Genomic DNA, 56,876 nt, shown 5'->3' on the forward strand with positions numbered 1-56,876 from the left:
GTACATCGGCCTGGTCTTCATAGCCGATGTAGCCGCCAATATCATAGGGATCAATATACACCACCAGATTGTCCCCTCGCAATCTGAATCCTGCATGCCCCAGCCAATCAATGTGCACTTTTCCTATATCTATAGCTTTCAATCTATAATCTCCTGTGGATATTTAACTCCGGCAAGTTGATTAACATTTCATTTTATCAAAGCTAATACAAAAAAATATCCTTTATATCCCATAATTCAACTTTTTCCAGTCACATTTAACTAAACAGGCGAGAAGTCCCCTTCCGTAAGGTAGGGGATGAAAGCCGTGCTATATAATATAAAAAGTTGCATAAGTTATTTGTAATTATAAATTTATACAGATAACTATAAATAACAATCTGGATAAGGCCAGTCATTCTGTACATTTACTGCAATATTATTTTGTACAATGTGTAAAATATAGAAGAGACACTTTGGTGAATACTCTTGCCATAGATTGTTTGAAAAACCGTATATAATGTAAGTGCAAAGATGCATTCTAGATAAGATCATATTTTTTGGCTACAACAGGACAGGTTACACTGGATGTTTTGAAAAGTTATGTTGATAATCAGGGTAAATAATGCAATTAACAAAGAAATACAAAATTCATCCAACTGAATTACAAAAGAATATGCTTTGGGAGTTATCCAATGCATGTACATCTCTTTATAATATTGCATTATCTGAAAGAAAAGAGACATGGAAAAATGATAAAAAATCCATTTCATATACAAAACAACAAAATGTTTTACCACAATTGAAAAAACAAAATCCTGATATAGATATTCTTTACTCTAAAACATGCCAGATGGTTTTGCGGAAATTAGATGCCAATTACAAATCATTCTTTGGTCTTCAGAAAAATGGAGATAAAAAAGCAAGAACTCCACGATTTAGAAGTCGTAAATACTTTTTTACAATAACTTACAATCAGAGCGGATTCAAAGTAGTTGGAAATACCATTCAGTTTTCACATAAAATGAATGATGAAGATTTGATAATTGATATTGAACATGATATATCAAATTTGAAAATCAAACAAATCGAAATATTCAATGAAGATAAAAAGGGTAATGGAGATTTCTTTGTCACTATTACGTATGAACCTGAAATCAGTGTGCCTTATGTTCAAAATAATCATTTTCAAGCAATTGATTTAGGGATTACCAAAACGGTTACTGCGATAAACGATAAAGGAAAATTTTTTGAAGTAAACAATCCACGATATGATTTATATTGGGATTCTAAAATCAGTGCAGTTCAATCAAGGCGTGACCATTGCAAAAAATACAGTAAAAAATGGTTCAGATTAAACAAAACCATTCGTACTATGGTCAAAAAGAAAAACAATCAGATAAAAGATTGGCAGCATAAAACAAGTAAATCAATGGTAGAAAATACAAAAGCCAATACAATTATTGTAGGAAAACTCAACGTTAAAAACATGAGGAAATCAAAAAGTAAAACGTTGAACCGCTCTACACAAAATAATGGTTATTTATCACGTTTCATCGAATTTCTCACCTATAAAGCAGAACTTATAGGTAAAAAAGTAGTTAAAATTGATGAAAGATATACGTCAAAAACATGTTATGTTTGTGGAAAACAACATAATATGCCATTATATAGACGTGATATGACATGTGATTGTGGTAACGTTATTGATAGAGATAGAAATAGTGCTATCAATATCATGATACGTTTCCTATCCAATTATGCCACTTGGACAGGCTATAAGCATTTTTCTTATAATCTACGACAAACAGGGTTATTAACATTTGATGTATCCAAAGTACATCCAATGAATGATATAACAACTCGTAGGAATCTCCATGCGTAAGCGTGGAGTAGTTCAAAAATGAAACATCAGGAAATATTAATACAATCCGCGTTGAATTTAAATTAAATCCGACCTAACAAAATTTATATAGAATAACTGATGTATATACAATTAGACGTCAGTTTTGAAAGGATTTTATATCACTCAGAAAATTGACATCAAAGAAGAAGGGACCAAAAATGAAAATAAGAGTAGTCAGTTCTAAAGAAGAAATCGAGGCCCTGGATGAAAATGAGGAGATTATTCACCTCGCATTCAGGCCATCCAATACGGATATTTTTTCCCTTGTGATGAAATGTCCCAAAGTAAAGGCCCTGCACATCCCCAGCTCCTATAAAAGAACAATATCCAGCTCTGCAAGAATGTATCTTGAAATGCAGGGTATTGACCTACTTGAAGGCGATGTATGGGGACACAGGAAAGATATAAACGAGTATTCCGAAGTATCCAGAAGTGTGTATGACCGTATTGAAGAGTACAGGAAAGAAGGGCTTGCCGAAGAAGAAATTACCGACAAGATGGTGAAAGAAACCCGTTTAAGCCCGGATTTCATAACTTTCCTGATGAAACAGAATCCCTGATCCTATAAAAAGAAGTAAGGATCCCTTCAAGGGATCTTCAGTTTTCTCTTTTTAACCTGTCTTATACTAATTATCCCAGTGAAGGGAGTTTAAGCCCTACCACTGAAACTACAAGTACAAAAATCATCAGTGACACCACATAGCCGTATCCCTCGTTTGTCATTCCCAGGGAATGCACAAGAATAAGCATAACGGCGAAAAGGGTTACTGAACCCACAGCCAGCAGAATTTCAATGCTCTTTTTACCCATGAAAACTTACATGTTCAACTTCATACATGAAATTAACGCAAATAAAGACAAGCTATAAAAATAATACCGATGGAATGTATCAGAAAAGGTGGTAAAGAACTGTTATGACAGAATTCGAAAGGAAACTTGTGCAGTCTTTCAACGAGTATTTTGAAAACTGCAATATAAAAGCGATAGCCCACCGCATTAAACAACATCGTTTCACACCCCAGTTCCTGGATGTGATGGTAGATTCTTTGAACCCGGATTTTTATTTAGGGATAGAGTGCAAGAGTATTTCAACTGAAAAAGGAGCCAATGCACTTTATTTCAGTCAACATTTCACAATAGACAAAAATGGGGCGCATCAGGTAATACGTATATCGGAATACCTGAGAAGGTCCGGGAGGGCCGGTTTTCTGGTTGTTGAATTACGACAGGGATCCGGGAAGTCCCGGCAAGCCTATATAATCCCCTGGAAAGACATCGAGGTAAAATACGGATCCGGAGAACTGAAATACACAATTGATGAAATTAAACTTTATTCAAAGCTCGAAAGAAAGGGTGACTCATATCATATCGAACCTGAAAAATGGGCCAAGCAAAATAACTGGATGCAGACGGGGGAATGACATATAGAAAAAGTACTCAGATCAATGAAAGAACATGCAAGAGAATGTAATACAGAAATACAGAAACACGAATCTGTATATGTGGTATCCCACATTGACGCAGACGGCCTGACTTCTGCCGGAATAATATGTAAAGCCCTGCAACGTGCAGGTATCAATTATGAAATGAGGTTTGTAAAACAGCTGGATGATAATATCATAGAAGACATCGCAAACATAAATCCGCAACTTGCAATCTTCACAGATCTGGGAAGCGGCATGCTGGACAGCATAAATGCAAATGGGATCAATGCCATAGTTTCAGATCATCACCAGCCTCGTGGAGAAGGGAAATATCACCTCAATCCCCATCTTTTCGGTGCTAACGGATCATATCAATTAAGCGGCTCCGGAACAACCTACATCCTTGCAAATGAGATTGGCCAGAATACAGATCTGGTTGACATAGCCATGGTTGGTGCTATCGGAGACATGCAACACCTCAAAAAGGGGCAGTTGACCGGAGTTAACCGCCTGCTACTTGAAGAAGGAGTAAAAAACGGCCATCTAAGTTACGCAAAAGACATCACCCTCTTTGGTAAACAAACCCGCCCGGTCTATAAACTGCTACAATTTTCTTCCGATCCTTTCCTGCCGGGCCTGTCAGGTGATGAGGATGCATGCATAGGCTTTCTCCATGACATGAATGTCCGTTTCGGGGGCGATGAACGATGGAGACGCTGGATTGATCTTGAATCTGCAGAAAAACAGAGAATAATATCCGGGGTCATGCAACACTGTATCAAATCCGGGCTTCAACCCTTCAAGGTTGAGAGATTGATCGGGGAAGTTTATGTCCTGCTCAATGAACGTGAAGGAACGGAAATGCGGGATGCTTCCGAATTTTCCACCCTGCTCAATGCCACAGCACGTTATGACCGAGCAGAAACCGGACTGGCCGTATGCATGGGAGAACGAGGAAAGGCTTACGAGGACGCAAAGAAACTTCTTGGAGAACACAGGCAAAATCTTGTCAACGGCCTAAAACTTGTGAAAGAGAATGGTATTACACAACTGGACCATATACAGTATTTTAATGCAGGAAATAAGATCAAAGAAACGATTGTAGGCATTATCGCTGGCATGAGCATTACTTCTGCCGGGAGGCGGGACAAGCCCATAATTGCCTTTGCGGATTCAGATGATGGCGTAAAAGTATCCGCCCGGGGAACACAGGACCTTATCAGGAAAGGACTCAATCTATCACAGGCAATGTCAGATGCAGCCGGCTTCGTAAACGGCGCAGGAGGAGGGCATGACATTGCAGCAGGAGCGACAATACCTGCAACGGGCAGAAACGAGTTCCTCAATAAGCTGGATGAAATAATAGGAAGCCAATTCCAGAAAAACTAAAGTTAGAAAAAGTCCTCGATTTTGTCCATGGAATTAATATCCATCAGTGTAGACATTGCATTGGTGCGGATATTGATCCCCTGTTCTTTCATAATAGCCATCGGGTTGGTGCCGCCAATAACAACCACCCCAAGATGGTCACGTTCCACAGGGACATCAAGTACACGGCTGTTGGGATCTCCTACCTCCAGGATACCATTTATCCCGATGTCCATCATTCCCGAAAGAACACTGTTGATCTCATCCCTTTTTGCAAGATGGACTTCCCTTAAGTTTGCAAGAATCTTACCCGAACCGGTCTGAAGCATCCGGGTTACAGAGGTAATGTCCTGCGACATGAGTACTTCAAGAGGGTCTATTGTGGTGCTGGTATAGGTCAGGACATCAGTAAACCTTACGGGCAGACCATTGCGGATCTGCACAACTCCCCCGAATTTGGGATTTGTCATAATTCCCGATTTTAACAAAACCCCGTCTATGGTCATACTACACATTGTAGCGATGCCTACCTTCCCCTCCGGTATGGTAAGATCACCTATAACGTCTCCGCTTTCCAGGACCTTTAAGAAAGGACTCACTGAAAGGCCACTGTTGGAAGTAAGCTTTAAAAACTCCAGTACATCGACAATATCATCCGCATCAGCAATGGAGAGGTTGACAATTATATCTCCCTCCATACTTTTTAAGTCCAGTGTGGTCCTGAACATAAGGTCTTCGATCTTTGAAGACGTGAACTGCACAACACCACGTTTATCCTGCATTGATACACCTTTAAATCGTTTTTATGAAAAATGTGCACAATCGCTTATATGTTTACTCATTGATAACCTGACTGAAAATATCAGTATACTTTTCAGGCGCTGTCAGGAATTCCAGCCGGGAAATATCTTCAACCAATCCGTACATGTCCTCTCCCCTGAAAAGGCCGAATTCGGCCACATCCATAGGTTTAACGTGACGTATTTCAGGCACCTGCGAGTATGCAGAATTCTGTATAAAGCCATCTTCAAGTAAATAATAGGCACCACCTTTTCTATTCCTTACGGGCTCATACACCGAGGAAAAATCACGACATACCCAGTTGGCCATTATGAGGGTTGAATCCGATGTATTGATCGTAATATGACCATATCCGGGAGGCACAACCACCACGTCCATTGCACTGGCTTCCACAACCACAACATCCTCAACCTTATCATCATTAACTTTCTGGAGAAGATAGGTAGCACTGCCTTCATGTACCTGATAAACCTCTGCATAGGATAGATTGCTGCCCGGCACCTGCGGATGATAATGACCGGCTGTTTTTACATATTCCACTCCCAACATTGCCGGAGGTATTATTGTGATATCATACCTGAGGTTATGTGATTTTATATTATCAAGATCGCCAGGGTTTTGGGACAGGTCCCTGTACATATAATAGAGCTCTTCATTTTCCCTTCCTTCAAGCCATTTTTTGTCATAAACAACTTCAGCCATATCATAAAGCATACGTACATCTGGTACCCTTTCAACCCCACCGAAAATAATTTCATTTGACATTATCATACTCCTTTAAGACTTATTCCCCTTTTAAGCTGCCGGCAATATTAATAAACAAAAGAATTTAAAACTTTCCTCCAGTGCCTTTTTAAATAGAGGCTGACATTATGTTGAACGGGATGCTGTAATGGATAGAGAAATCAGGTTAATACATACTGCTGATACACATATTGGTTATCGGCAATATCACAGCGATGTACGCCGCCGGGATTTTCTGGAAGCCTTTGAAAAGGTAATTGATGATGCAATTGACATGAAAGTCGATGCGGTAATTCATGCAGGAGACCTGTTCGATTCCCGCAATCCCACTCTGGAAGACATTCTCGAAACAATTCAGATAATGTCTAAATTAAAAGTGGCCGAAATTCCCCTGCTGGGAATTGTGGGTAATCATGAAAGCAAACAGCAAACCCAGTGGTTAGATCTGCTGGAAAACATGCATCTGGTCAGACGTCTGGGCAACAGCCCTTTTATGGCAGGCAATATTGCGATTTATGGTATAGACAGTATCCCCCGACCGAAGATACAGTCTTTTGACTACTCCATTTTTGAAACCACCCGAGAAGCTACACACAATATCCTTGTAATGCATCAGCTAATGAAACCGTTTCCTTTTGGGGAATGGGATGTGGCTGAAGTAATCCATTCATTCCCCTGTGCACTGGATGCAATATTGCTCGGAGATTATCACAAGTATGAAAAAACAAAGGTGGAAAATACATGGGTCACCTACTGTGGAAGCACAGAAAGGAACAGTGCTGCAGAGGAAGAACCCAGAGGATATAATGTAATCACTGTTTCCCAAAAAGGCATTGATATAGGCAGGCGACAGATAAATACGAGAGAATTTTTGCACATAGTCGTGGACATCAAGGATGAGAATGATGCATACCGCGACATTTTCAATACGATCCGCGAATATGATGTGAAGGAGAAGGTCGTTTTTATTGAATTAAAAGGCAATTCACAGGTAGATATTGCCTATAGTGAGATAGAAGAATTTCTTGATAAGCAGGGAGTACTTGTCAGCCGCATATCCGATATGCGAAGCAATTCCCCTGATGAAACTGAAAACCAACCGGAAATAATATTCTCAGATCCCGACATTGCTGCCCGGGAAGAAATCAAGAAAATGGACCTTACAGATGCAGGCCTGTTGATTGACGAAATTATAAGGGACCTGTCCATACCTAAAACCACCATCGACCACAAAACAGAAGCTTCTATAGCAACGATGATAGAAGAAACGGATTTCAGCCAGGAAATTCCCTTAAATATTCATCGTAAAAAACAGGTTGAAACTACCCGGAAAGAGGAGCCATCCCAAAAGGAAGAGCCCGTTTTCGTTGAAAAGGGAGAAGAAAAAAAATCCCAACCTGCAAGGAAGCAGAAAAAGGAACCTGACGCATCGAAAAAGAATGTTGAGCAAAAATCACAGAAAGCCAAAGTACCAAGACAGTACAATCTGGGGGATTATCTTTGAGATTTAAGCGGCTTAAAGTGAAGAACATACGCAGTTACAGTGATCTCGAGATTGATTTCAACGATGGGGTAACTGTGGTTTCGGGGGTCAACGGAAGTGGAAAATCCAGCCTTCTTGAAGCCTGTTTTGTGGGACTGTTCGGACACCGTGGTATACCAAAAGATTTCGTACTTGCAGACCTGGTGCGCAAGGGATGTGAAGACGCTGCAATTCACCTCGAATTTGAGCACAGGGGACAGGAGTATGCTGCCATTCAGGAATTTCGCAACAATCCCGAAACAGGCAAAGCCTCAACCACCAGATCGTATCTGGAGATTGACGGGGAAGTAGTTGTAAACCAGGCCACACAGACGTATGAGTCCATTCGCAATCTGCTGCGCATGGATGAAGAAGCCTATAAGAACTGTGTATATATCAGGCAGGGAGATATTGACGTTCTCATCAATGCCCGCAAAAAGGACAGGCAGAGGATGATAGATGACCTTTTGCAAATAGGCAGGCTGGAAGAGTACAGGGAGAGGGCAAAAAGTGCCAGGACCGGTGTGGGGAGACATATCACTGAAACTCATGCCCGGATAAAAGACCAGCAGGAAGAGATTGAAACAATTGACGCAACCAAACCCGTTGCCAGGAAAAATCAATTGAATACGGATTTGAGGCAATTGCAACAAGAAGTTGCGAATCTGGAGACGATGCGAGATAGAACCAGCACTCGTATCGAAAAGGATCGCCAGCACATCGAGCAATATACCAGAACCCAAAAGCAGATCGATGAACTGGACAGGGGAATAAGCGGGCTGGAAAAAAGAAAAAAAGAAACTCTCAATTCACTGGAAAGCAAAAGGAAAGAGGCAGACAGGCTTCACAAATCCATTCTGGAAATTGAAAACAAAATACAGGAATTATATGATTATTTCGGACTTGACGAAACCACAGATGTGGACAATTTCACTGCCCGTACAGAAAAAGAAGAGCGGGATGCCTATGAAAAAATCAGTCAAATAAAAAACAAACAGGGCCTGAAACTACAGGAAAGGGAAAATTCACAGAAAGGCCTGAATGAAACAAAACAAAATCTCAGTGCACTGGAAGAAGCAATCAAAAAAATATCCACTCAGGAAAAGGGTCGGTTAAAGGAAATAGAGGAAATCAACCAGGAGTATTCGGTGCTGGAAGGCGAGATCGGGAAACTCCTTGAAAAGGCGCAATCAATGGGTTTTGACCAGGGGAAACTGGATAATCTGGAGGAATTAGAAGACCTGCTTTTGAACAAGCAGCGTCATCTCCATGGAAAAGAAAAAGAAGCCAGAACCCGGCTAGACCAGATCTCAAAAACACTCACAGAACATAGGAACCTGCTGGAAAAAGGAGCATGTCCCACCTGTGGACAGGACCTGCAGGGCTCGAGCATTGCCAATGATACAAAGGAGGAAGAATTACAGAGAAAAGAGCTTGAGGAGCAATTGGGAAAACTCATCCAGGACACTCAAAGGGCTGAAGAGAAAATTGCCACCTTAAAAGAGGCAGGCAAAATAAAAAAACAGGTCGATGAAAAAAGACAGAAGCAATTGCTTATAAATCAAAAACAGGAAAACCTGGCCTCCTACAATGAGGAATTGAAGAAACAAAACCAGGAGGATGAAAAGAAAAAACAGGAGATTTCAGAAAGGATAGGGGAACTGGAAAAACACATCCAAAAAACTGGCGATGAAATCAAAGAAATACAGCAAACTACCAACGTTGCTGCCAAGCAGCATACTGAAATGAAGGAGAAACTTGAAAGTGCAAAATTCCTGATAAAAATAAGGCAGGATCATACACAAATGCAAAGTGATCAGCAGCACCTGAAAACAGGTATTGTGGATATTCAGGAGAATGTGCGTTTCATCGATGAACAGATAGCAGAGAAAAAAAGGAATAAAAAGCAACTTGAAAACGAACTTGGCAAGGAAAATATTGAGGAACTTAAAAGCAAATCGCACGATTTCCAGCAAGCGTATCAAAAAATAATCGGGGATATTGAAGAAAAGAACAGCCAAAAAACGGGTCTCTTAAAGGAAATAGGGCAGATAGAAACCAACCTCCAAAGGAAAAAAGCGTTGCAGGAAAAACTAAAAGTATTCAATAACCGGGAAAAGTACCTCAAAGCTGTAAGAAGTGATGTAGAAAACCTGGAAGATATGTATATGAGATTGCGTGCAGACCTGCGTACACGCAATATTGATGCACTGGACAGATTGCTCAATGAAATCTTTTCCTTTATGTACACCAACAATGCCTACTCACACATCCAGCTGGATACGGATTATGAGCTTACCATCTATGAAAAGGATGGGACGCCCCTGGAACCCAAATTGTTGAGCGGAGGAGAGCGGGCGATCTTTAACCTCGTATTGAGATGTGCTATTTACAGATTGCTTTCAGAAGGACTGGCCGGAGGGGAATACCGTAATGAAATGCCCCCTCTGATTATGGATGAACCCACTGTGTTCCTGGACAGGGGACATGTGCACCAGCTTTTAAAGTTAATAGATCTCATGAGGGACATGGGAGTCGGCCAGATACTGATAGTATCCCACGATGAAACCCTTATCGATTCGGCTGATAATGTATTTGAAGTCCAGAAAGACCCCACGACAAATATATCTTCCATTATTGCGCAATGAAAGCATATAAGAATAATTTAAATAGAATATTTATAAGAATAAATAAATCATATTAATATTGAGGGAATGAACGTTTTGCGAGGAATTGGATGGAATCCGGGCAGAGAGATTTAATTATTGAACGTCTTGAAAAGCAGATCAGGAACAAAGAAGAGGAAATATCCGATATCAAAACAAACCTCAAGAGTTCTATTATAACAGAACTGCGGGAAGAATTGAGAAATGATATGGATATAAATAAAAGACTGGTCGAACTTGAGCAACAGCTCAAGGAAATTTCTACAAACATAAATGGAATCCTTGAGGAACTCCTGGACCAGAAATCACGTATCCGGGAAATTGAGATGGCAAACAAACAGCAAACAGGGGAAAAGGAGCCCGACGCATGGAGCAAATATGAAGAAGATACAGCCAGTCCGGATGCTTATACCGAGGAAAAGGAGCCTGTACCCCAACCTGCAGAAACCGGTAACGATACCCCTGAGAAATCCCGGTCTTCACCCGAGGAAAAAAGAAAACCTCGTATGCACTTCCAGATCAGGGATGTCGACAAAATGATGCCTCCTGAGAATAATCAGGAAGATGAGGTTTCTGAAGAGGAAAAGGATGAGTACATCGTTGCCGAAAGTGAGAATCGCAAAGTGGAAAAAACCATCAAGCCAGAAGCCCAGAATGAGAACTGTGAATACATAATTGCCGGGGACAAGGGACCTCTGGAAAATAAAAGCGAATGCGAATACGAAACTGTCGAAAACAAGGACGAGGACTCTGAAATAATCGTCAGGAAGAAGAAATCGTTCTAAAGCCCAAAGAGGATTGGCGTGTATATTAAAAAGATAGAATTTCTGAATTTCAAATCATTCGGGAAAAAAGTAAAAATCCCTTTTTTTGATGATTTCACAACTATTTCAGGTCCCAACGGAAGTGGAAAATCCAATATAATCGATGGTATACTTTTTGTCCTGGGATTATCCAGCTCCCGGACATTGAGGGCGGAAAAACTTACCGACCTCATATATAACGGGGAAAAAAGCAAAAATCCGGACAATGCCCAGGTTACCATCTATTTTGATAACAAGGACAGGGAACTTCCCGTTGATAACGATGAAGTCGTAATCAGCCGGAAGGTACGTAGCACAGACAATGGTTACTACAGCTATTTCTACTTCAACGGCAAATCGGTAAGTCTTGGTGATGTGCACAATTATCTTGCAAAGGCACGGGTCACACCCGAAGGATACAATGTCGTAATGCAGGGAGACGTCACACGAATAATCACAATGACCGCCGGGGAGCGACGCAAGATCATAGATGAGATTGCAGGAGTAGCAGAGTTTGACAATAAGAAGGAGAGAGCCCTCAATGAACTTGAAGTTGTAAGGGAGCGCATTGAACGGGCAGATATCCTGATAGATGAAGTGGATAAGCAAAAGGAAAAACTCCAGGGAGAACGTGACCAGGCTGTCAAATATCAGTCCCTCAAGGAAGAAAAGATGAAGTTTGAGGGTTTCGTGCTGCTCTCTAAACTCAAGGATGCCAAAACCGAACTTGAAGGAGTCAGTCAGGAATACGACGCCCAGCAGGAAAAATTGGAAGAAATCTCCTCAGAACTTAAACAGAAAAAAGATGTCCTGGAACAAAGGGAAGAAGAATTACGCTTGCTTAACCAGCGCATCCAGAAGATGGGCGAAGATGAGCAGATCGAGGTTAAAAGACGAATTGAAGAGATTCGTGGAGAAATCTCGGGATGCAGCGATCGTATCGAATATGCAGGCCAGGAAATCGATGAGATCGATGCCGCAAGACGCAGGTTTTTCCTGGAAATCGATGAATCAAAGGGCAAGGTAGATGGCATCGAGGAAAAGATAAAAGAACATAATTTCCAGAAGGAAACCCTGCAATCGGAAATTTCTGAAAAACGTACCCAGAGGATGTTACTGCAGAGCAGGATCGCCGGTGTGGATGAAAAATTTGCGCGAACAAGGGACGAACTTTCTGCAAATAAGGACGAACTGGAACAGCTAAAAACCCAGAAAAACGAGCTCATGCGTAACGAGGATAGATTGCTGGATTCCCTGCGTCGCAAATCCGCAGACGTAGCAGAAATAGAAGATGAGATCAGGCAGGCAAAGGAGAAGGCCAAGTCCTCTGAAAGTGATACCAAATCCGTCCAGTATGATATTGACAAACTCAACGAAAAAATAGAAGGGTTGACAAAAGACCTGGATGACCTGGAAAGCAATCGTTCTCAGATAAAAAAAGTTGTCAGCGACCTTGAAAGTGACATACGCAGCAAACAACAGGACTATGCAATGCTTGAAGCCCGTGTGAGGGCAGCAGAGGATACAAGCAGGTATTCCCGGGCAGTAGACGCGGTAATCAAAGAAAAAGACAAACATGGCCTGCCCGGTATTTATGGCACCATAGCAGAGCTGGGGAAAGTAAACCAGAAATATTCAACCGCCCTGGGAATAGCTGCAGGAGGACGAATGCAGGCTGTTGTGGTGGATACGGACGAAGATGCTTCCCGGGCTATTGCTTACCTGAAACGCCAGAGATCAGGCAGGGCGACCTTCCTGCCCCTGAATAAGATGGAAGCACGCAGACCCTACAAAAACCTCTCCGACAGGGAAGGTGTAATCGGTTATGCTATTGATCTTATAGATTTTGACCCGAAGTTCGAAGCAGCCTTCTGGTATGTATTCCGGGATACCCTTGTTGTTGATACCCTTGAAAACGCCCGAAAACTGATGGGCGGGCTGCGCATGGTGACCCTGGAGGGCGAGATCGTTGAAAAAAGCGGGGCAATGAGCGGTGGCTCCCAGCGCAAGTCCGGCCTGTCATTTGCAGCATCTGAAAAAGATAAACTTGTCAGGATATCCGAGGAACTTACCAAACTGGAATCACGCAGAAGCAATGCGATCAATAAACTGGATACTACCGAGGGACATATTTCAAACACCAACAAGGAAATCCAGCAGTATGAGAACGAGATCGCGCGCAAACAGATGCAATTCGAGGAGATTGGTAATCGCGGAGAGACGCTTGAAAAATTGCTCAATAGCAAGGACGAGGAACTCAGGCAGATCGAGGAAGAACGCCAGCAGATGCGAACGGAGATGAATGAAACCGTTGAGAAGAAAGAGCATCTGGAAGAAAGGGAACAATCCCTGCAACAGAACATAACGCAGATCGAGGAAAAACTCGCCGATTCAGAAATTCCCGAGCTCAATAAGCAGGCAGAAGCCCTGGACGAGGAACTGCGCCGCCTGGACGGAAGGATAAGGGATATTGACGGGCAGATCAACGCTCTTGAACTCGATAAAAAATACGCAACCGAGAAAATGGAACAAAATCGGGAACAAATCGCCCAGATGGATGAGAAAAAGGGCACACTAAAAGAGCGCATAGAAGAACTAAAGAATAAGATCACGTCCCTGGAAAGCGAACTGGAAGAAAAGAAACAACGTGAAGAAGAACTCACAGGTGAACTGCGCCAGCTTCAGGGAGAAAGGGAAAACAAGGAAATGGCCTACTCAACCCAACGTGATGAAGTTGACAGGGTCAAAAGCCGCTATGAGAAGGCAGAGAACCAGAAAATGGCACTTGAGGCCACACTGGATGCCGTGAAGGAACAAATTGAACAGCTCCGCGAAGAGATTACACGTCGCGGCCTTGAAGAGACTGATGAAGTCCCGGGTTACGAAACCGTGCGTACAAGGATAACTTCGATTGAAAAGGCAATGGAAGCCCTGGAACCTGTGAATATGCGTGCAATAGATGAATATGAGGAAGTGGAGCAGAGAATTGTTGATCTCAAAAGCCGCAGGGCGATCCTGTTCAATGAAAGAGAGCAGATCCTGGATCGTATCGACCAGTATGATAACCTTAAAAAGGAGACATTCATGGAGACCTATAATGGCATCAATGATGCCTTCAAGGAAATCTTCAATGAGCTTTCCGATGGTGTCGGGGAACTTGTACTGGACAATGAGGAAGACCCTTTCTCCGGGGGCATGACCCTCAAAGCCCAGCCCCGGGACAAAACCCTGCAGCGGCTTGAAGCAATGTCGGGCGGAGAAAAAAGTCTCACTGCCCTTGCATTTTTGTTTGCTATCCAGCAATACCGTCCCGCACCATTCTATGCTTTTGATGAGATCGATATGTTCCTTGACGGAGCAAATGCTGAAAGGGTTGCCAGGCGTGTTAAAAAGGCGGCAAACAATGCCCAGTTCATAGTTGTCTCTTTGAGAAAACCGATGATAGAAGCTGCCGAGCGCACAATCGGTGTAACAATGCAGCAGGATAATATCACAAGTATTACGGGTGTGAAAATACGGTGAACAGTACATCGGTAAAAAACGATGAAATCCCGTTGCTGGAAAACATGGGACAGGGTATTGACCCTGAATTCCTGAAAACGTTGAAAGAACTGGGTGTTGACGAAGCCGAGCTGGAATTATCAGATGATGTGCTCTGTGAACCTGTAGAAATCCTCGTAAATCTTGTAAAAAGTGAAAGTATCAATCCCTGGGATATTGATATTGTAGAGATTACAGATAAATTCCTGGAAAAAATAGAAGAAATGAAGATAATGGATCTCAGGATATCAGGCAGGACACTGCTTTATGCTTCCATTCTCCTCAGGATGAAATCCACAGGTATCATACAGGAAGAAGATGAAGAACCCGATGAAGAGATACCTGATGACGATCTCGAATTTCAGGATGAGGAAGACTACCCCGTACCCAAATTACCTATCCGCCGTGCTGCTACAAGACCTGTTACCCTGCAGGAACTTATAAACGAATTGAAAAAGGCAGAAAACGTTGAATCCAGAAGAACCCAGAGGCGACAAAAACGTGTCCTCCACATGGAAGAGGAGCCTACCACTGAAGATGTACTCGGTATTGCTCATGAGGAAGACATAAAGGGGCGTGTCGAAGACCTGGAAGAAATAATTGAAGAGATTCTGCACGGGAAAGAGAAGGTCAGTTTTACTGAGATCACATATCCTATACCCTCCCGTTCAGAAAGGGTAATGACCTACCTATCCCTCCTTTTCATGGCTTCCCAGAGGAAAATCTGTTTGAGACAGGATGAACTCTTCGGAGAATTGTATATATACTCTTATGGAAATAAAGAGCAGTCTGTTTGAAAGGGGTTGGTTTGAAAAATGTCCGACAGGGAAATTGTTGAAGCTGCACTTTTTGCAGCAGGCAGTGCAGTTGAGATACAAAAGCTGCAAAAGATACTTGACAAAGATAAAAAACAGGTCACAAAAATTGTAGAAACCCTCCTCCGGGAATATGAAGAAAGAGAATCTGGACTGGAGATCGTGGATCTGGGTGAAAGATATGTCATGCAGGTCAGATCAAAGTATTCTGATACCATACGCCCTTTTGCACCCAGGGAACTGAGTTCTCCGATGCTACGCACCCTTTCCATGATAGCCTATCACCAGCCCGTAGTACAATCGGATATTGTGGATATGCGCGGCAACAAGGCATATGATCATATCCAGGAATTACAAAATCGGGGATTTATTGAAAGCACCCCTCACGGCAGGACAAAACTACTCTCCACCACCCCTCTTTTTGCAGATTATTTCGGTCTTGAGGAAAATAAGCCCGAACTTATCCGCAACAAGATGATAGAACTTTCAAAACAACAAAGTGGCAAAGAAGGACTTGACCGCTGGCTTGGACGCAGGTTTGTCGGATTTACCCCAATGTATGAATCCCTGGCACAGATGTGTGGAATCAAAGATTATCGAATGGTAGATGCTTATAATCCTACCGAGGAAGAACTTCAGACTCTTGATACGATTTACAAAATGGTTATTTCCCGGGGATATAAGGAAGATGTGGAAAAGCATTATTCAGGAGAGATAATCGAAGCCGGGTCCACTACATTTGACGATCTTGCAGAAGCTGTTAATATACTGAAAAGTGAGGGAGATCCTGCCAGAGTAAAGGAAACCCTGGAGATGCTCGAGGAACTTAAGAATGAATACCGATCAAAAGCCATGACCATAAGTGGCAGGGTCACCCCGGAAACCGAGATGGTGGCACGCATTGTTAAAGATCTGCACATCGGTGTTTCAAAAGATGGAATACTAATTGCCCCGGATTACGAAACAAACACTTCAGGCGAGGAAATCGGAAGGGAAGCGGATATCCTTGTCCCAAGCCATCGTAACCTGGAAGGTGGCCTTATAGAGAGAGTCAAAAGCAAGTATGATGCTGTTATCAAGGGTCTGCGGAAGGCAGAAGAAGGTAAAGCTATTTAAATAGGTATTTAAATTAAGAAACTATAAGAATATATAAACTATCTGGAATTATTTGCTTCAATTTTCAAGGACCTGAGAATATGACAGATTATAACATTAAAATAGAAAATGTGGTAGCTTCCACCAAACTTGCCGAGGAATTCGACCTTACAAAGATCGAAGCTGAATTTGAAGGAGCAGAATATAACAAGCAGAAATTCCCCGGTCTCGTATACCGCGTATCAAACCCAAAGGCGGCATTTCTTGTTTTCACTTCCGGGAAAGTGGTCTGTACAGGTGCCAAAAACGTAGATGATGTACACACAGTAATTGCGGACATGGCCAAAAAGCTCAACGGCATTGGCATAGATACCCTTGAAAAACCGGATATCACCGTACAGAACATTGTTGCATCCGCTGATCTCAAAGCTGTGCTCAATCTGAATGCAATCGCAATCGGACTCGGTCTTGAGAATATCGAATATGAACCTGAACAGTTCCCCGGGCTCGTTTACAGGATCGATGAACCAAAAGTTGTCGTACTGATTTTCAGTTCCGGAAAACTGGTGGTTACCGGTGGCAAATCCCCGGAAAACTGCGAAGAAGGAGTAGAAGTAGTAAGACAACAGCTGGACAATATGGGCCTCCTTTAAAGGGAATAACGTGACTGAAGATTACAGGGAAGATGTTTGCATCCTCATCCCCACATTGAATGAGGGTGCCACCATCGGCCAGCTTATTGAAGATTTCAATACCGAAGGTTTCGGGAATATTTTTGTTATTGATGGCAATAGCTCGGATGACACACAGGCAATTGCCAAAAATATGGGCGCAAGAGTTGTTGCCCAGACAGGGAAAGGAAAAGGCCAGGCTGTCCAGGACGCCCTTGCGATGATAGATGACCCTTATGTCATTATGATCGACGGGGACGGAACCTATCTTGCAAAAGACGTTCATGCAATGCTTGAACCCCTGGGGACAGGAAGGGCAGACCATGTTATTGGCAACCGGTTTGCAGATTTTGATCCGGGTGCTTTTACAAAACTGAACCTGATCGGCAACAAGATGCTTAATAAATTTTTTAGTATCATTTACAGGAAAAATCTTGTGGACATCCTGTCTGGCTACAGGGGATTCACAAACCAGGCAATCCGGGAACTGGAACTCCATGAGACGGGTTTTGAGATCGAATCAGAGATTGCCGTTGACAGCATGAAAAAAGAGCATCGCGTAGAAGTCGTTCCAATCGCCTACAGGCCGCGTCCTGATGAAGGAGATACGAAACTCAACCCCCTGACTGATGGTTTTGGGATTGGCAGTACGATCTATAAAATGGCCAAGTTTCACAACCCGATGTTCTATTTCGGGATAATCGGTGCCATACTTACTCTTTGTGGCATATTACTGGGAATCTATGTCGTAAGCGAATGGATGATAGGTATTACCCATATACCGATGACCATCCTGACAGCATTGCTCATTATTTCGGGAATCCAGATGTTCATATTCGGAATGCTAAGTGATCTTGTAGTATCCCTCCACAGGGAGACAATGCGTACCCTTCGCCGCCAGCAAAGGTGAAACTGGCCAAAGGGGACTCTTAGACAAATACACTTTACTTTTGAGAAATATTAGTTTGATATTTACGTGAGAATTCCTTTTTATACTACTTGATTTAAAGGCAATACCGACATGTTGCTAACTAATTGCACATTTGCAATCAAACCCGAACCAGCAACAAACTCAAACGTACTTTACATCAATACAACTTGATTTTTTAATAAGATTTAAATAAAATATGTACCCATTTCCCATCATTAAAACGAGGTAAAAACATGTCAATCGTAACAGATGCCAAGAACGGAACTATTACCGAAGAGATGAAGAAGGTTGCAGAAATCGAAGGTGTTGAGCCTGAACTTGTGCGCCGCGGAATTGCAGCCGGAAGAATCGTTATACCTGTTACCCCCTACAGGGACATCAGAGCGTGTGGTATTGGAGAAGGACTTACTACAAAAGTGAATGCTTCTATCGGAGCATCTTCCGATATCGTCGACGATAATCTTGAAATTGAAAAAGCAAAGGCAGCACAGGCAGCCGGCGCAGACACCCTTATGGAACTGGGTACCGGCGGAGATTTCCTCGGAATCAGGAAAAAGGTCTGTGACGCAATCGATCTGTCCGTAGGTTCAGTACCACTCTACCAGGCCTTTATCTCAGCAGCCAAGAGGGACGGTTCCATCGTCCACATGACAGAAGACGACCTGTGGAACGCAACCGAGGAACAGGCAAAACTCGGTACAAACTTCATGGCAATCCACACCGGTATCAACAACATCGTACTGGACAGGCTTAAAGCCCATGGCCGCTATGGCGGACTTTGCTCCCGTGGCGGTGCTTTCATGAGTTCCTGGATGCTTCACAATGAAGCCGAAAACCCCCTTTACAAGGACTTCGACTACCTCTGTGAAATCCTCAAGGAACACGAAGTAACCCTTTCAACAGGCAACGGAATGCGTGCGGGTGCTGTCCACGATGCAACCGACCGTGCACAGATCCAGGAACTGATCATCAACTCCGAATGTGCCCAGAGGGCCCACGACGAATATGATCTCCAGGTTATTGTAGAAGGTCCCGGCCACGTTCCACTGGACGAGGTGGATATGAACGTCAAACTCATGAAATCCATGAGTGACCACAAGCCATTCTATATGCTCGGACCACTTGTCACAGATGTTGCTCCGGGACGTGACCACATCGTTACCGCAATCGGTGCATCCCAGTCCGCAGCAGCTGGCTGTGACTTCCTGTGCTATGTAACTCCTGCAGAACACCTTGCCCTGCCAAATAAGGAAGATGTTATTGAAGGTGTCAAGACATCCAAGATCGCAGCCCACGTTGGTGACATGGTCAAACTCAACAAGCGTGATCAGGATCTGGCAATGGCAAGGGCACGCCGTGAACTTGACTGGGAGAAGATGTACAGTCTGGCACTCGATCCGGAACTTGCACGTGATGTCAGGAACAGCCGTGCACCGGAAGACACAGATGCATGTACCATGTGCGGAAACTTCTGCGCCCTGAAGATCGTAAACCAGAACTACGATCTTGCAAAGTAATACCTCCGGGTATTACTTTTATCTACTCTCCTTTCCATTTTCTTTTTTTATCCCGGCCATTATTTTGTGACCACTTCTCAAGCTTTGCATTCTTATTTTAATAGTATCTTTAAATATAATAGAAGACAACATTGCTGTTACTGTATAATATTGCAGAGATGTCAATTATGTGGAGAGGGAGATAATTACAGACCGATGAAAGCGGCGTATCGGATGTTGTGGGAACTGGAAGATGAGATTGTCCGGATCACAGGCCAGAAGGATTCCGATATCAATACAATAACATCAGCGAAATAACTATAAACCGATCATCCAAATCACAAGATGAAATTAAAACGGAGTTTCAAAATGAAAAAAGCCATTATCGAGACAGACAAGGGAGACATCGTGCTTGAATTATTCGAAAATGATGCACCCCGCACGGTTGCCAATTTTGAAAAACTTATCAAGCAGGGATTCTATAACGGCCTGAACTTTCACAGGGTTATCCCTGATTTTGTGATACAGGGAGGATGCCCCAAGGGCGATGGAACAGGTGGGCCGGGTTATACGATCAAATGTGAGATCAATCCCCGCAAGCATACAAAAGGTGCCCTGTCAATGGCCCATGCAGGCAAGGATACCGGAGGAAGCCAATTCTTCATAACCCATTCCCCTCAATCCCACCTGGACGGTATGCACACGGTTTTCGGGAAGGTCATCGAGGGAATGGATGTCGCATATAATATCAAGCCAGGCGATGTAATGAACCGCCTGCGTGTAGTGGAAGAGTGAAAACAATAGGTGGTATGGTGGTGGAATGGATTTTATATTCAAAATCGGCAAATCTGTCGGGTTTTTCTTTTGCAAAATGAAAAAACTGATCCTGCTGGCAATATTGATTCTGGTCCTCCTGTACATAATCAAGATTGCCTGGCTTCCTGAATTGGGCGGTATCTGAATAGATACTTCCTTCTTTATATAATAGTATTACTAATATACCTGGTATAGAAAATATATCCAGGGGGTCGTACCTTAGCAGATCCGCAACCAATAAGAATAAGTGTCCTGTACAGCGGGGAATTCGGGAAAAAGGTGCTGGGCAATCTCATAAATTCCGATCAGTTCTGCGCATCCTGCGGGGAAGCCTGCGATCACTGTCGACAGGGACGCAAATCCTATTCCGGGTTCCTTACAGAAATCCATGAACTGCCCGCAGATCTGCCTGAATTTGTAGAAGAGCCGGAAGAATACCTGCCTGCTGACCTGAAACCCTGTGACCTGCTCCTTGCAATGGACCTGCATCCTGACCTGTTTGCTATCCTGCCAACAGTTGCGAAAAAAGCACATGCAAAAGGCGTGATTGCACCTGTTGAAAATCCCAAACTTGCCCCGGCAGGCCTTGTCCGCCAGGTTGCAGAAAAACTACAGAACGAGGGAATCGAATATGCTTTCCCCAAGCCATTTTGCAGCCTTGAGAAAACAGGCCAACCTGTGATTGATAGATTCGTGGAGATGGGATTTGGTAAACCCAATATCGAAATAGTACTTGATAATGAGGAAATCACAACCGCACGGGTAATCAGGGATGCCCCCTGCGGATGCACATGGTTTGTTGCCCGTAAACTTGTCTATACCGAAGCTGTAGATTTCAAGGAGACAGTTTCCTCTGCCCACCATGCATATCCCTGTACTGCAAGTATGGATAATGATCCTGAAATCGGGGACACCATATTGCACAAAGCAGGCTATATTATCCGGGAAAGTGTGGACTCTGCACTGGATAATGCACAAAAGGAGAATTCAAATGCCAGATAACAAGAAAATAGCAGTAGTTCGCTGTGCTATCGTTGCAGAAGCCTGCCCGGGAATAGGGTGTTTCAAGGCATTCAATGAAAAAACAGTTGCTTTTAGTGATTACGATGAAAATACAGAAATGACCGCATTTTTCACATGCGGCGGATGCCCGGGGAGAAGGGTGTTCAGGCTTGCCCGGTCCCTGAAAAAATACGGAGTGGAAACAGTACATCTCAGTTCCTGTATGCAGATGGAAAATTATCCGCAATGTCCCCATGTGGACTCAATAAGGCAGACCCTGGAAAATGCAGGTATTGAAGTTGTGGAAGGTACACATCATTAAAGGAGGTTTGAAAATGGTAAATCGGATGATAGTCAAAATCGATGAGGAAAAATGTAATGGTTGTGGAAAATGTGTCAGCCCCTGTGCCGAGGGTGCAATCCAGATAATAGACGGTAAGGCTAAAGTCGTATCTGAAGAACTGTGCGATGGCATGGGTTTTTGTATCGGAGTCTGTCCACAGGACGCAATATCAATTGAAGAAAGGCAGACCATGGATTTCAATCCACAGGCAGTCAAAGAAATGCAGGAGAAAAACCATAAAGACACCGAAGCCGGATCAATAAACTGCTTTAAGTGTGGCAAAGATGAAAACGAGAGATACCTGATGCCCCTGAGACATGGAAAAGAAAGCATCTGGGTCTGTACCCGCTGTCTGCCTGCACTCATTCATGGTTAAAGGTGGAAACATGATCACGATCGAACTATCAAATCAGCCGGACAACCTCTGTGACTATACTTACAACTTTTGCTGGAATAGTGATTTCAACCCGGATTCTCTCATCCCCTACCAGCAAGGCACAGATTACACATACAGGGAAATAGTCGATCATCTCAAAAAGGAAGGTACTGTACAGATTATAGGTGATGTCGGAAAAAGGTTTGCACAGGGAATGGGCACCAGCATATCCCATCTTGGAGGCAACGGTAAGACAGAAAATGCAGGCAACATCATAATCGACGGTAACGTTGGCGCTGAAGCAGGGATGGGGATGGTAGCCGGCAACCTATACATAAAGGGCGACATCAGGGAACCCATGGGAAATATAGTGGAAGTGGAATCCGATAGGGAAGGATATCGCAAATTCGTGTCAATCACGGAATTGGTCTGCAAGGAATTGCAGGAAAAACTTCTGCTAAACAAACTGGAAGGAAATAATCTCCTGCTCAATGATGGAATCCTGCGCAATACCCTGGCAGCCCGTTGCAACTGTGAATCCAGCATAACAGTAGAAGGAAATACAGGCAACGGAAGCGGATTGCTGATGGAAAGAGGAATGTTGCTAATCAAAGGGGATAGCGGCATGAATACTGCAGCCCATCTCAATGGTGGAACAGTTTACGTAGAGGGTAAATGTGAAGCCTTTGCCGGTGCATACATGAAAAACGGAATACTGCTGACAGAGGATGCAGGCAGCCATGTCGGGGCGGATATGAAAGGCGGGACCATATATTCAAAGAAAAAGGCCAATATTGACCCACCTGCAAATAAAGGGAAAATCGGCCGCGAAGATATACGCACAATAAGGAAACTCACAGATGCCGGCAGATTCGAGGTTTTGCGTTACAACAAATATGAAACCGGGGAAGAAGGCAAATATATAACGATCAAGATGCGTGACGGCTCCCTGGTCAGAAGACCCGTGGATTAAAACTTTTCAACTTTCGACCGGATCGATCAATTGGGATCTGATACAGCAGATTCTCCATCCTTTATAGGTCAACTGTAAATTATGTAAAATCCCACTTTTGCAACAGTTACATCGAATGAAGACTCCAGAATTATTATAAAATAAAAGCAAACAATAAAAGCAGGTGATAATAATGGAATGCTTATTTTGCAGGATCATAAATGGAGAAGTTCCCTCACATAAAGTGTATGAAGATGAACATTCCTATGCTTTTTTGGACATCTATCCGACATCCAGAGGCCATACCGTCGTCCTGCCAAAGGAACACATAACCAGTTTTCTGGAAATGAACGAGGAAAACACAGCCGAATTATTCGCTTCTGTCAACAGGATCGCTAAAAAAGTCATCGCAGTTACTGATGCACCAGGAGTTAATATTGGGATTAACAATGGTCTGGTCGCCGGGCAAACTGTACCTCATGTCCATGTGCATATAATACCCCGTTATGAAAATGATGGTGGGGGGTCAATGCATACCATCGTAGATTCCAACCCTGACAGAGAGGAACTCGAACAACTGGCAGCCAGTATATATTCCAGATTTTGAAAAAGAAAGAGAAAAGGCAATAAACAAGCCCAACGGTATACCTAATGATGCAATTTTCAACTTCGTTGCTTAAGGAGGAAAGGGGGAGTACACTACCCCTGATAGCAATATTATTCCTCCTGATTGGTTTTGTTCTCGGGATCAGCCTGACTACCGTGCTTTATGATGAGGCAAGTCTGGGAAGCACACAAATTAATGAACATGAGAGTGATGTTACCGGCGTAATCAATATCAATGGCACCGCCGAGGAGACCTATGAAGAACTTTACAAACTTGTTTTTGACTCGGTCGTCTCCATAAGGGCTGAAGGGGAAATCGACGGAGACCAATTCAGAAGTGGCGGATCGGGGTTTCTTTATGATGCAGAAGGCCATATCATAACGAACCAGCATGTCGTGGAAAATGCTGATTCCGTAGAAGTATATTTCAGCAACGGGGTTGCAATGGATGCTGAGATCACGGGTACCGATATATATTCTGATATTGCGGTATTAAAGGTCGATGAAGTACCTTCTGATGATAACTGCCAACCCTATCCTCTGCCAATGGCCAACTCATCCAGGATAAATCCTGCCCAGATGGTGATGGCTATAGGTACGCCTTTCGGACTTGAGGGGAGTGTGACTCATGGAATCGTCAGTGCCACGGGCAGGACAATGCCGACAACAAACGGATTTTCCATTCCCAACGTGATACAAACTGATGCACCGTTAAATCCGGGGAATTCGGGAGGTCCCCTCATTGATCTATCAGGGGAAGTGATTGGGGTCAACCGTGCACGTAGCGGAGATAATCTGGGTTTTGCTATACCTTCCAATAAAGCCCGGATGGTTGCCGATGCCATAATAGAAGAAGGAGAATATGAACATTCCTGGATCGGTATACAGATGCTACCTGTAAGTCCCCGAGCAGCAGATTTCATGGACCTTAATGATGAGGCAGCCAGAGGAGTAATGGTCGTGGTTGTTGTGGAAGACGGACCTGCCGAGGATACCGGGCTGAAAAGTGCAGAAGAAGTAAAGATCAATGACGAAATAATCTTCATCAACGGGGATATCATCGTAGGAGTCGACGGGGTTGAAGTCTACAACAGTGACCAGATCATAGCACATATAAGTGAGAAACAGCCGGGTGACGAGATAGAACTTGAGTATTACAGGGATGGGGAAAAAATGACAACACAACTTGAACTTGGCGCGCGCCCGGAATGAATAAGTCAAATAATGCTTGTTTAGACTGGAAAAAATAGAGTTGATGAATACGCATTTTCATACGCTGGAAATGCACATCCAAAAGCCGGAAATTAATGGCTGCTCAACCATTAATCTTTTTCATAATCCAGGCCATGTTCTGCCCAAGGTTTTGCATCGTCTGCATTCCTTCTGTATCAGACTCTACATCCCCGGGGGCAAGCCCCATACCTATATTCCAGTAACTTGAACCCGGTACAACCATCTGGGAGATTAAGAAAAAATGGTTGATGGAATCAAATACATGAAGGGCGCCTGCTCTCCTGACAGCCACAACCGCTGCTGCGACCTTATGTTTGAAAAGTTCATCATTTGCTTTCCCGACAAAACCCGCCCTGTCAATCAGGGCTTTTGTTTCCGTAGTCAGATCAGCAAAGTATGTAGGGCTTGCAATAATTATGCCATCAGCCTCAATCATCTTTTCGATACATTCATTGATCAGGTCACTGGATATGACACATCGGCGGTCCTTGTTCTCAAAACACTTCATGCAGGCAGTACACCCCATTACAGGGATGCCTCCCAGCTGAATCAGTTCGGTCTCAATTCCTTGTTTTTCGAGTTGTGAAAATACATTTTTGACGAGCTTTGCGGTGTTCCCGTCTTCCCTGGGACTTCCATTGAATGCTACAACCTTCATTATAATACCCTCTTTGCCTTTAGACAATATATTTCCAATATTCACCCACCTATATAACAACTATACTCTATTCACCCGAATCATTTAGATAAGTAATGGAGAAGGAACTTTAAGGTTCGTTTTTCCATGCTGCAGAGAAAAAGATTCATATATATGAAGGATTGATCATATGTTCATGGATAATTCAGCCTGCAAACGCGTGGATAAGAACCAGATTGAAAAACTCACAATTCCCCCGCCTGAAACGATTACCCGCATGTCTGCCATATTTCAGGCACTGCAATCATCCGCACGTCTGAATATCCTGTTCTTACTCAAAGACAGGGATATGTGCGTATGTGAACTCAGTGAAGCACTGGAAGCCTCACAGTCTGCAATATCCCATAACCTGCGGGTACTACGCCAGCTAGACCTTGTGAGGGTCAGGAAAGAGGGACGTTTTGCGGTCTACTACATTGCAGATGAACATGTCAGGCTGTTGATAGAAATGTGCAGACAGCATATTATCGAGGAATACCGATGAGCGTTGCACAGAGCTTTATGGAAGTTCTGGCAGGAATAATACATGAGACCTGGTACCTTTTCGAAGAGGCTGCACCCTATCTTTTCCTCGGCTTTGGGATTGCGGGGCTGCTGGAACTTGTGGTTTCCAATGAGAAGATTATCGGGCATCTCGGCAAAGGGGCCGGGAAATTCAGTTCGGTCCTCAAAGCTTCGATTGCCGGTATTCCCCTGCCCCTATGTTCCTGTGGTGTGATACCTGCGGCAATGTCCCTGAAAAAGAGAGGGGCAAATAATGGTGCCACCCTGTCCTTTTTGATTTCGACTCCCCAGACCGGAGCTGACTCAATCGCAATCACCTATGCCCTGCTCGATCCCATTATGACAGTATTCAGGCCTGTTGCTACCTTCATAACCGCGGTAGGAGCAGGAATTACAAGCAATATTATGGAAAAGGACAGGACAAATACGCTCTCAAATCCCATTATGCTTTCAAAAAAGGAAGATGCAACAAATCAGGGTTGTGATTGCTGCGGTGATGATTGCGGGCAAGCATCCCTGAAAGAGCGAGCCATTGATGCCATAAAATATGCTTACGTGGAACTGCTGGGAGATATTGCAAAGTGGCTCATTGTGGGGCTGCTGATAGCAGGAGTGATTTCCTATATCGTCCCGGAGGAAGTTGTGGGAGGCTACCTTGGAGGCGGGATCGGTTCCATGATCTTGATGCTTTTTGTAGGGATCCCCCTTTACATATGCGCCACCGCTTCCACACCCCTGGCAGCCGCCCTTATCGCCAAAGGGATGAGCCCGGGTACCGCTTTTGTGTTCCTGCTTGCAGGGCCGGCTACCAATGCTGCAACCATTACAATGGTTACGAAGTTTTTGGGCAAAAAGGCTGTTACCATTTATCTTGCAATGATAGCCCTCTTTGCGCTGGTATTTGGGATGTTGCTCGACCTCATATACATTAGATTGGGAATAGAGGCAACGACCATTGCGGGAAGTGCAAGTGACCTGCTGCCTGCAGAAGTGAAAACATTCTTTGCGTTGCTCCTGGCAATAATGATCACCTATTCCCTGATACAGAGAAGGGAAAATGATGAATGCCAGGATTGCTCCTGAAACGCCGAGGTAATTATAAAGCATCTTAACCCAATCTTAAAATGGGGTTTTGTATGGATAAAGAGGATAACACAATCGAATCCAAATTGTCCGCCAATGGAAAAACATTGCTGGAAAAGCGCTACCTTTTAAGGGATGCACAAGGCAAAATCGCAGAAGAGCCCGGCGAGTTGTTCCGCAGAGTTGCAAAGGCTATTGCCAGAGTTGACAGCAGCTACGGATACAGTGTGGAAAGGACTGAAGATAATTTTTATCAGGTAATGGCAGATCTGGAATTTCTTCCCAATTCCCCAACCCTCATGAACGCGGGCACCGAACTGGGGCAACTGAGTGCGTGTTTTGTGCTGCCTGTGGAAGATTCCCTGAAAAGTATCTTCAAGTCCCTGCAGGATATGAGCCTCATCCACCAATCCGGCGGTGGCACAGGATTTTCCTTTTCAGACCTGCGACCGGAGGGGGATCCTGTGCGCTCCACAGAAGGCGTGGCTTCCGGGCCCCTTTCCTTTATGACGATCTTTGATAAAGCAACGGATGTGATCAAGCAGGGCGGCAGGCGCAGGGGAGCCAATATGGGGGTGCTGAGAGTTGACCATCCGGATATTTTCAAGTTCATCGGGGCCAAGGAAAAGGAGGAAATGCTGCACAATTTCAATCTCTCAGTGGGCGTGACGGATGAATTTATGGAGGCTGTCAGCCAGGACAGGGATTATGCCCTTGTAAATCCCCGAACAGGTAAAGTTGAGAAGAGATTAAAGGCACGGGATGTGTTTGACCGGATAGTGACCTGCGCCTGCCAGACCGGAGATCCCGGCCTGCTTTTCCTGGATGAGATCAACCGCAGACATCCCATGAGTGCAATCGGCACAATCGAGAGTACAAACCCCTGCGGAGAGGTGCCTCTTTTGCCCTATGAATCCTGCAACCTCGGCTCGATCAACCTGGCACGGATGGTTAAGGAAGGGGCTATCGACTGGGACAAATTGAAGAAAACTGTCCATACAGGAGTGCATTTCCTGGATAATGTGATCGATGCCAACAAATACCCCCTCCCGGAAATCGAGCAGAGGACAAAACAAAACCGAAAGATAGGCCTGGGTGTTATGGGATTTGCCGCCATGCTGGCACGCCTGGGCATTCCTTATGATTGTGAGGAAGGAATTGAGACAGCGGAAGAAGTGATGAAGTTCATCCGGGCAGAAGCCGTGCAAAAATCTGTGGAACTCGGTGAGAATCGGGGCAGTTTCCCGAATTTCCACAGGAGTGCTCTTGCAAAGGATTATCCTGCAATGCGCAATGCAACGGTGAATACAGTGGCCCCCACAGGCAGCCTGAGCATAATTGCAAATACTACGTCAGGAATTGAGCCGATGTTTGCCCTCACCTACCAGCGCAATGTAATGGGAACCCGGCTGACAGAGATTGATCCTGTTTTTGAGGAGATGGCAAGGAGACATGGATTCTACAGCAAACAGTTGATGGAGGAAATCGCCGAAACCGGATCTCTCCAGAACAGCCCGAATGTCCCCAAAGAGACCAGACAGGTCTTTGCCACCGCCCTGGAGATCCAACCCCGGTGGCATGTGAGGATGCAGGCGGCTTTCCAGAAGCATGTGGATAATGCTGTTGCCAAGACCGTGAACCTGCCCAATGAGGCCACGGTGGAAGCTTTCCGGGAGATCTACATGCTGGCCTACCGGTTGAAGTGCAAGGGAATTGCTGCTTACCGTTATGGAAGCAAGGCAGAGCAGGTGCTGGAGATCGGGGGGACCGGGAAGAATAGGGATGACAACAATGGAACAGTAAAGGCCTGTACGAAAAACGGATGTGAATAAACGATATCCAAAAAAGTAATGGTAGTCCCGCCCGGATTCGAACCAGGGTCTTCGGCTCCAAAGGCCGAAAGGATTGACCACTACCCTACGGGACTGCTACTGTTCACTGTGATAATCGCATAATCCTACTTAATTTTTATGTAAGAGGGGGTGCTTATTTCCTGATATAAGGTTAAATTTGCGGCTATTCTGCCCGGCGGTTGCCAGCAGATCATTGTGTGGGAGGGAATACATGCCAGGAAGATTGCCTGATTCGGATAACCCGGTGTTTGCCCGCTGGATGAAAGGGGAAATGGGCAAGATCAACAGGACAATAGTGGCGCAGAGAATGACACTGGCCCGGTTGCTTGAGGAAGAGGTGCCACACTCCAGAACCTGGTCAGGGGACAGGTACGTATTCGACAGACATGTAATCGGGATGCTGGGAGATAAGCTGCCCACTGAATTGCATGACAGGCTGAAACTGCCCATCCTCTTTTTCTTTGATTTCCGTGTGGAAGACAGCTGTTTCCTCAATGACAAACATGCCCTCCGGGCCCTGCAAATACTCTCGGAATTGGGAGAAATGTACCGCATGCGTCAGGGCAAGGTCTGGGTCGGCAAAAGCATGGCCTACTCGATCATGCGCAAATACCCAACTGCCATCCAGATAACAATGGGCTGAAAAAATAAGTTCACGTCTGTATGATCACGGTCAGGATATCCTCATCCTCGAGCACATGCTCCAGCCCTGCACGCTGGCCCGGGTGTTTGGCCGATTCACCCCATACCTGGGCATACCTGAACTTATCCCGGAAATCGCGATGCAGGTGATCACACACATCTCCCACCGTGCTTCTTTTACGGATAATAAGCGGCTCCTCCATATCCGCAGCCTCACCCTGCGGTTTGAGGTATATCCGTATGAAATCCAGGGAATTGAAGATCATGTCCTTTACCTCTTCCAGATGAGTGCCCTTATTGGCAGAGATCAGCAGGGAATCCGGGAATTTTTCTCTCACTTTAGGCAGGGTGTTTTCGTCCGCCAGGTCCACCTTATTGATGACAGTCACATCGGGAATGTAGACACGGTTGCCCATAATCACATCGATCAGCTGGTCCACATCTATATCATCCCTGATAAGCACATGGGCATTGTTTATCTTATAATCATCCAGGATTGCCTTGATAAGATCCTCCGAAAGATCCAGGTCGAGGGTGCTGCTCACAGTGATTCCACCGCGATCTTTCCTCTTGATCACGACATCAGGCGGTTGCTGGCCCAGCCTAATACCGGCATCATAAAGCTCCTTTTTGAGAACCTCGAAGTGTTCTGTCTGGAAAACGTCAAGCATGAAAACTACCAGGTCACTGTTACGCACAACTGCGATAACTTCCTTACCCCGGCCACGTCCGCTGGCCGCACCCCTGACAAGACCCGGCACATCCAGGATCTGTATGGCTGCACCTTTGTGTTCCATTACACCGGGAATAACATCCAGGGTTGTGAATTCATAAGCACCGATTTCAGAGTTTGCCCCGGTAAGCCGGTTCAGGAGAGTGGATTTACCAACTGAAGGAAAACCTACCAGTGTAACCGTAGCATTTCCAGATTTACGTACTCCGTAACCTTCCCCGCCGGATTTGGCAGAAGCTTTCTTCTGGAGATCCTCACGCAACCGGGCAATCTTGGCCTTCAGTTTACCTACATGATGAGATGTTGCTTTGTTATAAGGAGTGTCTCGAATCTCTTTTTCAATATTGGCAATATCGTCCTCGACGCTCATCGCCACCTACCACCACTTCAATGTTAAAAAGACTTTCCCGTTTCCGCAATCCCATAAATTTTTTGTTGATTTTACCCGCTGTATTTAATCGGCAGGCTCCTCTCGTACAAACACAAGTACATCCCGGGGATCGATTTCCACCAGGCATTCTGAACCCGGCCCGATATCCAGTTTCCCGAAGGTACGGTTATCCATTTCCGACAGCAGTACAGATCTGCCATCTGGAATATCCACAGCCACAACCCTGCTTGCCCCCCTGTTGACAACACTGCGCACATTTGTGGAAAAAACATTGCAGCCACAAATATCTTCCCGGGCCGGATGGAGATGCACATTCTCCGGCCGCACACCCCAGGAATAACTGCCAGCCGCATCAACATTCGTTGTAGTGGTTATTGAGATCGAATCCGTATCCAGGACAAAACCATTCTCAGACTTGCCTGCAAAATCGGCATCAAAAATATTCGATACACCTACAATTTCTGCCACATGCCTGTTACACGGATTATAGAAAACGTCCTCAGGCCTGCCCTCCTGCTGCACCGAACCCTCATGCAATACCACTACTTTATCGGCCAGCGTGAAGGCTTCAACCGGATTGTGAGTGATGAACAACACAGGGATATCCAGTGTCTCCTGGATACTGTGTATCCTCTCCCTCAGGCGCATCCGGACGACCATATCGAGTGCTGAAAAAGGTTCATCCAGAAGTAATATGTCAGGATTGGGAGCCAGGGCACGGGCCAGGGCAACTCGCTGTTTCTGTCCTCCCGATAGCCGGGAAGGATACTGGTCCTGCAGACCCGTTATGTGCAGAAGTTCCAGCATCTCATGTAACCTTTGTTCTTTTGCAGCATCCGATTTGCCTTTTAACCCATAAGTGATGTTTTTGGCCACACTCATATGCGGAAAAAGGGCATAATTCTGGAAAACATAGCCCGGCCTGCGGTCCTGGGGAGACAGGTTCTTTTTTGAACCGCTGTCAAAATAGACCTTGCCATTAACGTCAATAAAACCCCTATCAGGTTTCCCCAACCCTGCGATACACCTCAGGGTTGTGGTTTTCCCCGAACCGGAACGCCCAAACAGAACAACCAGTTCATTTGAAGCAGTAAAATTAACATCCAGATTAAAATCCGGGGCTTGCTTCTGCCCTGAATATCTTTTTTTTATATCAACCTGAATATTACCAGTCATGTCTCACACCTTCCACCGGTTAACAAGTTTTGCCGTTGCAGCCATGGAAACAAGGGACATTATTACAAGGATTACAACAAGAATATTGGCAAGACTGTCATTGCCTGACTGGAAGGCAGTGTAAATAGAAAGCGACATGGTATTCGTTTTTCCGGGAATGTTACCCGCAACCATAAGGGTCGCACCGAATTCCCCCACAGCCCTTGCAAAACTCAACACCAGCCCTGCTATAATTCCTTTTTTCGCAAGGGGCAGGGTCACAAAAAGGGCAGTTTCCAGTTCACTGTGCCCCAGCGTATAAGCCACATATTCCAGCTCCCGATCCACACTTCCTATCGCAGCGGATGTGGTTTTAACCATCAATGGCAGGGATACCACAAATGCAGCGATCACGGCTGCCTGCCATGTGAAAAGAATGCCAAAACCCGTAATTTCAAAAATATACTGACCCAGCACACCATTCTTCCCGAGCAATATGACAAGCAAGTACCCGGTTACCGTGGGAGGTAACACAAGGGGCAGGGTCACCAGAATGTCCACAAGGTTTTTGCCCGTAAAATCACGGCGTGCCAGCAGGTAGGAAATGAGCAGGCCTATCAGTACCACCAGTATCGTTGACAGGGTGGCTATCTTCAGGGTTATATACAGGGGATAAATGGCCTGCTCAAGCACAAAACTCACTCTACCTTAAATCCATATTCTTCCAGAATACGCTTACCCTCAGAACCTGTTACAAAATCAATGAATTTCCGGGATGCTTCCTTTGCCTCAGAATCTGCCAGGATTGCCACCGGATAACTTATATCGGCATCTACCGGCACCTCTCCTACAATCCTTATATTGTCGCTCTCAGAAGTTTGTGCATCCGTCATATATACAAATCCTGCATCCACTTCCCCGCGTTCCACATACACAAGGACCTGTTTCACATTTTCCGCAAATATTGTCTTGCCTTCAATAGCCTGCCAGAGCCCTGCCTCTTCAAGTCCCTGTTTTGCATAACGTCCTACAGGTGCAGTTTCAGGATTGCCCAGGGCGATCTTTGTGATCTCCTCTGAATCCAGATCCTCAAGAGTTTCGATCTGGTTTGTACCTGCAGGTACTATCATAACAAGACTATTACGGGCAAAATCCCGTCTTGAATCAGCATCTATCATATCCTTCGTATCCAGAATATCCATGTGTTTCTGGGATGCTGAAGCAAAAACATCGATCGGTGCTCCTCCCTCAATCTGCATTCTCAGGGAACCTGAACTTGCAAGGTTGAGATTGACCTCAATATCAGGATTATCAGCCTCGAACTGTTTTACTATCTCACGGTAACTTTCCGTCAAACTGGCAGCCGCAGATACCGTGATTTGCTCACTGTCAGTTTCTTGTGCAGATGATGCAGCGGAATTGGCCAGATATGCACCGACCACAGTTAAGACTGCTATTGTTGCTACCAGAAGTATTATCTGATTGTTTCGTTTCATTCAACCACCTTATGCCCTGCGATATGTTCGGACATGCATAACGGTGCATTGATACATATGCACATAAATAAGTTTCTAAAAGAGCCAATGAAACGAAATCAATTCTCAAAGAAAGTGACTTCAACCTCATTCCCGGCTTTTACAAAAGTGATTTGCGGTTCGATTACAATGAAACCATCGGCCTTTGCCAGTGTTGTTATTGAAGCAGAGGTTTTATCCACCGAATAGGCACAGCCATCAATTACTTCCACACAATGGTATTCCAGCCTGTTATCAGAATACACGTCATCCATAAGGGTTGCTTTCACCCGTTGTCTTGCAGGCGCAGAGATCCCCAGCCCCTTTCTTACAAGCGAGGACACGATCTCATTGAATACCATCAGGGATGCTGTGGGATTACCGGGCAATCCAATCACGGGAATGTTCCTGACCGATGCAATAATTACCGGTTTGCCGGGTTTGAACTTTAAGCCATGCATCCGGATTTGCCCTTCTTCTTCCATTAACCGGTACATGAAATCATCCGAACCCGCCGATGTGCTGCCGGTTGTCAATACGATATCACATTCAGAAACTGCCTCCAAAAGGAGAGAACGGGCTTTTTCAGGTTCATCCCCAACTATACCATAGACCACAGGAGTTGCCGACAAACGTCTGATAGCGGTTGACAGTGTATAGGAATTGGCATCATAGATCCTTCCCGGGCCGAGAGGATCGCCAGGCTCGGTCAATTCATTCCCTGTAGAGATAATGCCCACTTTCAGATTTTTCACAATTGTATTATTGATGCCCAGCGCCGCAAGGATACCAATCTTTGCAGGAGACAGCATTTGCCCTGCTTCAAGAACAGTTTCCTCTCTGGAAATATCAGTGCCTGCATCAAGGATGTGCTGTCCCTGACGCACCTCACTATGGATACACACTTTCCCCTCTTCAAGAGTGGTATCTTCCACCATAACAACAGAATCACTTTCCTGTGGAATCGGGGCCCCGGTGGAAATTTCCACAGCTTCCCCTTTTTCAAGGGATAGGCTATCCCCTCTGCCCGCAGGGACATAGGCTTTCAGTAACAAACATGTGCCCGGCGTAGGTACATCTTCGGCACGGATAGCATAACCATCCTTGAGTGCCTTGGCAAAGGGTGGAACATTGATGGCAGATACTATATTTTCTGCAAGTATGCGACCATCGGCATGTTCAAGTGAAACATGCTCCACTCCGCAATTTACGGGCAAGGCGTCCAGGATTTGCCTGGCCTCATCCAGCGATGTTAGATCGTTGAGTATTTTGCGCATCTTCGTTTGTGCAACCTTCAACACTTATTCGTAGATCGGAGTACCGGTAGTACCTGTGATCTGCTCGAAAGCCTTTACCATTTCCCCGGTAATGGGCCCTGGTTTTCCATCTCCGATAAGCCTTCCGTCAACTTTTGTAATGGGGGCGGCTTCTGCAGCAGTGCCGGTTACAAAAACCTCATCTGCTGTGAATAAATCAAAGAGCCCTACATTTTCCTCAAGTACCTCATAACCCCTTTCCACAAGTAACTCAATCGCTGTTGCACGGGTAATACCCTTCAGATTGGAAATCGTTGGAGGAGTATAGACTTTGCCATTCTTTATGATGAAGATATTATCCCCGGAACCTTCACAGATATAGCCGTTGCTGTCCAGGAATATCGCTTCGTCACCACCCTTGGCATTGGCCTCGATCTTGGCCAGGATGTTATTCAGGTAGTTCAGGGATTTGATATTAGGGGAGAGGGCATCGGGAGCATTGCGCCGGGTTGCTACCATGACTGCTTTCAAACCAACCTCATAGAGATCTCCGTACATTGCCCCCCATTCCTGGGTAATGATGAATATATTGGGAGTTTTGCATTTGCGGGGGTCAAGACCAAGGTCCCCTACACCACGGGATACGATGGGTCTTATGTATGCATCACTGAGATTATTTTTCCTCAGGGTTTCCAGGATTGCCTGACTCATCTCTTCCCTGCTGAGAGGAATTTCCATTGCGATCGCCTTTGCAGAATCAAATAAACGATCTATGTGCTCTTTTAACTTGAATACCCTGCCATTGTATGCCCTGATCCCTTCAAAGACACCGTCACCATAGAGGAAACCATGGTCATAGACAGAAGTGGTTGCTTCGGATTTAGGGACGTAATCACCGTTATAATAAACCAGAACTTCACTCATTTTCAGCCCTCTTAATATGACTTATCAGTATTAAGATGGACAAATGTAATCATAATATATATGAATATTTGTAAATTCATATCCAACAGTTGACAAAAGGCTTTTATGCACCAAATCCTATTTCATGTCGCTTCACTATCCTGGGCCCGTGGCTTAGCCAGGATATAGCACCGGGCTTCTAACCCGGTGGTCGTGGGTTCAAATCCCACCGGGTCCGCATCAACTTTTTTTTATTTTATTGCCACCGGTTGAGTTATCAATCCCTCAGTTTATAGTCTATATTGCTGACAACAGCAAGAACGAAACTATTGTAATCTCCATGTTTTATCCAAGGAGAAGAAAACATGATCATCCTGGAAAAATGGTACAAAAACCAGATTGAAAAGATCGATGACGCTGAACTCAAGGGAGTCGAGCTGAATACTATCATGGATAGAAAAGTCTGCTGCGGTAAAAAGGCTACAAAAAAGAAGCGTCTGGGTTACATACATTTACCTGCTGATATGGAATTGACTAATGTCAGGGAATACAACATCGAAGAGGGAATACTGAAAGTCTGGATACAATTATAATACAGGAGGAGTATGAAATATGAAAGATGCAGAAGAATTGCTAAAAAAAGACCTGTTTGCCCGGTATATCGGAATCGAGTTGCTGGAAGTTGCAAAAGGCTATGCAAAAGCTTCCATGAAAATAGAAGACAAGCACAAGAATGGCCTTGGTACAGTACAGGGAGGTGCCATATTCACCCTTGCAGACTTCACATTTGCCGCAGCAGCAAATTCCCATGGACGAGTGGCTGTTGCCATCAATGCCAACATAAGCTATCCAAAGGCTGCAACAGAGGGCATCCTTAAAGCAGAAGCTTTCGAAACATCCCTGAATCCCAAAATCGCAACCTACACTGTAACTGTCACAGATGAAAGGGCAGAAACTGTTGCCCGTTTTGAAGGACTTGCATACCGGAAAAGAAACCTAATTGAAGATATTATCTGAACTTATTTCAATGATAAAAGGTACCGTACCAGTTCCCCGTGGTTATCAAATACCCTATCCGCCCTCTCCAGTTTATCCGGGGACACATAAGTAGGGACAGCCACACAATACATCCCTGCTCTTTTGGCCGCTTCTACACCTTTTTTTGCATTCTCCACCACGACACAATCCGCAGGATTTACTTCAAGCATACGGGCAGCTTTTAAGAATGGTTCCGGTTCGGGTTTGCCCTTGCTGACATCCTCCCCGCTGATGACCGCATCAAAGATGCCCGGGAAAAAATCATCCACTATATGATTTACAATTGATCTGTCGGCACCCGAAACCATGGCCAGCAGGAAACTTTTCTTTAGTTCTGGTAAAATCGCACGTATCTCTTCAAAAGGTTTGAATTTGGCTGTCCTTTTGAATTCCCCCTGATATTGTGCAAGAAGGCCTTCAATGTCCAGAGATGCAGGATCGATATTTTTGCGTTTTAATATGTGAGTTACAATGTCAACTGTCCTGGAACCTTCCATGTCATAGATGGTTTGTTCATCAAGATGTATTCCCACAGCACCGAATACCCGATTAATTGTTTTGACATGGTGGGGCATTGAGTCAATGAGAATGCCATCCATATCGAAAATCAAAGCCTTCACCATGTATAAAAATACTCCCTGATGTCAGGAATCATCAGATGCGTTATGTTTGTGCAGAGCAATCTCAATATTGGTATGGAGGTCTTCTACTTTGAAAGGTTTGGAGATATAACCGGCAGGGTCTGTTAATTTCGCCCTTTCAAGGGTATCTTCATCAGTATAAGCAGTCAGATATATTACAGGAATGTTAAAATTTTTCCTGATATAATCTCCTGCCTCAATCCCGTCACCTTCTCCTTTCAGCAAAATATCCATCAACACCAGATCAGGATAAAAAAGATCAGCTTTGCGTATAGCATCCTCTGCAGAAGAGGCCTTACAGGGAATGGAATAGCCTAAAGATTCAAGTTTGCTTTTAATTGCCATAGCAACTATATTTTCGTCTTCGACTATCATTATTTGTGCATTTTTCATCAAAGGACCTTCATAAATTTACAGTTTATATAATAAATCCTTACCGATAACACTTGCACATAAAAATTACAGGTGTTGTAATGAGAGAATTATTGAACTAGTTACTCATCAACTGTCACTTAATATAAATTTATTGTTGTGATTTATATAGCATAAAAGCATGGGTGAAAGCATGACATCGACCCGAAAACCTCTCTTGTTAATGATACTGGATGGATGGGGATACTCACCCACAAGAAAAGGAAATGCTGTGGCACAGGCCAGAACCCCTGTTCTTGACAGGCTAGAAAAAGAGAACCCAACCTCCCTCTTGCAGGCTGCAGGCAAATCTGTGGGCCTTCCACAGGGACAGATGGGAAACTCCGAAGTAGGCCATCTAAACATCGGTGCAGGCAGAATTGTTTACCAGGACCTGACCCGGATAAACCTGGCAATCAAAAATGGGGAGATCTACGAAAACCAGGTTCTGCGTGATGCCATAAAGAATGTGAAGGAAAAAAATTCAAAACTGCATATCATGGGCCTGTTTTCCCGCGGAGGAGTCCACAGTCACATAGAACACATGCGTGCCCTGATAGAGCTGGCTAAAAGGGAAGCCTTAAGTGAAGTATTCATCCATACTTTCCTTGACGGCAGGGATGTACCCCCCCGGGCCGCTCTTGAGGATATGAAAGAGCATGAAGTATTCTGCAGGGAAAATGGTATCGCAAAGACTGCCAGTGTATCCGGCAGATACTATGCAATGGATCGTGACCAACGGTGGGAACGCACCCGACTTGCCTATGACGCCCTGACACTGGGAGAGGGAATAACTGCTAAAGACCCTGTGGAAGCGGTACAGCTTGCCTACGACAGAGGAGAAAATGACGAATTTGTCAAACCCACTGTTATTCAGGAGAAGGGCAAACCTGTAGCCACGATTGAGGATAACGATTCTGTGATCATGTTCAATTTCCGCCCTGACAGGGCAAGGCAGCTTACCTATGCATTTGTGGAAGATGGATTCGAAGGATTCGAGAGGAAAAAGCATCCACAGGTGCATTATGTCTGTATGACCCGGTATGATGAAAAACTGGACGTACCTGTTGCCTATCCCCCCAAAGAAATAAAAAATACACTTGGCGAAGTGTTGAGCATGGAAAATATATCCCAGTTGCGTATCGCTGAAACTGAAAAGTATGCCCATGTCACCTTTTTCTTCAACGGTGGGGCGGAAAAAAAATTCAAAGGAGAAGAAAGATGTCTCATTCCCTCACCCAGAGTTGCAACCTATGACCTCAAACCTGAAATGAGTGCCTATGAAGTTGCTGAAGAGCTCACCGAAAAGATCGAATCAGCAAACTATGATGTGATCATACTCAATTTTGCCAACATGGATATGGTGGGACATACCGGTTTCTTTGAGCCGACGATCAAAGCCGTAGAGGCCGTGGATGAATGTGTGGGAAAGGTAATAACTAAAATACAACATAAAGGTGGTGAAGCATTGATAATCGCCGACCACGGAAATGCGGAGCAAATGGAAGAAGCCCATGGAGACCAGCCCCATACAGCCCACACAAGCAATCCGGTTAAATGCATATGCATCTCAGAAAGACAAAATATTAAAATGAGAAACGGAATCCTTGCCGATGTTGCACCGACTGTCCTGCAAATGCTTGCAATAAAGCAACCCGAAGAAATGACAGGTAAGTCCCTGATTGTTCAAAACCATTGATCCAGGGTTTGCTGACTTCGCTGTTTGCCGGCTTTTTCAAGCCGATCTACAGCTTTGAGAACTCGCTCCTCAGAGAAATCATGTTGTTTGCAAAGGAAATCCACTATTTTTTCCTTTTGTGGAGATTTCCATTTCAGTTCATAAGCATCCGTTACAGGCGGATTCAGGAAAAAATCGATCTTTGCATCAAGCTCATCAATGGCTTCACCCCTGTGCTCCAGAACCTTATGAATACTGCCATGTTGTTTTATTAATTTAAGGGCGGTTTTGGGGCCGACTTTCTCCAGCCCTTTATTATAATCAGTACCCACACACAGGGCAATACCGATCAGTTGCTGACGGTCTATATCCAGTAACTTGATATTTTGCATAAGATCAATCGATTCGGGTTCTACATCAATGTAAACATTCTTGCCCGGCAATTTGCGTTTACCCGTAATTGTAAGATTGCGCACTACCCTCGGAGCACCGAAAAGCAGGGAATCGTAATCCTGGGAAGCACTATAATCTGCATCACCTTTGTTCACCATATAGGCTGCCTGTGCTTCCCCTTCAGAAGGAGCCTGTACACAGGGAATTCCCATGAAATCCAGAAGTTGCATGGAATCCTCCACTATCCGGGCATCGACCTTTGAGGAGGCCTGTGCATATTTGTAAGCTTCCTCTGACAGGCCTTTTTCTTTTGCTTCATCCCATTTTGTACGGGCCTCTGCCCTGGACTTTTTACGCTGGCTAATTGTATCTGCCTTGAAATCAGGAGGTTTGCCATCAAAAACAAAAACAGGTTTTATACCGGCTTCAAAAAGATTGGCCATCCTGTACAGGATACCGGAGAGATGGGATGTGATATTGTCCTTAGAATCCTTCAGGGGAGTACCATCACGTTGCCTGATGATGCTTAAAAACTGGTAAAGGGTATTATATCCGTCAATCGCCACAATCCTGTGAGCAAGATCATCAAATCCAACCTGTCTTTTTTCCAGTATGTCCCCTATATCTACACCCATTCAGTGTCCTCTTACATTGGTTTGATGAATTTGAATATCCGTATCGAGGCGTATATCCAGCACCGAGTCATCATCGGCTTTCATCCGCCCTACCTTCAGTATATTACCTGCCCTTTCAAGGAGAGTTGTTCTGGAAACCTGTAACTGATGCCCATCCTTCTTGTCACCTTTATGGACAACCAGCACATCATTTCCTTCAACAGCGGTCTTACCTGTCCTGGAGAGCATATTCCTGATTACCTGCTCAAATTCCGAATATATCAGAATTTCTGAATTTTTCCCGGATTTTTTTATGACACCAATTGGTTTAAGATTAATTTGCATTGAGCCCACCCACCATTATGAAACTTGTTGATAATTGCCCATACAAACCATCACATTAATATTGTTTTCGGCAGATGTCGATGATTAAAAATAATGAAGAATAGAAAAGATTAACGATAATTTCTTCTGTTAAAGGTTTCCATGGCATCATCCACCACATTGGTGACAGTATCCATTTTTTTACCCATGTTGTCTTCAACACTCTGAATATTAATCCGAAGAGAGCGTTCTCTTAGATCGAGCTGCTGCTCAATCTTACGCATCCGCATGTCCAGGGAAAGGAGCATCGCTGCAAGGGCTCCTACCATTACAATGGCAGCAAGAACTATCAATGAGTTAGCCGGACTGTATTTGAACCTACCCAGCCATACATATGTCAACACAAAAGCTGATACAACCATAACGATAGAAAAAACAATGTCCCTTGTTTCCATGGTAAGACCTCTATTTTACTTAATCCATGTTACTACTTAAGTATTACATAAACTTAATTAGTGGATATTGCATTAGGTTCTGTATCATACAAACAGGATGAGAAATTTTGAGTGAAAATGAAAACGGAATCAAGGAATCCTTCCCGATGATTGTAATGGCCGGCTTTATACTGGTCATCCAGATCATTGCACTTACCCTTGCACAACCAATGAACGATCTGGGTATGCAGGCAGTAGAGAACCCCCAGTCAGCAGCCAATTCCATATACTACATAATCGCAATTCTCATATTCACCCTGTTTTTACTTTTCGCTATCAAGAAAGAAATACAATGGGTTATCCAGATGAGTATCCTTGTTGCTGTTGCTTCTACCATGTATTACGGATTCTATCCCCTCTTCCACCTTACAGGATTGGGAGGAGAAGGACCGGTAATCGGGGGGCTGTTAATGGCAACTGTTTTCACCATCCTGCTTTACGTCCATCCTGAATGGTACATAATAGATTTTGTAGGAATCATTGTGGGAGCAGCGGCAAGTTCAATATTTGGAATATCATTTGGCATTTTACCTGCAATTGTGCTGCTGGGTCTGCTTGCAGCCTACGATGCGATCTCGGTGTATAAGACAAAACATATGATTGCCCTTGCAGAGGGCGTGATGGATCTAAAGCTGCCAATCCTGTTTGTTATACCCAAAAAAAGAAATTACTCATTTATTGAGGACACACCCTCAACAGATGGAGAAAAAGAAGCTTTCTACATGGGATTAGGGGATGCCATAATGCCAACAATAATAGTCGTTTCTGCAAACGTATTCCTTCCCCATGAAGGCTTCATAGGATTTCCCGCTATCGGAGCAATGATCGGCACCCTTATCGGATTTTTTGCCCTGACAATCCTGGTCATGAAAGGAAAACCCCAGGCAGGCCTCCCATTCTTAAACAGCGGAGCGATTCTGGGTTACGTGGCTGGTGCCTTAATAACCGGGATGCCGCTTCTGGGATAAAATTACCTGTCCGAACCTGTGATGTTGCATGAATCGCAGTCACCCTCACAGGAAGGGGAATTATCATTTACCTCGTCATCAAGGGCCCGTGTGCCTTCTGCAAGCACCGAGGCATTGGAGAGAGACCCGCCTATAAGAATAGCATCAAATATCTGTTCCCTTGTCAAACCAAGCCTGCGGGCAACCCTGATATGCATCTTGAGACAATGATCACATCTCAGTGCAGAAGCAACCCCCACACAGATAAGTTCAATTGTTTCAGGATCGAGTCTTTCAAACTCCCGCATTATAGAATTATCATACATTACTTTAGGGATTAACAGCTCCGGCATATCTTTCATGAAATTGAGAATATAGGGCACTTCCCCATATCGTTCCTCAACCGTTGAAAGCACATCGGAAACCGCTTCATCTTCACCCTTTTCAAGAATTTCCTTGATATTTTCCAGATCCATTACACACCCTCTGTATCATACAGTAAATCCGGTCTCTGAGCGGCGGCGAATCTTTATGAGAATATAGTCCTTCATTTTTGAAGGCATGATATTTGCCACATCCGAGAGGGAGATATTTTCATCCAATTCCAGCTGTTCCAGCTTTTCGTGGAATTGCCCAAAGGGAAGTTTTACCCTCGTACCATCCAGTTGAAGGGTTATGGGGGCAGGAGTTAACACATCATTAATTTCAGGCACCTGCTCTTTAATCTCCTTCATCACTCTTGCAGGCAATACTGCAAGAGGATCCCGGGATATTTCTTCACGTAATTTATCCACAACTTCCCCGACAGTTTTATTCAATACATCAAGGCGGTCCATTTCACCTTCATTACGCAGCCTGTGAGATACACGTCCGATGCCTCCAACATAAACATCGGCCCCTTCTACATCGTCAGTACTGAGGTCCGGGCCTCCTGTAGCCACAATCGGAACGTCAACACCCGAGAAAAGTTTGGGCTTCTTATTAATTATACAGTCACTGAAATTTCCAAAACTGTAAACGGCAATGTCATGTTCGTTGATTAGCCTTCTTTCATAATCCTGGGAAAGAGCCACTCTCCGACCCATACCACGTGCAAGGCCCAGCATATTGGTATTAGCACCATCCCTGCGCAGGTGTTCGGCAACATCACATGCAGAATGAGGTAGATGATGGTAGGCAAGGGTTGGGGATACTACAGCTATCTCGGTACCTGTTAAGGGAGCTCGCGTGAGTTTGCCCAGTATTTTCTTTGCAAGTTCTTCCATCAGGGGGACATCTTTACGGGGAATCAACATCACAAGATTTATTTCCGTTGCAGCCGGCGTACTCTGTACAAGATAGCCGCCCAGGTCTTCCAGGAGTTCAATAATAAGGCCGTGTTTGTGCACACCGCCTTCATAGACGTAGGGTTCAAGCACTGCTGCCACTGGCATCATCTCCCTTTAGTTCTTCCAGCATCGTATGTGCTTCATCAATCCATTCTTTTTGCATCGTATCTTCCGATGCTACAAATATGAAATCATTACCGTTCAACGAATGATACCGTACCCTGAATCCTTCAGGGGCAACCCTGATAGCCATATCCGCCAGATTGGACTTGAGTGTGCGCCGCGGGTCATCCACAACAAGATTTTCGAGAGAGCCTATCTCCTCCTCCGGATTATCCACAATCAGGGAAATAGTCCACCTGTCCGGTTGCTCAAGGCTGTCACGCCCATACCGATCCCAGAGCATCTGCAACAGGCGGGGAAGATGTTTTTCTACAGAGATCGTGATCAAAATTTCTCCTTCACTGCCCCCCTTTTGTATTTCGGCAAAATCTTTCAATATCACCTGTGGAAGGACACCGCGCACAACTGCCACCAGCTGGAAAAGAGAATCTTCGGGCCTTATTGCTACTTTGATTTTTGCGATCCTGCCCGCCATGCCCAGATCGGAGATAATATCTGATACAATCTTTCGATAGGGAGCGGCTTCCTCTTCAACAGTGGTTTCAACCACGAACTTTTCAAGGGTTGCCAATTCTAATCACTCCTTATCCACAAAGCCGGAAACAAGCAAAGCAGCACCCACTGCACCGATATGTTGAGAATGAGGAGGAACAACGACATCGATCTTGAGCAGTTCTTCCAGAGCTTTGGGCACACCTGCGATCAGAGATGAACCACCCACCAGGACAAGAGGTTCTTTAACTTCAACTTCCTGAAGCTGCTGTTCAAATATTTGTTCTACAACACTGTGACAGGCAGCAGCAGCCACGTCTTCAGGTGTAGCTCCCTTGGCAAGGGAATTTACAAGGGACTGGATTCCGAAAACAATACAATAACTGTTCATTTCTACATTTTTCTGCATTCCCTTGATTGCAAGATCCCCGAGTTCCGTGATATCCACACCCAGTCTCTTGGAAGTCATTTCGAGGAATCTGCCCGAAGCACCTGCACACACGCCTCCCATGGTGAACATACCGGGAATCCCATCCTGTACGGAAATGGCTTTGTTATCCATTCCACCAATATCGATTACAGTGGCATCACCCTGCTGTGTCTTTGCAAGGTAGACTGCGCCTTTGGAATTTACCGTGATTTCTTCCTGCATAAGGTCGGCATTAAAGTGATCGCCTATAAGGAAACGTCCGTAGCCTGTTGTACCAATTGCCTGCAGGTCCTCTCTATTGACATCGGCCTGGTCCAGTGCCTGCTGAAGGGCTTTTTCAGCACTTTCAATCACTTTGATGGTGGGCACCCAGCCTTCACCGATTATCTCATCATCCCTCATAACTACAGCTTTGGTAGTGGTTGAACCAGAGTCAATACCCGCAGTCAATCCTTCCTGATTCTCTCTTGCAAGTAAATGTTTGCTCTTTGCAATGGTTGTCAGGGCTTCCATACGTGTCAGCAAAGTTGCTGCAGTCGTTCGCTCGGTAAAAGAATAACTTATAACCGGCAGACCCGAATCTTCAAATATATAACGGCGAACTTCATTACGAACTATTGCAGCTTCAGCACATCTAAAACAGGTAGCAACAAACACAGCGTCCACTTCAGCCACACCTTCTACTACAGCTTTTGCCCGGGCCATCATGAGACGCAGATCAGGACTTGCAACTTCCAGTCCGAATTCCTGCCCTATGGTGTCCAGTGATGCCACATCCATCTCCGGATAGACAAGTTCAGCATTCAAGGAAGATGCTGCCGATTCCAGTTCCTTCTGGACACCGGCATATTCAGAACCGCACGAAACCAGTGCTATTTTTACCTTATCCGAATTACTCATTCTTCATCCTCCTTGGGAAGGGATTTCAGGAATTCAGCAATCTGGTATACAAAATCTTTACCTTCTTCTTCGGTGCGGGGATATTTGACTTCAAGACGGGGAATATCCCTTTGGCGTGCAAGGAACTTTGTAAGTTCATTGGTACGTGCACAACCCATGCAACCAAAAGCAGATGCCGAATCCAGCACGATAATCGCAGCTTCGGCTTCATCAATCTGGGGGCCCACTATGGACATACGGCCCCTCACACCGGCAGGAACTTCCACTGCAGCATATTTCAAACCATGTTTGGGATCTTCGGGAGTAATATTGATCGGTGGGGAATCCACACCTACTGTAGTGATTTTTTCCCGGATCTTCTCCATCATTGCAAGGGGTTTGTGACCAAACCTTTCCACAAGATCAGAAAGGATAAGGCTGTTAGTGGGGTAGATGAAAATTTTTGCCAAGGTGTCACCTCATAATTCGGATTCAATAATATCTTTAAGTTTGGACGGTGAAATTTTGTCAGGAGATTCTTTCTTTTCAGCCGGATTATATGCCTCATACTCATCAAGAGCTCTGCTGATTATGGGCAATGTTGCTACTTCATTTCTAAGGTAATGGAAACCCGGACGAGGACCTCCGCCTCTGGAAGCCCTGCAGCGACGTTCATCACCTGGCGGGAAACCCCGTTGTTTCACAAAAACATGATTCGGATCAAGGGCCCTTACTTCGGCTACTACCTTTTCCACCGAATCACGCGGACCTGTTACCATTGTGCCGAAACAGGTTTCCTTGATGGTTATATCTACATCGGACTCATAGATTTTCATCGCAGCATCAGAAGGAAGTACACTGTCTGAGTCAATCACCACGATCTTTGTAATCTCATCAACATCCTCCCCGCTCATTCAATCTCCTCCTTGTTACTTTCCAGCACGTACATGGTATCCTTTTCGGTTAATGCCTTGAATTTGTCGGGCTCAAGGATTTTGCCTATTATATTGGTACTTGAAAATTTCTCTCCGGTGGGACCAAACAGATCGTCATCCTCTGTTTTGACCCCCACAATACCCATTCTTTTGGCGGCCTGGTTAGTAATTCCGATCTCAAAGGCTTTGGTTTTGTCCACAAGCACGTTTTCCGGCAATATTTCCTTATATTTTTCAGCGGACTTTGCGGCTTTAAATAAGTATGTATTCTCATATATCATCATAACAGGCAGCGTACCTATCGGCCTGAAAGTAAGACCTACAGCGTGCCTGAAGAAATCCAGGGTTTTGGGAGCGAGTTCATCATACAGTTCAACACGGATAACCAGGGAATCCGGTGCCCCGGTTGCGATTACTTTTTTTGCCAGCAGGATATCGATAGTACTGGAGGGGTTTAATTTCACAATATTGGCATCGTCTTCTTTATACCCTTCACGTACCAGTTCAACCCCCAGTCCTTCAAGGTGTTTTTCAGCTTCATTAAAGCCCATCCCAAGTATATTAATGGGAGCAGGATCCGTCTTTACAAATATAGAGTGGCCTTTTCCTGCCATGTGGATAAGTTCAATACCTTGTTCTATATGGCCAATTACCGAATGTACAACACTGGCGGCTCTTTCATCACGGGAAATGAACACTTTACCGGTGCCATAACCTGCAGTTCGTACCCATACTGCACCATCCTTTCGTGTTTCAAAGTTTTCAAAGGAGCAAATCTCACCTTTTAAGCTACTGTCACTGATAAAAGAACTTGATTCATAGTCAACTTCGAAAAAACCATCCTTAATTAGACCAAAGAAATATTCGGTTCCTTCAGGGGATTCAAGAGCAAGTTTTACTTTTACAAAGGTAAAGAGACCATCGCCATCCTCTAAGATTGTGTTTGTATCAGCTGTGACCAGATGTTTTGCAGATTCCTGCCATTCTATTACGGGTTCAATTTCAAGAATGCGATCAGAACGCTCAAAGTTGGTCAGAAGTTTCTTGCCACCCACGACCCTGGCAAAGGGACCATCTGCAGGTGCACCGTAATCTGCAGAATGCTCTGCAAGGGAAAAAAGAAGATGGAAATTAGAAGGGTTATAGCCACCCGCTGAAAATAATACATCATATTTGTCCAGCTTTGTGGGATTTCTTTCCGGTTTCAGAGATTCAGAGAAAGGGCCAAAGGCGGTGGCATCCTTGCTATCCCAGTGCAGGGAAATTCCTTCATATTGCTTGAAACCTTCCATCCACCTCCGGGCAGAAGCGGAAAGATGATCAATTATTTCAAGACGTAATTCTCCTTTTGTGGTCTTGACCCGATACTCTTTTACACTTTCAGAACGGACACTTTCTGATTTTTTGAGAATGCCCACGGATGCACCTTTTTTGTAGGGTGCCTCTGCTGTATCGATGGCTTTCTGTACTGTAGCACCATCCGGGAGAGATAACTTCTCGCCGTTAACAAGCACTTGAATCGTCCCAAATTCCTCCAATCACTACATAGAGAGCACTTAATGATAAAGTTACTGTTGAGGAACTTCTTCAAGTTCCTTTTCAGTAAGCTGGGAAAGGACCGTTTCTGGCTCTCCTATATCAACTATCTTTGAATCCCTCATTAGTGCTACACGGTCACAGATATCAGTAAGGAAATCCATATCATGGGACACGATCACAAATGTATTGCCCATCTCTTCCCTTGCCTTTAGGATGGATTTGGTTACCTCGGTCCTTGTAATCGGGTCCATGGTACCGGTAGGCTCATCCATTAGAATGATATTTGGCTCTTTCATTAAAATCTGGGCCAGAGCAACCCTGTGCCTCTCTCCTTCACTTATCTCATCGGCCATTTTAGGAAGGATGTGTTTGGCTTTGTTATCATTAAAACCGGTTGTCACAAGAGTATTGATGGCCTTCCTGGTAGCAAGTTCGTAGGGAAGATCAATCCCGATTGATTCGGTCAGATTATCGATGATTGTTCGGTGTGTGTACAGACCATATTCCTGATGCAGGATACCCATGTAGCGAACCGCACGCCCCCTGTTGTCAGCTCCGGGTTGTCTCATATTCACCCACTCATCACCAACGCGAACATGCACTGCCCCGCTTGTTGGTTGTACATTGCCCATGAGCATTTCAGAAGTAGTTGTCTTCCCTGCACCGCTGGTACCTGCAAGCCCGAATATCTCACCTTCCTTCACATTAAAACTCACACCGCCTACGGCATAAACCACACCCCTTGAAACGGAGATGTATTTTTTCACAAGGTCCTCCACCCTGATGATATCTTCGCCTACATTGGCTTTTTCCCATTCACCAATGTCAGTAACCATTTTCATAAAGTCGCGGGAAACATCACAGGCATCACCCTCACATACAATTTCCCCTTCCTCGAGGAGAATTGCCCTATCGGCCAGGTCCTCAATGACATCTGACCAGTGAGAAGTGATCACCATTGTCATATTGTGGGATGAAACCGTATCCTCTACAACATCATGTACCACTTTTGCTGTCCTGGGATCAAGGGTTCCTGTCGGCTCGTCGGCAAGCAACAACATGGGATCCCTCACAAGCTGGCGTGCAAGAACTACCCTCTGTTTCTCCCCCCCGCTTAAATCACGGGCCACATGCATCATCCTGTGGGAGAGACGGACCTCTTCAAGAAGTTGTACAGCATGCTCCATTGCATCGGGGCCGCTATAACCAATCTCTGTCAGGGAATTTACTACATTGGCAATTACCCTGTCATCTCCATAAAGGGCAAAGGTCCTCTGGAGCATAATCGCAACCCTGCGGGATACTGCCCTGCGTTCGTTATTATGAATGCCAAGTTTTGCAAAATCCGCTTCGAAGGCTTCAAATTTACCGTTTTCGCAATGTGAACAGGCCTTCCCTACCATACTGGGCGGTTCTATATAACCACATTTTTCACAACGTGCAACGTGATAGATTATTGAACCTGTGATTTCGTCCAATTCCTCGGCACCGCGTAGCGCATGCATCAATACCGTTTTACCGGAACCGCTTTTTCCCAGGATTCCGACAACTTCACCTTCATTTATGTTGAGATTGATATTCTTTAAGACCACTGCACCATTATAAGAGATGGTAAGGTCTTTGATCTCGATGAATAATGACATTTGAGTACCTCCAACATGGATATTATCAGACCTGGTTTGAGATTATACAGTAAATGTACTTAATATTTTGCGCGGTATGCACAAAACCATAAACCTGTGAGCAGGCCCAACATCACCAAAAATTTAAATCTGGTATTTTATAACTGGATTACATTAAACACTACATAAACGTAACGCATAATTATATCGCTGTTAACTTTAGAAAAACGGCTGCTGGTAGTGTTAAGATAGAATTGCCTCATCTGCAAGCCTGACAACCTCGGCAATATTGCCTACCACAACATCGGCAGATTCCTGCAATCTGGAAGGCCGGGAATCTCCCTGTTGAATTGTAAGAATTCCTAGATCAGCCGATCTTAATGCCAGCATGTCGTTCATTCCGTCCCCTACCATAATGACTTTATCGTACTGTTTTTTGAGATCCTGAACTATCCTTTCCTTGTCAAATGTAGAAGCAATATCAAAAACCCCATCAATAGGAACACCGATGCAGCGGGAGAGCCTGCTCAGGTTTTTCATGCTATCTCCAGAGGCAATATAAAGCCCAACTCCCCTTTGGTAAAGAGCTTGCAAAGTATCCTTACTTTCAGGATAAAGGCGCCCCCCGGTACTGACTACATAGGTTACTGACTGCTCAACAACATCTACTATCAAGCCACACGCCAGGTAAAATATATTGGGACAGCGAGTCTTTACCCTGCAAAATACTTCCTGAACGTCCCCGAGAGCCACATCACCCTGCTTTACTATTTTTGAAATATCGGATGGAGAGGTCTCCCCGTTGGAACAACTCACATCCATCCCTACGTGTTCTTTTTCCATGAAATCCGAAAGTAACCGGTGGGGTTGTGACTCCAGTATCATTTCCATGTCGGCATGGAGCACTACGAGTGCCCTGCCTTTGCGACCTGCCACCAGCATCGTGCTTTCTATATCTTCCAGCATCATCCCGTTAGACATATCCCTGGCAACACGATACATATGCAACAATGTTCCCGCACTGTCAAAGACCACTGCCAGTTTGTTTTCCATACTGGATAATAGTAAAATACAAAACATTAAAAGATTATCCAATCAAGAAAATTCACCCCACAATTTCAATCTGTGAAACTCCACTTATCTCAATCTCAGGTGTGCCCTTGTAATCCTTGACCTTGCCTGTCACCAGCACGTCCTTACCTTCATAGTAAGTATCAGGAGATTGAGGAAAGTTTGACCAGCTGTCCTGCCATATAAGTACAGTGAAGTAACCCTTGTAAGGATCATGGAAATTCAGATAGATTATGCCATCCTCCTTATTTTTAGCTGTTGATACCACCCTACCTTCAACCGTTTTCACCTCGCCTGTATGACTGCCTGCTTCCCGATAAGAAATAACTGCAGTATTGTTATTTTTCAAATAGGACCAGAACCCTGATTTCTCAGCTCTTGCATGTTGCTGGGCTTCAGCAAAAATATGCTGATACTTCGTGTCGGGCTCATAGGCCCTGGACAGAGCCAGTCCTTCTTCCACAAGCTCCCTGTTTACCAGTTCACCGTCAAGCCAGACGTATCTCAACAGACGGCCATATGTATCCCGGTTACTGCTATCCCCTTCCATCAAAACCTGCTTACCTTCGATCCGGGTGGACAAATAATCTTTTGCCTCAGTATAATAGGGTTCATCTACCTCCGGTGTATCTATCCCGATTAGTCTCACATACTCCCCGGAATCCGTCACAAAAGTATCCCCATCTATCACGCTGGCAACCGTTGTGGTCGAATTTACGATCTGGTTTTCATCCGCAGAAAGACATCCACATGAAATAAGTATGAGAAAAGCAACGCCTAGGATTAATGACTTTTTAAACATAGGAAGAAAATAATTCTACTACTATTAAAATATAATTGTACCCCGGGCAATCTTTATTTTTGATGGGAGATTACTGGTTGGTATGAAAATACCGGCTAGAAAAATCCTTTTCGTACTACTTGCCGTCATGATATTTTTCACTGGCACATCCCTTGCAGATATTGAAAAAATATCAGACAAACCCTGGGACCACAGCCCCATAACAGTATATATAGATGATAAGGATACGCCTCAACACTACAGTCCCACCTACAGAGAACAGGTTGAAATTGCTCTGGATTACTGGGAAAAAGGTGGCAACGAGGCCCTCAGTTACCAGCCGGTATTCAAGGTCATCGATGATCCTGACGCTGACATAAATGTTCGCTGGGTTGAAAATCTTGAAAAGGTAGAAGGAGCCGGTGAAGGAGTAGCTGGATACTGTAGACCCACCATTGTCGGGAACAAATACCTGCATGCTGAAATTGTGCTTGAAGTGGGAAATTACCAGGGTTTTTCCTGGGTACAATATGGCGATGCAAATATGCAGGAGGTTTCCAAACACGAAATAGGACATGCCCTGGGACTGGGACATAGCACAGACAGAGGAGATATCATGTATCCCAGTTATGAACAACGTGACAACATCAATCCCCTCCTCTTGAAATCCACTTTCCCCTACCTGATAGGTGCAATCATATTAATCGTAACCATAATCGGATACCATGGGATTGGCTGGAGGAAGATGCGCAAGCAGCGCAAACAAATCGAGAAGGAAGTTTTTGAAGGCAAAAAATGAATATGCAGCAGCTGTGTTGCGACATTATGAAATATCTCGCAGGCGAGCATGTGGATTTCCTCAAATATGACCCGGACCTTACACACCTTACAAAGTTCCAGAGGGAAGTCCTGGAAGCCACCCGTAGGATTCCTTACGGACAAACACGCACCTATGGACAACTGGCAAAAGACATTGGTAAAAGCAAAGCCAGTCGAGCAGTTGGCCGGGCGCTTAACAAAAATCCCTATCCCCTGGTAATACCCTGCCACAGGGTAGTTGCTAAAAATGGCATAGGTGGCTATGCAGGCGGCACAGAATTAAAGAAAAAATTACTGGAAATGGAAAAACCCATTGATTATGATGAATCAGTTCGTTAAGTTGATATAAGGGAACTGAAAATTATACCCCTGATTATTAATGTTCATATTTTATCAAAGGAGTATAATCGCATGAAACAACAGGTTGAAGTAAAGGAACTCAAGGAAGGCAAATACGTAATTATCGATGACGAACCATGCATTATCAAGGGCCTGTCAAAATCCAAACCCGGAAAACACGGTTCTGCTAAAGCAAGGATTGACGCAGTTGGTATCTTCGATGGTCAAAAACGTTCAATCGTAAGTTCCGTTTCCTCAAAGACCTTTGTACCTATTGTCGAAAGGAAAAGTGCACAGGTTCTTTCCGTCACAGGAGACATCGCCCAGCTCATGGACATGGAAGACTACTCTACCTTCGAAATGAAGATCCCTGATGAATACAAGGACAGGGTGAACGAAGGAGGAGACATTTCATACATAACCGCCATGGGTAAAATGAAGATTGACCTGCGTTAAATAACGAAATGTTCTACCAGCCCCTTATGATGGACGCCCTGTGGGATTACGGGGCTGCAAAATATGTTATATTCGGAGTCCCTTTTGATGGGACTTCCTCCTACAGGCCGGGAAGTCGCAGGGCTCCGGATGCTATGAGACAGGCGTCTGAAAATTTTGAAAGTTACAACTCTTTTTTTGATATCGACCTCGCATCAATTCCAATTCATGATGCAGGTAATCTTGAAGCTTATTCTTCAGTTGATGAAAACCTCAGGGACCTTTACTATGATGCAAGGGACATCGTAAAAAATGAAAAGATTCCCATCATGATGGGCGGGGAACACTCCCTTACTCTTTCCACCGTTAAAGCCTGTGCAAAAGACAATGATGACATTGGAGTGATCGCACTGGATGCCCATTTTGACCTGCGGGAAGAGTTTGGCGGAGTGAGAAATAACCATGCATGCGTCAGCCGGCATATCTTAGAAGAGGTCACCGACAGGTATGTATCCATTGGAACAAGGAGCGGACCCCGGGATGAATGGGATTTTGCAAACGATAACAACATATCCTATTACACACCGGAAAATGTGAAAGAATACTCTGCCAAAAAACTTGCTACAAAGGTTATGAAAGAAATAGGCACCTCACAATTCTACCTTTCCCTGGATATGGACTGTTTAGACCCTGCTTATGCCCCTGCAACAGGCACTCCTGAACCCTTTGGTCTTGACCCCTGGCAGGTCAGGGACCTGATACATGCTTTTGCCCCACACACCGTTGGTTTTGATATTATGGAAATTGCACCGGACTATGACAGTGGACAGACAGCCCTGCTCGGTACAAAACTACTAAGGGAATTCATAGCCGCACATGCAGCCGGCAATACCCAATAAGCATCAATTAGATATATACCCTCAAACCTAACTGGCAATCATGAGTGAAGAGATCGAGACCACATGCCCTGCATGCTCACCACAGGAATTCGTGTGGCACGACATACTGAAGGATGGACAGAACATGCTTGTCCGGTGCCAGGTTTGCGGTGATGTACATCCCACAGAGATTGAGACAGAGAAGACCATCCCGGTAAGAATCGTAATCAGTCGAGGGGATGAATCATTCAAGACAAATGCACTTTTTGAAGAGAAACAGGTAGTCACAACAAACGAAGAATTGGTTGTGGAAGACCAGAACGGTGAAGACGTATACCCCATACAGATCACTTCCATCGAAACACCTACAAAACGTGAAGAACACGCAAAGATTGCAGACGTTGAAACCATCTGGGCACGTGCAATTGATGAAGTCGATGTAAAAATATCCGTACAATCCATAGGAAATACCAATCCCCACACAAAAAGAGTACCAGGAGAGGAAATTTTCGAGGTCGGTCTGGAATACGAAGCTGGAGGAGAGCGCTTCAGGATCACAAGAATAAAGATACGTGGAGGCAAATTCAGGTTTAAAAGGGGAGACAAAGTAGAGGCCAAATATATAAAAAGAATCTTCGGCAGGGTGGCATATAAGAAAGGCTGGGGTGGAGGCAGGACCGCTTGGAGTATGAAGAGAAACGTAAGGAACTGGTAAATCAGATCAAGGAAGAAGGAATCAAAAAGCAGGTGCTTGAAGCTATGGGGAAAGTCCCCAGGCACCTTTTTGTTCCAAAATATCTTAAGAATTCTGCATATATTGATTCCCCTTTACCGATAGGGAACAAGCAAACTATTTCTGCACCACACATGGTAGCCATAATGTGTGATGTCCTGGATATAGATAAAGGCATGAAGATCCTTGAAATCGGAGCCGGTTCTGGATACAATGCTGCTGTGATGGCCGAAATGGTAGGCAAAGAGGGACATATATACAGCATTGAAAGAATACCTTTTTTAAAGCAATTTGCCGAAAATAATCTTAGGGAAGCGGGTTACACCAATGTTACTGTCATCGAAGCCGACGGCACCCTCGGTTATCCCCCCCAGGCTCCATATGAACGTATGTGCGTAACCTCCGCAGCTCCATCTATTCCTCTACCTCTCAAAGAGCAACTTTCAGCGGGCGGAATTATGGTGATACCGGTTGGCAAATACATGCAGAACCTGATTCTTGCCCACAAACTTGATGACGGGACCTTCAGAGAGGAAAAACTCGGCGGCGTCATTTTTGTACCCCTTATTGGAAAATACGGGTACAGAGAAGCTATTGAATGAAAAATATATACAATGGACATATATACAATGAATCCATCTATATACGCATATATAGTGAAGACGAATTGACCGAGGGATGGATATAGAAACAAGAAAAGTACAGCAAACCGGAGGTTCTACATACATTATTTCCCTCCCAAAACCCTGGGCACAGAGAATGGGAGTTGAAGCCGGCTCCAGAGTATCCGTCAGAAACCAACCTGATGGATCCCTTAATATAGCCACTCTGGACACCACAACAAAACCCAAAAAACGCAAGATGGAGATTACCAATTACAAGGGAGAAGGCCTGATACGTAACATAATTGCCGCCTATGTTGCCGGCTATGACCTTATCGAACTTGTTTCCCCAAGAATACTTGCCGAACAGAAAACAATAATACGAGAAGTTTGCCACAAATTAATCGGCCCTGAAATCATCGAGGAAACCTCCAAAGGTGTTCTCATACAGGATTTGCTAAACCCTGAAGAAGTTTCCATCAAAAAAAGTATTCGCAGGATGTACCTAATTTCCACTTCAATGCACAAGGACGCCATCCAATCTCTCAAGACCGGTGAAAAAGACCTTGCACTTGATGTGATGCTCAGGGATGATGAAGTGGACCGATTGTTTTTGCTTATCTCAAAACAGTTCCGCTCCCTGTTCAGAGGTACACGTCTTGCCGATACCACAGAGACATCCATTGATGAATATCATGATTTCCGACTTGTTGCAAGTTCCCTGGAAAGGATTGCAGACCATGCCCACAGAATCGCAGGAGTGACCAGAAAACTGCAAGGACCCGTTCCCGAAGAAATAATGGAGCCTATAGAAAAGGCGAGTGAGGATGCACGCAGTACCGTGGAAAAAGCAATTGATGCCCTCTATGGTTGTGATGTTAAACTTGCGAATAAAACCATTGAGAACATACAGCACATAAAAACCGATGTTGACAAACTCAATGCATCCTTTATGAAACTAAAAGATGTAGGGACTGTAGTCGGGCTGGGAACTGTGGCCGATAGTATAGAGAGGACAGCAGAATACGGGACAAATATTGCTGAGACTGCTATAAATATGGCCATTGCCACTACAGAGGAAAGTGCCTGAATTGAAAAACAGACGCTTATTTATATAATGATAATATCAGAAATCAAGAGGACAATTCCCACATTAGAAATGGAGGAAATAGATGGGAGTAATAAGATCATTAAAAAGAAACTTCACAGGTCTTCTGAAGAAACTGCTCAATAAAAAAAGTGCAAGGATTGGCATTTATGGACCCCCAAATGCAGGAAAGACCACCCTTGCAAATCGCATACTACGTGACTGGACAGGAGATGCCATGGGTTCAGTATCCAATGTTGCGCATGAAACACGCCGTGCCAGGAGAAGAGAAGGAGTAACAATCAAAGGCAATGGTAATTCATTATCACTTGATATTATAGACACTCCCGGTCTTGCCACAAAGATAGATTTCCATGAATTCATGGAGCAGGGGATGAGTGAAGCAGAATCTAAACGCAGAGC

General features: G+C 44.6%; 63 protein-coding genes and 2 tRNA genes (2 of these 65 running past the window's edge). 38 read left to right on the forward strand and 27 right to left on the reverse strand.

What is annotated here, in order from left to right; translation table 11 throughout:
- Positions 1–142, reverse strand: the start of a protein-coding gene (locus tag EFE42_RS05250) for an MBL fold metallo-hydrolase (RefSeq protein WP_123136253.1). 530 nt of this gene lie to the left of the window's left edge; 142 of the gene's 672 nt are visible here — the first part of the coding sequence; its start codon is at positions 140–142; its stop codon lies beyond the left edge, outside the window.
- A 462-nt stretch (positions 143–604) separates the two neighbouring features.
- Here EFE42_RS05250 and EFE42_RS05260 point away from each other — a divergent pair, with 462 nt between their 5' ends.
- Complete coding sequence (locus EFE42_RS05260; RefSeq protein ID WP_123136254.1) at positions 605–1,864, forward strand: RNA-guided endonuclease TnpB family protein; 1,260 nt, start codon at positions 605–607, stop codon at positions 1,862–1,864.
- Between the two features lie 179 nt (positions 1,865–2,043).
- A complete protein-coding gene (locus EFE42_RS05265) occupies positions 2,044–2,445 on the forward strand; it encodes a DUF1699 family protein (protein WP_123136255.1) in 402 nt (133 codons plus the stop codon).
- Between the two features lie 70 nt (positions 2,446–2,515).
- On the opposite strand, the gene EFE42_RS05270 is transcribed toward EFE42_RS05265, so the two are convergent.
- Positions 2,516–2,695, reverse strand: coding sequence for a hypothetical protein (locus EFE42_RS05270; RefSeq protein WP_123136256.1), 180 nt, complete (start codon positions 2,693–2,695; stop codon positions 2,516–2,518).
- Positions 2,696–2,799: 104 nt separating this feature from the next.
- Here EFE42_RS05270 and EFE42_RS05275 point away from each other — a divergent pair, with 104 nt between their 5' ends.
- Both EFE42_RS05275 and EFE42_RS05280 read left to right on the forward strand, forming a co-directional pair.
- Entirely contained in the window at positions 2,800–3,306 is a 507-nt protein-coding gene (locus tag EFE42_RS05275) for a hypothetical protein (protein WP_123136257.1), read from the forward strand.
- Positions 3,307–3,330: 24 nt separating this feature from the next.
- Complete coding sequence (locus tag EFE42_RS05280) at positions 3,331–4,698, forward strand: DHH family phosphoesterase (protein ID WP_123136258.1); 1,368 nt, start codon at positions 3,331–3,333, stop codon at positions 4,696–4,698.
- Positions 4,699–4,700: 2 nt separating this feature from the next.
- Here EFE42_RS05280 and EFE42_RS05285 read toward each other — a convergent pair whose 3' ends face one another.
- Both EFE42_RS05285 and EFE42_RS05290 read right to left on the reverse strand, forming a co-directional pair.
- Positions 4,701–5,459 carry a DUF128 domain-containing protein gene (locus tag EFE42_RS05285; RefSeq protein WP_123136259.1) on the reverse strand — a complete coding sequence of 253 codons (759 nt, stop codon included), beginning with the start codon at positions 5,457–5,459 and terminating at the stop codon, positions 4,701–4,703.
- A 52-nt stretch (positions 5,460–5,511) separates the two neighbouring features.
- Positions 5,512–6,243: a glucose-6-phosphate isomerase family protein gene (locus EFE42_RS05290; RefSeq protein WP_123136260.1), complete on the reverse strand. Its 732-nt coding sequence runs from the start codon at positions 6,241–6,243 to the stop codon at positions 5,512–5,514.
- A gap of 127 nt (positions 6,244–6,370) precedes the next feature.
- On the opposite strand from EFE42_RS05290, the gene EFE42_RS05295 reads away from it, so the two are divergent.
- The 17 genes from EFE42_RS05295 to EFE42_RS05370 all read left to right on the forward strand — a co-directional run bounded on the left by EFE42_RS05295 (position 6,371) and on the right by EFE42_RS05370 (position 25,068).
- Entirely contained in the window at positions 6,371–7,726 is a 1,356-nt protein-coding gene (locus tag EFE42_RS05295; RefSeq protein ID WP_123136261.1) for an exonuclease SbcCD subunit D, read from the forward strand.
- Positions 7,723–10,392, forward strand: a complete 2,670-nt coding sequence (locus EFE42_RS05300) for an AAA family ATPase (RefSeq protein ID WP_158599194.1) — start codon at positions 7,723–7,725, stop codon at positions 10,390–10,392. Before EFE42_RS05295 ends, EFE42_RS05300 begins: the two co-directional genes overlap by 4 nt.
- Before the next feature lie 89 nt (positions 10,393–10,481).
- A complete protein-coding gene (locus EFE42_RS05305; RefSeq protein ID WP_123136263.1) occupies positions 10,482–11,195 on the forward strand; it encodes a hypothetical protein in 714 nt (237 codons plus the stop codon).
- An 18-nt stretch (positions 11,196–11,213) separates the two neighbouring features.
- Positions 11,214–14,735 (forward strand): chromosome segregation protein SMC, encoded by a 3,522-nt coding sequence (gene smc / locus EFE42_RS05310; protein WP_123136264.1) that lies wholly within the window; start codon positions 11,214–11,216, stop codon positions 14,733–14,735.
- A complete protein-coding gene (locus EFE42_RS05315) occupies positions 14,732–15,550 on the forward strand; it encodes a segregation/condensation protein A (protein WP_123136265.1) in 819 nt (272 codons plus the stop codon). The genes smc and EFE42_RS05315 overlap by 4 nt, the downstream gene beginning before the upstream one ends.
- Positions 15,551–15,568: 18 nt before the next feature.
- A complete protein-coding gene (gene scpB / locus EFE42_RS05320) occupies positions 15,569–16,684 on the forward strand; it encodes an SMC-Scp complex subunit ScpB (protein ID WP_123136266.1) in 1,116 nt (371 codons plus the stop codon).
- A gap of 80 nt (positions 16,685–16,764) precedes the next feature.
- Positions 16,765–17,316, forward strand: coding sequence for a TATA-box-binding protein (locus tag EFE42_RS05325; protein WP_013038250.1), 552 nt, complete (start codon positions 16,765–16,767; stop codon positions 17,314–17,316).
- A 10-nt stretch (positions 17,317–17,326) separates the two neighbouring features.
- A complete protein-coding gene (gene aglJ / locus EFE42_RS05330; protein ID WP_123136267.1) occupies positions 17,327–18,244 on the forward strand; it encodes an S-layer glycoprotein N-glycosyltransferase AglJ in 918 nt (305 codons plus the stop codon).
- Between the two features lie 254 nt (positions 18,245–18,498).
- Positions 18,499–19,782 carry a phosphomethylpyrimidine synthase ThiC gene (gene thiC / locus EFE42_RS05335; RefSeq protein WP_123136268.1) on the forward strand — a complete coding sequence of 428 codons (1,284 nt, stop codon included), beginning with the start codon at positions 18,499–18,501 and terminating at the stop codon, positions 19,780–19,782.
- 348 nt (positions 19,783–20,130) lie between these two features.
- Entirely contained in the window at positions 20,131–20,556 is a 426-nt protein-coding gene (locus EFE42_RS05340; protein WP_123136269.1) for a peptidylprolyl isomerase, read from the forward strand.
- Between the two features lie 25 nt (positions 20,557–20,581).
- Entirely contained in the window at positions 20,582–20,722 is a 141-nt protein-coding gene (locus EFE42_RS10495) for a hypothetical protein (protein WP_158599195.1), read from the forward strand.
- A 92-nt stretch (positions 20,723–20,814) separates the two neighbouring features.
- Complete coding sequence (locus tag EFE42_RS05345) at positions 20,815–21,579, forward strand: DUF166 domain-containing protein (protein ID WP_123136270.1); 765 nt, start codon at positions 20,815–20,817, stop codon at positions 21,577–21,579.
- Entirely contained in the window at positions 21,569–21,901 is a 333-nt protein-coding gene (locus EFE42_RS05350; protein WP_123136271.1) for a CGGC domain-containing protein, read from the forward strand. Before EFE42_RS05345 ends, EFE42_RS05350 begins: the two co-directional genes overlap by 11 nt.
- Before the next feature lie 13 nt (positions 21,902–21,914).
- Positions 21,915–22,298: an ATP-binding protein gene (locus EFE42_RS05355; RefSeq protein WP_123136272.1), complete on the forward strand. Its 384-nt coding sequence runs from the start codon at positions 21,915–21,917 to the stop codon at positions 22,296–22,298.
- Between the two features lie 10 nt (positions 22,299–22,308).
- Entirely contained in the window at positions 22,309–23,271 is a 963-nt protein-coding gene (locus tag EFE42_RS05360; protein ID WP_123136393.1) for a formylmethanofuran dehydrogenase, read from the forward strand.
- Positions 23,272–23,443: 172 nt separating this feature from the next.
- Complete coding sequence (locus tag EFE42_RS05365) at positions 23,444–23,857, forward strand: HIT family protein (RefSeq protein WP_123136273.1); 414 nt, start codon at positions 23,444–23,446, stop codon at positions 23,855–23,857.
- Between the two features lie 44 nt (positions 23,858–23,901).
- On the forward strand, positions 23,902–25,068 hold the full coding sequence (locus EFE42_RS05370) for a S1C family serine protease (protein ID WP_123136274.1): 1,167 nt from the start codon (positions 23,902–23,904) through the stop codon (positions 25,066–25,068).
- A 103-nt stretch (positions 25,069–25,171) separates the two neighbouring features.
- On the opposite strand, the gene EFE42_RS05375 is transcribed toward EFE42_RS05370, so the two are convergent.
- Complete coding sequence (locus tag EFE42_RS05375; RefSeq protein WP_123136275.1) at positions 25,172–25,747, reverse strand: flavodoxin family protein; 576 nt, start codon at positions 25,745–25,747, stop codon at positions 25,172–25,174.
- 175 nt (positions 25,748–25,922) lie between these two features.
- Between EFE42_RS05375 and EFE42_RS05380 the strand changes: the two genes are divergently transcribed.
- Genes EFE42_RS05380 through EFE42_RS05390 form a run of 3 tightly spaced genes read left to right on the forward strand, consistent with a single transcriptional unit; the run spans position 25,923 to position 29,205 of the window.
- Positions 25,923–26,270 carry a helix-turn-helix transcriptional regulator gene (locus EFE42_RS05380; RefSeq protein WP_123136394.1) on the forward strand — a complete coding sequence of 116 codons (348 nt, stop codon included), beginning with the start codon at positions 25,923–25,925 and terminating at the stop codon, positions 26,268–26,270.
- Complete coding sequence (locus tag EFE42_RS05385; protein ID WP_123136276.1) at positions 26,267–27,373, forward strand: SO_0444 family Cu/Zn efflux transporter; 1,107 nt, start codon at positions 26,267–26,269, stop codon at positions 27,371–27,373. Before EFE42_RS05380 ends, EFE42_RS05385 begins: the two co-directional genes overlap by 4 nt.
- 53 nt (positions 27,374–27,426) lie before the next feature.
- Positions 27,427–29,205 (forward strand): adenosylcobalamin-dependent ribonucleoside-diphosphate reductase, encoded by a 1,779-nt coding sequence (locus EFE42_RS05390; protein WP_233564731.1) that lies wholly within the window; start codon positions 27,427–27,429, stop codon positions 29,203–29,205.
- A 19-nt stretch (positions 29,206–29,224) separates the two neighbouring features.
- Here EFE42_RS05390 and EFE42_RS05395 read toward each other — a convergent pair.
- Positions 29,225–29,300, reverse strand: a tRNA-Gln gene (locus tag EFE42_RS05395).
- Between the two features lie 137 nt (positions 29,301–29,437).
- Here EFE42_RS05395 and EFE42_RS05400 point away from each other — a divergent pair.
- Positions 29,438–29,869: a DUF61 family protein gene (locus EFE42_RS05400; RefSeq protein WP_123136278.1), complete on the forward strand. Its 432-nt coding sequence runs from the start codon at positions 29,438–29,440 to the stop codon at positions 29,867–29,869.
- 10 nt (positions 29,870–29,879) lie between these two features.
- Here EFE42_RS05400 and EFE42_RS05405 read toward each other — a convergent pair whose 3' ends face one another.
- From EFE42_RS05405 to ilvE, 6 genes are all read right to left on the reverse strand, one after another.
- The gene (locus EFE42_RS05405) at positions 29,880–30,971 is read right to left on the reverse strand and encodes a GTP-binding protein (protein WP_123136279.1); all 1,092 of its coding nucleotides are present in this window, start codon (positions 30,969–30,971) and stop codon (positions 29,880–29,882) included.
- An 84-nt stretch (positions 30,972–31,055) separates the two neighbouring features.
- Positions 31,056–32,168, reverse strand: coding sequence for an ABC transporter ATP-binding protein (locus EFE42_RS05410; RefSeq protein ID WP_123136280.1), 1,113 nt, complete (start codon positions 32,166–32,168; stop codon positions 31,056–31,058).
- 3 nt (positions 32,169–32,171) lie between these two features.
- Positions 32,172–32,840: a molybdate ABC transporter permease subunit gene (gene modB / locus EFE42_RS05415; protein ID WP_199724090.1), complete on the reverse strand. Its 669-nt coding sequence runs from the start codon at positions 32,838–32,840 to the stop codon at positions 32,172–32,174.
- 5 nt (positions 32,841–32,845) lie between these two features.
- Positions 32,846–33,643, reverse strand: a complete 798-nt coding sequence (gene modA, locus EFE42_RS05420; RefSeq protein WP_123136282.1) for a molybdate ABC transporter substrate-binding protein — start codon at positions 33,641–33,643, stop codon at positions 32,846–32,848.
- A 98-nt stretch (positions 33,644–33,741) separates the two neighbouring features.
- Positions 33,742–34,938, reverse strand: a complete 1,197-nt coding sequence (glp, locus tag EFE42_RS05425) for a gephyrin-like molybdotransferase Glp (RefSeq protein WP_123136283.1) — start codon at positions 34,936–34,938, stop codon at positions 33,742–33,744.
- A gap of 24 nt (positions 34,939–34,962) precedes the next feature.
- A complete protein-coding gene (gene ilvE / locus EFE42_RS05430) occupies positions 34,963–35,841 on the reverse strand; it encodes a branched-chain-amino-acid transaminase (protein ID WP_123136284.1) in 879 nt (292 codons plus the stop codon).
- 142 nt (positions 35,842–35,983) lie between these two features.
- Between ilvE and EFE42_RS05435 the strand changes: the two genes are divergently transcribed.
- From EFE42_RS05435 to EFE42_RS05445, 3 genes are all read left to right on the forward strand, one after another.
- Positions 35,984–36,058 (forward strand) — tRNA-Arg (locus EFE42_RS05435).
- Between the two features lie 127 nt (positions 36,059–36,185).
- Positions 36,186–36,413, forward strand: coding sequence for a hypothetical protein (locus EFE42_RS05440; RefSeq protein WP_123136285.1), 228 nt, complete (start codon positions 36,186–36,188; stop codon positions 36,411–36,413).
- A gap of 19 nt (positions 36,414–36,432) precedes the next feature.
- Positions 36,433–36,837, forward strand: a complete 405-nt coding sequence (locus EFE42_RS05445) for a PaaI family thioesterase (protein ID WP_123136286.1) — start codon at positions 36,433–36,435, stop codon at positions 36,835–36,837.
- A 2-nt stretch (positions 36,838–36,839) separates the two neighbouring features.
- Here the strand turns inward: EFE42_RS05445 and EFE42_RS05450 are convergent, their stop codons facing one another.
- Positions 36,840–37,481, reverse strand: coding sequence for an HAD family phosphatase (locus tag EFE42_RS05450; RefSeq protein ID WP_123136287.1), 642 nt, complete (start codon positions 37,479–37,481; stop codon positions 36,840–36,842).
- A 21-nt stretch (positions 37,482–37,502) separates the two neighbouring features.
- Entirely contained in the window at positions 37,503–37,892 is a 390-nt protein-coding gene (locus EFE42_RS05455; RefSeq protein ID WP_123136288.1) for a response regulator, read from the reverse strand.
- Positions 37,893–38,064: 172 nt separating this feature from the next.
- Between EFE42_RS05455 and gpmI the strand changes: the two genes are divergently transcribed.
- Positions 38,065–39,609 carry a 2,3-bisphosphoglycerate-independent phosphoglycerate mutase gene (gene gpmI, locus EFE42_RS05460; RefSeq protein WP_123136289.1) on the forward strand — a complete coding sequence of 515 codons (1,545 nt, stop codon included), beginning with the start codon at positions 38,065–38,067 and terminating at the stop codon, positions 39,607–39,609.
- Here gpmI and fen read toward each other — a convergent pair.
- The 3 genes from fen to EFE42_RS05475 all read right to left on the reverse strand — a co-directional run bounded on the left by fen (position 39,597) and on the right by EFE42_RS05475 (position 41,374).
- The gene (gene fen / locus EFE42_RS05465) at positions 39,597–40,616 is read right to left on the reverse strand and encodes a flap endonuclease-1 (protein ID WP_123136290.1); all 1,020 of its coding nucleotides are present in this window, start codon (positions 40,614–40,616) and stop codon (positions 39,597–39,599) included. The two genes, gpmI and fen, sit on opposite strands and share 13 nt — an antisense overlap.
- Complete coding sequence (locus tag EFE42_RS05470; protein ID WP_123136291.1) at positions 40,617–40,940, reverse strand: hypothetical protein; 324 nt, start codon at positions 40,938–40,940, stop codon at positions 40,617–40,619.
- 110 nt (positions 40,941–41,050) lie between these two features.
- Positions 41,051–41,374 carry a hypothetical protein gene (locus tag EFE42_RS05475; protein ID WP_123136292.1) on the reverse strand — a complete coding sequence of 108 codons (324 nt, stop codon included), beginning with the start codon at positions 41,372–41,374 and terminating at the stop codon, positions 41,051–41,053.
- 107 nt (positions 41,375–41,481) lie between these two features.
- Here EFE42_RS05475 and EFE42_RS05480 point away from each other — a divergent pair, with 107 nt between their 5' ends.
- Positions 41,482–42,381 carry a presenilin family intramembrane aspartyl protease PSH gene (locus EFE42_RS05480; protein ID WP_123136293.1) on the forward strand — a complete coding sequence of 300 codons (900 nt, stop codon included), beginning with the start codon at positions 41,482–41,484 and terminating at the stop codon, positions 42,379–42,381.
- Positions 42,382–42,383: 2 nt separating this feature from the next.
- Here EFE42_RS05480 and EFE42_RS05485 read toward each other — a convergent pair whose 3' ends face one another.
- The 10 genes from EFE42_RS05485 to EFE42_RS05530 form a co-directional block, all read right to left on the reverse strand.
- Positions 42,384–42,836 carry a carboxymuconolactone decarboxylase family protein gene (locus EFE42_RS05485; protein ID WP_123136294.1) on the reverse strand — a complete coding sequence of 151 codons (453 nt, stop codon included), beginning with the start codon at positions 42,834–42,836 and terminating at the stop codon, positions 42,384–42,386.
- A 15-nt stretch (positions 42,837–42,851) separates the two neighbouring features.
- Complete coding sequence (locus EFE42_RS05490) at positions 42,852–43,793, reverse strand: methanogenesis marker 7 protein (RefSeq protein ID WP_123136295.1); 942 nt, start codon at positions 43,791–43,793, stop codon at positions 42,852–42,854.
- Positions 43,771–44,382, reverse strand: a complete 612-nt coding sequence (locus EFE42_RS05495; RefSeq protein ID WP_123136296.1) for a methanogenesis marker 17 protein — start codon at positions 44,380–44,382, stop codon at positions 43,771–43,773. The genes EFE42_RS05490 and EFE42_RS05495 overlap by 23 nt, the downstream gene beginning before the upstream one ends.
- A gap of 6 nt (positions 44,383–44,388) precedes the next feature.
- A complete protein-coding gene (locus EFE42_RS05500; RefSeq protein ID WP_123136297.1) occupies positions 44,389–45,633 on the reverse strand; it encodes a methanogenesis marker 15 protein in 1,245 nt (414 codons plus the stop codon).
- A complete protein-coding gene (locus EFE42_RS05505) occupies positions 45,630–46,082 on the reverse strand; it encodes a methanogenesis marker 5 protein (protein ID WP_123136298.1) in 453 nt (150 codons plus the stop codon). Before EFE42_RS05505 ends, EFE42_RS05500 begins: the two co-directional genes overlap by 4 nt.
- Positions 46,083–46,091: 9 nt before the next feature.
- On the reverse strand, positions 46,092–46,526 hold the full coding sequence (locus EFE42_RS05510; RefSeq protein WP_123136299.1) for a methanogenesis marker 6 protein: 435 nt from the start codon (positions 46,524–46,526) through the stop codon (positions 46,092–46,094).
- Positions 46,523–48,061 carry a methanogenesis marker 3 protein gene (locus EFE42_RS05515; protein ID WP_233564733.1) on the reverse strand — a complete coding sequence of 513 codons (1,539 nt, stop codon included), beginning with the start codon at positions 48,059–48,061 and terminating at the stop codon, positions 46,523–46,525. The genes EFE42_RS05510 and EFE42_RS05515 overlap by 4 nt, the downstream gene beginning before the upstream one ends.
- 54 nt (positions 48,062–48,115) lie before the next feature.
- Positions 48,116–49,729 (reverse strand): methyl coenzyme M reductase system, component A2, encoded by a 1,614-nt coding sequence (gene atwA / locus EFE42_RS05520; RefSeq protein WP_123136301.1) that lies wholly within the window; start codon positions 49,727–49,729, stop codon positions 48,116–48,118.
- Positions 49,730–49,951: 222 nt separating this feature from the next.
- Positions 49,952–50,761: an HAD family hydrolase gene (locus EFE42_RS05525; protein ID WP_123136302.1), complete on the reverse strand. Its 810-nt coding sequence runs from the start codon at positions 50,759–50,761 to the stop codon at positions 49,952–49,954.
- 52 nt (positions 50,762–50,813) lie between these two features.
- Positions 50,814–51,581 carry a thermonuclease family protein gene (locus tag EFE42_RS05530; protein ID WP_123136303.1) on the reverse strand — a complete coding sequence of 256 codons (768 nt, stop codon included), beginning with the start codon at positions 51,579–51,581 and terminating at the stop codon, positions 50,814–50,816.
- A gap of 82 nt (positions 51,582–51,663) precedes the next feature.
- Between EFE42_RS05530 and EFE42_RS05535 the strand changes: the two genes are divergently transcribed.
- The 8 genes from EFE42_RS05535 to EFE42_RS05570 all read left to right on the forward strand — a co-directional run.
- Entirely contained in the window at positions 51,664–52,359 is a 696-nt protein-coding gene (locus EFE42_RS05535) for a matrixin family metalloprotease (protein ID WP_123136304.1), read from the forward strand.
- 26 nt (positions 52,360–52,385) lie between these two features.
- Positions 52,386–52,718 carry a methylated-DNA--[protein]-cysteine S-methyltransferase gene (locus EFE42_RS05540; protein WP_233564734.1) on the forward strand — a complete coding sequence of 111 codons (333 nt, stop codon included), beginning with the start codon at positions 52,386–52,388 and terminating at the stop codon, positions 52,716–52,718.
- A gap of 72 nt (positions 52,719–52,790) precedes the next feature.
- The gene (locus tag EFE42_RS05545) at positions 52,791–53,174 is read left to right on the forward strand and encodes a translation initiation factor IF-5A (protein WP_123136306.1); all 384 of its coding nucleotides are present in this window, start codon (positions 52,791–52,793) and stop codon (positions 53,172–53,174) included.
- An 8-nt stretch (positions 53,175–53,182) separates the two neighbouring features.
- Positions 53,183–54,052: an agmatinase gene (gene speB, locus EFE42_RS05550; protein WP_123136307.1), complete on the forward strand. Its 870-nt coding sequence runs from the start codon at positions 53,183–53,185 to the stop codon at positions 54,050–54,052.
- Between the two features lie 40 nt (positions 54,053–54,092).
- A complete protein-coding gene (locus EFE42_RS05555; protein WP_123136308.1) occupies positions 54,093–54,746 on the forward strand; it encodes an HVO_0476 family zinc finger protein in 654 nt (217 codons plus the stop codon).
- On the forward strand, positions 54,713–55,366 hold the full coding sequence (locus tag EFE42_RS05560; RefSeq protein ID WP_123136309.1) for a protein-L-isoaspartate O-methyltransferase: 654 nt from the start codon (positions 54,713–54,715) through the stop codon (positions 55,364–55,366). Before EFE42_RS05555 ends, EFE42_RS05560 begins: the two co-directional genes overlap by 34 nt.
- A gap of 76 nt (positions 55,367–55,442) precedes the next feature.
- On the forward strand, positions 55,443–56,456 hold the full coding sequence (locus EFE42_RS05565; RefSeq protein ID WP_123136310.1) for a phosphate uptake regulator PhoU: 1,014 nt from the start codon (positions 55,443–55,445) through the stop codon (positions 56,454–56,456).
- Between the two features lie 82 nt (positions 56,457–56,538).
- Positions 56,539–56,876 carry the 5' portion of an Era-like GTP-binding protein gene (locus EFE42_RS05570; RefSeq protein WP_072361427.1) on the forward strand. It continues 298 nt past the right edge of the window, so only the first 338 of its 636 coding nucleotides appear in the window; it begins with the start codon at positions 56,539–56,541; its stop codon lies beyond the right edge, outside the window.

The sequence above is a fragment of the Methanohalophilus sp. RSK genome, from assembly GCF_003722075.1.
In the GTDB taxonomy this organism is placed as follows: domain Archaea; phylum Halobacteriota; class Methanosarcinia; order Methanosarcinales; family Methanosarcinaceae; genus Methanohalophilus.

Bases quoted from the DNA above. Each gene is read 5' to 3' on its own strand.
- EFE42_RS10495 (WP_158599195.1), top strand. From the start codon at position 20,582: ATGGATTTTATATTCAAAATCGGCAAATCTGTCGGGTTTTTCTTTTGC.
- scpB (WP_123136266.1), top strand. From the start codon at position 15,569: ATGTCCGACAGGGAAATTGTTGAAGCTGCACTTTTTGCAGCAGGCAGT.
- EFE42_RS05265 (WP_123136255.1), top strand. From the start codon at position 2,044: ATGAAAATAAGAGTAGTCAGTTCTAAAGAAGAAATCGAGGCCCTGGAT.
- EFE42_RS05445 (WP_123136286.1), top strand. From the start codon at position 36,433: ATGAAAGATGCAGAAGAATTGCTAAAAAAAGACCTGTTTGCCCGGTAT.
- EFE42_RS05385 (WP_123136276.1), top strand. From the start codon at position 26,267: ATGAGCGTTGCACAGAGCTTTATGGAAGTTCTGGCAGGAATAATACAT.
- EFE42_RS05555 (WP_123136308.1), top strand. From the start codon at position 54,093: ATGAGTGAAGAGATCGAGACCACATGCCCTGCATGCTCACCACAGGAA.
- EFE42_RS05340 (WP_123136269.1), top strand. From the start codon at position 20,131: ATGAAAAAAGCCATTATCGAGACAGACAAGGGAGACATCGTGCTTGAA.
- EFE42_RS05380 (WP_123136394.1), top strand. From the start codon at position 25,923: ATGGATAATTCAGCCTGCAAACGCGTGGATAAGAACCAGATTGAAAAA.
- EFE42_RS05530 (WP_123136303.1), bottom strand. From the start codon at position 51,581: ATGTTTAAAAAGTCATTAATCCTAGGCGTTGCTTTTCTCATACTTATT.
- EFE42_RS05375 (WP_123136275.1), bottom strand. From the start codon at position 25,747: ATGAAGGTTGTAGCATTCAATGGAAGTCCCAGGGAAGACGGGAACACC.
- EFE42_RS05400 (WP_123136278.1), top strand. From the start codon at position 29,438: ATGCCAGGAAGATTGCCTGATTCGGATAACCCGGTGTTTGCCCGCTGG.
- EFE42_RS05455 (WP_123136288.1), bottom strand. From the start codon at position 37,892: ATGAAAAATGCACAAATAATGATAGTCGAAGACGAAAATATAGTTGCT.
- EFE42_RS05355 (WP_123136272.1), top strand. From the start codon at position 21,915: ATGGTAAATCGGATGATAGTCAAAATCGATGAGGAAAAATGTAATGGT.
- atwA (WP_123136301.1), bottom strand. From the start codon at position 49,729: ATGTCATTATTCATCGAGATCAAAGACCTTACCATCTCTTATAATGGT.
- EFE42_RS05470 (WP_123136291.1), bottom strand. From the start codon at position 40,940: ATGCAAATTAATCTTAAACCAATTGGTGTCATAAAAAAATCCGGGAAA.
- EFE42_RS05365 (WP_123136273.1), top strand. From the start codon at position 23,444: ATGGAATGCTTATTTTGCAGGATCATAAATGGAGAAGTTCCCTCACAT.
- EFE42_RS05440 (WP_123136285.1), top strand. From the start codon at position 36,186: ATGATCATCCTGGAAAAATGGTACAAAAACCAGATTGAAAAGATCGAT.
- glp (WP_123136283.1), bottom strand. From the start codon at position 34,938: ATGCGCAAAATACTCAACGATCTAACATCGCTGGATGAGGCCAGGCAA.
- ilvE (WP_123136284.1), bottom strand. From the start codon at position 35,841: ATGAGTGAAGTTCTGGTTTATTATAACGGTGATTACGTCCCTAAATCC.
- EFE42_RS05325 (WP_013038250.1), top strand. From the start codon at position 16,765: ATGACAGATTATAACATTAAAATAGAAAATGTGGTAGCTTCCACCAAA.
- modA (WP_123136282.1), bottom strand. From the start codon at position 33,643: ATGAAACGAAACAATCAGATAATACTTCTGGTAGCAACAATAGCAGTC.
- EFE42_RS05350 (WP_123136271.1), top strand. From the start codon at position 21,569: ATGCCAGATAACAAGAAAATAGCAGTAGTTCGCTGTGCTATCGTTGCA.
- EFE42_RS05490 (WP_123136295.1), bottom strand. From the start codon at position 43,793: ATGCCAGTGGCAGCAGTGCTTGAACCCTACGTCTATGAAGGCGGTGTG.
- EFE42_RS05370 (WP_123136274.1), top strand. From the start codon at position 23,902: ATGATGCAATTTTCAACTTCGTTGCTTAAGGAGGAAAGGGGGAGTACA.
- speB (WP_123136307.1), top strand. From the start codon at position 53,183: ATGTTCTACCAGCCCCTTATGATGGACGCCCTGTGGGATTACGGGGCT.
- thiC (WP_123136268.1), top strand. From the start codon at position 18,499: ATGTCAATCGTAACAGATGCCAAGAACGGAACTATTACCGAAGAGATG.
- EFE42_RS05475 (WP_123136292.1), bottom strand. From the start codon at position 41,374: ATGGAAACAAGGGACATTGTTTTTTCTATCGTTATGGTTGTATCAGCT.
- EFE42_RS05305 (WP_123136263.1), top strand. From the start codon at position 10,482: ATGGAATCCGGGCAGAGAGATTTAATTATTGAACGTCTTGAAAAGCAG.
- EFE42_RS05500 (WP_123136297.1), bottom strand. From the start codon at position 45,633: ATGAGTAATTCGGATAAGGTAAAAATAGCACTGGTTTCGTGCGGTTCT.
- EFE42_RS05540 (WP_233564734.1), top strand. From the start codon at position 52,386: ATGAAATATCTCGCAGGCGAGCATGTGGATTTCCTCAAATATGACCCG.
- EFE42_RS05285 (WP_123136259.1), bottom strand. From the start codon at position 5,459: ATGCAGGATAAACGTGGTGTTGTGCAGTTCACGTCTTCAAAGATCGAA.
- EFE42_RS05405 (WP_123136279.1), bottom strand. From the start codon at position 30,971: ATGAGCGTCGAGGACGATATTGCCAATATTGAAAAAGAGATTCGAGAC.
- EFE42_RS05360 (WP_123136393.1), top strand. From the start codon at position 22,309: ATGATCACGATCGAACTATCAAATCAGCCGGACAACCTCTGTGACTAT.
- EFE42_RS05525 (WP_123136302.1), bottom strand. From the start codon at position 50,761: ATGGAAAACAAACTGGCAGTGGTCTTTGACAGTGCGGGAACATTGTTG.
- EFE42_RS05295 (WP_123136261.1), top strand. From the start codon at position 6,371: ATGGATAGAGAAATCAGGTTAATACATACTGCTGATACACATATTGGT.
- EFE42_RS05535 (WP_123136304.1), top strand. From the start codon at position 51,664: ATGAAAATACCGGCTAGAAAAATCCTTTTCGTACTACTTGCCGTCATG.
- EFE42_RS05410 (WP_123136280.1), bottom strand. From the start codon at position 32,168: ATGACTGGTAATATTCAGGTTGATATAAAAAAAAGATATTCAGGGCAG.
- EFE42_RS05485 (WP_123136294.1), bottom strand. From the start codon at position 42,836: ATGGATCTGGAAAATATCAAGGAAATTCTTGAAAAGGGTGAAGATGAA.
- EFE42_RS05270 (WP_123136256.1), bottom strand. From the start codon at position 2,695: ATGGGTAAAAAGAGCATTGAAATTCTGCTGGCTGTGGGTTCAGTAACC.
- EFE42_RS05450 (WP_123136287.1), bottom strand. From the start codon at position 37,481: ATGGTGAAGGCTTTGATTTTCGATATGGATGGCATTCTCATTGACTCA.
- EFE42_RS05275 (WP_123136257.1), top strand. From the start codon at position 2,800: ATGACAGAATTCGAAAGGAAACTTGTGCAGTCTTTCAACGAGTATTTT.
- EFE42_RS05510 (WP_123136299.1), bottom strand. From the start codon at position 46,526: ATGAGCGGGGAGGATGTTGATGAGATTACAAAGATCGTGGTGATTGAC.
- EFE42_RS05545 (WP_123136306.1), top strand. From the start codon at position 52,791: ATGAAACAACAGGTTGAAGTAAAGGAACTCAAGGAAGGCAAATACGTA.
- EFE42_RS05565 (WP_123136310.1), top strand. From the start codon at position 55,443: ATGGATATAGAAACAAGAAAAGTACAGCAAACCGGAGGTTCTACATAC.
- EFE42_RS05390 (WP_233564731.1), top strand. From the start codon at position 27,427: ATGGATAAAGAGGATAACACAATCGAATCCAAATTGTCCGCCAATGGA.
- EFE42_RS05280 (WP_123136258.1), top strand. From the start codon at position 3,331: ATGAAAGAACATGCAAGAGAATGTAATACAGAAATACAGAAACACGAA.
- EFE42_RS05260 (WP_123136254.1), top strand. From the start codon at position 605: ATGCAATTAACAAAGAAATACAAAATTCATCCAACTGAATTACAAAAG.
- gpmI (WP_123136289.1), top strand. From the start codon at position 38,065: ATGACATCGACCCGAAAACCTCTCTTGTTAATGATACTGGATGGATGG.
- EFE42_RS05290 (WP_123136260.1), bottom strand. From the start codon at position 6,243: ATGTCAAATGAAATTATTTTCGGTGGGGTTGAAAGGGTACCAGATGTA.
- fen (WP_123136290.1), bottom strand. From the start codon at position 40,616: ATGGGTGTAGATATAGGGGACATACTGGAAAAAAGACAGGTTGGATTT.